Raw genomic sequence first — 41,984 nt, 5'->3', positions numbered from 1 at the left:
TAAGCATTACTCACCCGTCCGCCGCTAGGTCGTATAGCAAGCTATACTTCCCCGCTCGACTTGCATGTGTTAAGCCTGCCGCCAGCGTTCAATCTGAGCCATGATCAAACTCTTCAGTTAAAAATCATTAGTAGCTTATGGCTACAAATCTTGGCTCATCAATTTTCTGACAAATATTTCTCAAATAAACTTCGAGTAATTCTTACCATCAATCAATGAAATATTTTCGATCGATCAATCAGTAAAAATCCACACAAGTTGTTCTTCATAATCTCTTAATGATCTTCTTGCTGATTCGTCATCAGCAAGCTAGGTCGGCTATACTACTCTCTTTCAAGAAGAAGTCAACTGGTTTTGTTAATTATTTTTAAACTTATTCAAGACTTCCAGATTCTACCACTTGGGCTAAATCCTTGTTTCTCAACAAGTTTTAATCAACATCACCGCCGATGGATGTGCATTCTACAGTATTTCCAAACCAACACAACCCCCTTTACTCAATTATTTATAAAAAAACTCCCACTTGTTTATTTATTCAGCAAAATGATGCTTTTTTCTTATTTTTTGAGTGAAAAGGGAACAATTTCTCCAATTTCATTTCGATTTTTTTCTTGCGATTTTTTTTCTTGCCACTTTAATGCACGACAATCCACATATTCACAATAACCACTTTCGCCCTGTTCCTCATAATTATCCAGTTTGAGTTGATATTTAAAGCTACCTACATAACCCGCAGCTAAACCAAATTTAAAATCACCACGACTTTGAGCATAAATATGAATGTTATGTCCATGCTCATCTTGATAATGCCATTCAAACTCTCGCGGCAAATACATTTTTTGCCCATTGGGGGTTTTCACAGCAGGATAAACACGATGAACTTGAAAGCGCACCATCCGATCAAACATAAGGGTTTGTTGTTTTTGCAAATCACGTATGTAGATACGTGACTGCACAATTCGATTAAACGAATCTCGAATTTGTTCTAACAATAACTGACGCTGATCCAGCAGATTAATGACTTGATATGTGAAAAACGCTAAGGGTAAATAACTAAAGTCGATACTGCGCGCGTATTCAAAAGCCCCTAACTGGTCAATGTCATAGCACTGTTCTTTATATTTAACTTCTCCCTGACATCGACACAATACAGACCAATGTTCGGCAAGACCAAAACGCAATTTGGTGAAATGTGAAATCAGCGGCGTTGTTGTAATTTCAATTTCAAAACTCAATTCTGTGTCTTTTCTTTGAATTTGAAATTTTGGGAACGTTCCCATGAGTTGTTCTTTGTTGGCAAATTTAAATGTTTTTTCTTGAAATAAACATTCCGCAGAAATTGAATAACGGTTCAGCTGTCCTGCCATATGTGGACTACTGCTGGCCAATACGGTAGCCGTATCTAAGGGTGTAGTTCTGATTGCACTGTTATTGCGAAACATGGGCGTATTGGGCTGACCAATCATGCTCAAAAAATTTAAATAATGTAATGGTGCTGGAAGATTAGGAATGGTTAAAGCTTGATGAATAATTTTATATTTTTTATTGGGTGGGTGATAAGCAGGAAGTGACCGTGAAGGAGCCTGATTAAGTTGTTTAGACTGATCGAGAAAATCTTGAAACAACCACATATCATACTCCTTCTACATATCATTAACTCATAATGGGCTGTGCTGACGTCGTGCTAAAAACGTAGTAACAAAGCCAGATAATGCATAAATCAAGGAAATGACTAAAATACCGACAGGAATATTGTAAGTCATTGCAGCAAAAATAAAGACTGCGATAGGAAGGACAAAAAAAGGTACTCTCTTACGATCTACCGTTTTAAATGAATAATATTTAATATTCGAAATCATGAGGAGTCCGACAGACACAATCACTGCTGCGCTGATGGCTTGAATACCCCGCTCACGAATATCAAAAATTTCTGGGAAATCGAGTCCGACCCAAACCAATGAAATAATAATAATGGCAGCAAGTGGACTAGCTACACCAATAAAGTAACGCTTATCCACCACACCAATTTGTACATTAAAACGAGCTAGACGGAACGCAGCACAGGCAGTGTAGACAAAACAACACGCCAAACCTATGCGACCGAGCGAATCCAAACTCCAGCTATACATCAAAATAGCGGGTGCAACACCGAACGCCAATAGATCAGATAAAGAATCATACTGTTCACCAAAAGCACTCTGCGCACCAATGGCTCGTGCAACGCGACCGTCCAAGCCATCCAACAACGCTGCCAAGAAAATGGCATAAATCGCTTGCTGGAAGTTGCCATTCATACTGGCAATAATGGAATAAAAGCCTGACAACAACGCTGCCGTTGTAATCAGGTTCGGCCACAAATAAATACCTCGACGTTTTACTTTTTGACCTTCCTGTGTGTGCTCTTCTTCTTCCACCTCGAAAGTAATCCCATCAAAAGTAGGCGTACTGCGGGGTGAAGATTCGCTTTCAGGTTTGTTTATATTTGTCATTCTCTGTCGATCCTAATGTAGCCTTTTCTCTTATAGTCTATCTTTATTCGCCAACTAACCAACGAACAGCAGCATGACCACCATTTTCACTCATACGCAAATGCGGGAATAACCATTGTAGCGCTTCATCTGCATCTTCAGAAAACTTCCAAGGTGGGTTAATCACCAACAGACCACAACCATTTAAGCCCACTGGGGTATCATCTGGCCAAACACATACTTCACAGATCAACTGACGGCGAATACCGGTTTTAATCATTTTCTTTTCAAAACGGTCAATCATGGCGCGGTCTTTGATTGGATACCAAATTGCAAACACACCCGTTGGCCATTTTTTATATGCAGTCGCTATGAGATCAACCAACTGAGGGAAATCTTTACGCTCCACTTCGTAAGGTGGATCAATCATCACCAAACCGCGTTTTTCTTTGGGTGGAATAACGCCAAATAACCCTTCATACGCATCGCGCTCATGTAAGCCCGCGCGTTTGTCACGAACGTTGTAATACAACTGTTGGAATACATCACGCTGCATTTCAAAAATGGTGGCTTTGTCGATTTCGCGCATGCCTTCCAATGCAAACCACGGCGAACCTGGATAAGCACCTTTACCTGAACCTTCACGCATTTTTTCAACAATTTTTAAATACTGCTGAACACCCTCAGGTGCATTACGCTTAATCGAGTCATCAAGTTTTACTAAACGGTGAATACCATTTAAAAACTCACCCGACTTTTGTGCTTCTGAAGTCGATAAATCATATTTACCAGCACCGCCATGCGTATCAATATAACGATACGGTTTATCTTTTTGATTGAGGCGAGTCAAAATCTGAAGCAAAAGGACATGCTTCATGACATCTGCAAAGTTACCTGCATGGAAGTGGTGACGGTAATTCATGTTTCTATCATTCCTAAAATCAATGAGTATTTTAGCATGAAAAATAGTTTCGTTCAGATTGCTTTCATACACTAGAATAACTGTGGCTTTTCTTTGTCTTTTTTAGGTTAATGTAATGGAAGCAGTTCTTCTCCCAAAGTCTTGGAATGTTGATCAAATCCTGGATGATTTAGATCAACATGGTTTTGCCATCATTGATGACGCCTACTCTAATGACTATATACATCAACTCATTGCAGAATGTACTTCGAACTTAAACCGCTTTCGTGAAGCCGCTATTCAAAACGGTGTCCTCAGCAAGATCCGTAGTGATCACATTTTATGGCTCAATCCCGAGCTCGTTATTTCCAATCATCATGTTCAAGCCCTTTATAGTTTGGGTCAGGAACTAAATCGTGCCTTTTATCTTGGTATTCGAGACGTCGAAGCACATTTTGCTTGCTATAACGCTGGCGAGTTTTATGCCCTACACCGTGATAATCCTCAAGGCAAAAATGGCCGCATGATTTCTACGGTTTATTATTTACACGAAGACTGGCAAGACGATTGGGGCGGTGAACTTCATCTGCAAGATAAAAATGACATTTGGCATGTGCTACAACCCAAACCGAATCGTATTGCGCTGTTTCAAAGTGACTTACTGCATGAGGTCTTAGAAGCTAAACATCAGCGTTTATCGATTACTGGATGGTTACGGAGTGACAGTACAATCCTGTGATTCAAGCAAAAAGACTTTAAATTGTAAGAAGTATCCTCATATACTGAACATCAATTGATGAGGATGTAACCGATGCGTGCCAGCAGTCAACAAATTATTCAGCGTATTGGTGAAACAGATCAACTCTACCTACAAGGCAATAGCCCTGAATTAGCCCTTGAGCGCGCTGATTTGCGCTTACAGTTAGTCACACTGAGCCAACTGCGCCAAGAGCAAGTCCACTTTTTACAAGAAGCGGTGGTATTACTTGAGCAAGGCCGAATTGAGTTTGAGGAAATGCCTCTGTCTTTGTACCTCAATTTGTCTTTGCACCTTGCAAAGGCTTATATGCTGTACTTTGAAATCACCAAAGAAGATCGCTTTGCGTTGATTACACAGCAAATTTTAAAACCGCTGACCAGCTATGGTCAGGGCGATATTTACCTGTTTTTGGCCTATGCTTCGGTCAGTCGAAAAGAGTCGGCATTGGCGCGACACTGGCTTGGTAAATATGCGAAAAGCACCGAGTTTGATTTCGTTTTACTGCGTGAACATGCCGCTTTTGTTGACCTTCATCAAGAAGATTGGTTTATCAAGCTGATGCAAAGTAAATTGCACTAAAATCTACAAATAAAAAAACGCCTGAAATCAGGCGTTTTTTTATGGATCAATTCCAGTATTCAAATGGCGGCGACATAAAATTAATTTAGGCAGTTTGAAGTTTATAAGCATCGAGGTGTAGCTGTTGATTGAGCTCATCAACCATAATCGCCCAATCATCATCTTGAACCAAATGACTGATTAATAGCGCACGTTGTGCGGAATTCCAAAACGGTGCGTCGTGTAAAGATTGATGAGCAGGAAGTTGATGCGTACGAATATATAACTCGATGGCAGCCGCACTATTGGCGAGTCCCAGTTGCGAAAATAAAAGCTCTAAGGATGGTTTATGTTGACTGAGCATCTCGGCCTCCTTATCAATACTATTGTCAATTATTATTGAATTAACTTATATGTATTTTCTAAAAAAACCTAGTCATAAAACTAGGTTTGTTGTTTCAATTTGTGATTATAAATGACACGAACCTGAAAGCGTATGTTCTGTATGTAATTGTTCATTTAACAAGTCGACCACCATTGCCCATTCATCATCTTTTTTCCAATTACTGATAATGAAATCATGCTGTGCTTTTGACCAAAAGGGTGCTTTATGCAATGGAACGTCTGAAGTAAGTTGGTGTGTTTCAATAAACTGATCGATTGCTTCCGCACTCGCATCAAGCCCCAATTGTTCAAATAAAAGTTCTAAAGTCGGTTGTTGGTCAAACATCATTGTTCTCCTCAAGCCCTGATCATGCCCTTTTAGAATAAACCTTTGGGCACCTATGCTCAGTTGTATCTACATCACAGCATGTTATTTTTTGTTCAATAAACACCCCATATAAAAAAGCACCCCCAAATGGAGTGCTTTTTCAAAACAGATCTTGAACCGATCGGTTTTTAATTATTTAAGCATGTCAGCAATTGCTGCGCGCTCTTCTTCAAGTTCTTGAAGAGTTTTGTCCATACGCTCACGGCTGAACGCATCGATTTCTAGGCCTTCAACACGTGTGTATTCGCCATTTTCGCAAGTTACAGGAACACCGTACATTACGCCTTCAGGAATACCATAAGAACCGTCAGAAGGAATACCCATCGTTACCCATTCGCCATTTGTGCCAAGAGCCCAATCGCGCATATGGTCGATCGCAGCGTTCGCAGCTGAAGCAGCTGAAGACAAACCACGCGCTTCGATAATCGCAGCACCACGTTTACCAACAGTTGGAAGGAATACATTCGCGTTCCAGTCAGCATCGTTGATTTTATCTTTTAAGCTTTCGCCGTTTACAGTTGCAAAACGGTAGTCAGCATACATCGTTGGAGAGTGGTTACCCCAAACAGTCATGTTTTTGATGTCTGCTACAGCAACACCCGCTTTTTGAGCAATTTGAGTCAACGCACGGTTGTGGTCAAGACGTAACATTGCTGTGAAGTTTTTCGCTGGAAGATCTGGAGCAGATTTCATTGCGATGTAAGCATTTGTATTTGCAGGGTTACCTACAACAAGTACTTTAACGTCACGGCTAGCAACTTCGTTTAGTGCTTGACCTTGACCGATGAAGATTTCACCGTTCACTTTCAATAAGTCAGCACGTTCCATACCAGGACCACGTGGACGTGAACCAACCAATAACGCGTAGTCAGCATCTTTAAATGCAACTTTTGGATCATCAGTACCGATCATGCCAGCCAATAATGGGAAAGCACAGTCGTCTAATTCCATCATTACGCCTTTAAGCGCAGCTTGAGCTTTCTCAAAAGGAACTTCTAACAATTGCAGAATAACTGGTTGGTCTTTACCTAACATTTCGCCACTAGCGATACGGAATAATAGGCTATAACCGATTTGACCAGCAGCGCCAGTAACGGCAACGCGAACAGGTTGCTTCATGTACTTATCTCCATTTGAGGAACGTTATATGATTAAATAGCTGTTCTATCTAATCTTAATAATCATAAACGGCAAAGATTGTACTCCAATACTTTGGCAGATGCATGTAAAAGAGAATGAATTCCAACAAAAGTATGATAGGAAATATAAATTAATTTAAGGAAAGAGATTAGTAAGAACCCTTGATCGCAAAAGAATTTGGGCAGTTTTCTTGTATATTCTCTGCACAACCTTTGTACTGACCATTGGGTTTATAACAGACCTTGACTTCGGTCAAAATATTGGTTTGACGGTGAGTACGGCAGCTAAAACGTAACCCGCTTGCAGGCAGCCCGGGGTTCAAACGCTGAAACTGCCCTCGTAAGGTATTAAGTTGCGCAGTTTTATTTTCAGATGAAGTCAAATCTGCGGGAATTTTTAAACGTTCCGCATAATTAATCACGTTACGAAAATATTGACTGGCACTCATCGGCACACACCCCCCAATCTCTGCCCACAACTGGCGACGCGCATGTTCATCGGGCATGACTCTAGCCACCACTTTGGCCTGAAGTGGTGACAGCACTGCTGAGGAGTTGGTTTGGCACTCTCGTGTCGTAGTTTCAGGATACAAACCTGTGATATTGAGCGAATAGCCTTCCAAACATTTCCTTTTCTTTGAGCCTTGGTTATCGAACAAACACACGGCGGGTGTCATTTGAACTTCCATCACATAACCAAATACGGTCGGTGTTGCATGGGCTGATGTCGCAAAAAATCCCATAGCAATACCGCTGCTGATCAATAGCAGAAGCTTTTGCGTTAAGACTGATTGGGATGACATCAAAACCATAAAATGCCTAGGCCTTTATTATTGACTTCTAAAAGGAATATTTTGCATGCGCTGGGTGATTGACTGTGGGCCCTGTCCAAGCAGAACACCATAATGTGTCGCATTACTCATGACATGCTTGACGTAATCACGAGTTTCAGTCAGAGGAATACTTTCTGTGTATTGGTCCGCCGCAATCGGCTGATTATCAGGCTGCCAACGGCGCGCACGATTTGGCCCTGCGTTATAACCTGCTGTGGCAAGTACAGGACTGTTGCTTAATTGGCTTTGAATCATGGACAAGTAGAATGTGCCATAACGAACATTGGTATTCATATCACTCAGTGCAGCAGGATTATAGGTTTCACCCATTTGTCTAGCGACCAGTTTTGCCGTATCCGGCATGATTTGCATCAAACCACCTGCTCCAACATGTGAGCGAGCATGGGTAACAAATCGGCTTTCTTGGCGCATTAACCCATACGCCCATGCAGGATCTATGCCTGCATTGCGACTATGGCTGACCACATAGCTTTGATGCGGCATGGCATAACGATAACTGTAGTTATGTTGCTTGACGGTTCGATCGGCTGCATAGATCGCGCGGTCATACCATCCCATTTCTGTGGCACGTTTGGCCGCAGCCAAAATTAAGCCATCATCTTGTTTTAAATAAGCTTGTCGAACGGCCCAATTCCATTCACGGTTGACATAATTGTCTGGCGCATTGACGTTGCGCAGTGCAAAAGCGCGGCTAAAGTGAATATCTTGACTCAAACGCTGCGCATCCGCATTGCTCGGTTGGGTATTGGCTGGAATCGTTTGATAACGTTGACCAATACGATCTTTTGCCAATAAGTTATGATAATCGTCACCTACTGACAATTTTTTGAAGATCTCGCGCGCCAGTGCTTTTGACTTTGCATCACCACGTTGTTCTGAAGCACGGGCTAACCAATATTGCCAGCGGTCTTCTTGTTTTTGCGTCACACTCATGCCATCAATGGCACGAATGACACTCTCCCATGCGCCGAAACGAATGGCTTGGCGTGCATAGATTTCAGCTTCTTCTTCACTCAGTGCTAAACCATAGCTCCGATCGAAGGCTTGCAACACTTCCACATTAAAATTGTTTTTCATAACGGTTGTGCCACCGATATACCCCACAGCGCGATACAACGCTTTTTGCACCGACTCAGGTGTTCCTTCTGCAGCACGCTTGACCGACGCCAGTGCAGTATTTAGATCACTGTCGGCTAAACGGCCAATGGCATAAATTAAATACGCTTGATCTGCCGCCGACGCTTTCGGTGCGGACCAGAGATAGTTCAGTGGATCGGCTTGAATGCTATTCAGCTGGGCCAAAGACAGATTCATGCCAATGGTTTGTGCGGTTGCAATCGCTTGACCTGACTGCCCTGCACGTAGCTGCGCCCATAAACGTTGTTGTTTGTCTTGTTCCGTCATCAGTGGACTAGACAACATCATGCGCCCTAGCCCCGTACAAGGCTCAGGTTGTGAATTGGTCGTGAGCCAAACATCTTTATATTCAGCAAAAACCAAAGGGTCGCCAGACTTGGCACGGACTTGTGCTATAGCACAGCTTTCTGCGCGATCTGCATTGGACACATAGGCCAATACTGGCTGCGCAGAAGTAAAGTCAGCCATTTTGACTTTTTCTTCAATGTAATCTGCTGCTAACTTCTCAGCCATAGCAGATTGCGGATAACGCTGTGCAAAATTGACAATATTCGCCGCAGGTTGCAACGCCAAATTACTGTTAAGTACCCAGTATTCAGGATAATAGCCCAGTACATCACCCTGCATACTGCTTTGATATTGTTGTAATAAACCAACATTGCCTGCATTTGCTGCACGCAAAGCATCATTAAATTGTTCATCTGCGGCATGTGTCACTGCCGATAGACCCAAGGCAGCCACACCCAACGCAAACACTTGATAATATTTATTCTGTAATCGTTTTAACATGGGTTTGCCTTCAGTCATCTTTGGATTGCCTAGTCTCGTCTCATCATTTTCATTAGTTTAATAACTCATAACAGACTCTATTGTTCTCTTATGTAACCTTATGATTAGACAATATTAATTTTCCTGCATTTTCGCTTCACAAATCAATCTTTTTAGCTTCAGATTTAAAGCTATAAGTTTATTCAGATTTCCTGCTAAAATATGCGCCTTTCGTAGATTTCACATGGTGTTTGATCACCCTTTTTGTCGCCAGCCAAGCTCTGCTTTCGCCGCCACAGATACCGATCAGACACAAAAACCTAGATTTACCCCCCTTAGGAGCCTACATGACGGTTCAAACCTTCATTCCAAATGGTGCCCAAGCTGCCTCAGAAAACACTGTTACCCAGCCACAGCACACCCCAGCCATCGATGGATCAGTTAAAAAACTGTATATCGAAACGCAAGGGTGTCAGATGAATGAGTATGACAGTCACCGTATGGCAGACTTACTTGGCGACTCGCACGGTTATGTGCTGACCCAAGATCCGAAAGAAGCTGATATTCTACTCATGAATACCTGCTCGATTCGTGAAAAAGCCCAAGAAAAAGTGTTTTCTGAATTGGGTCGCTGGCGCAAGCTGAAAGACAAAAATCCAGACCTGATCATTGGTGTCGGTGGTTGTGTGGCCTCTCAAGAAGGTGACAACATTCAAAAACGTGCCAACTATGTCGACATGATTTTCGGCCCACAGACCTTGCACCGTTTGCCACAAATGCTGGATCAGCACTTTGATCAAATCGAAAAACCCAAGAAAGAAAAAATCAAATTGGTAGATATTTCTTTCCCTGATATTGAAAAATTCGACTTTTTACCTGAACCACGTGTAGAAGGTTACAAGGCTTTTGTTTCAATTATGGAAGGTTGTTCAAAATATTGTTCATTCTGTGTGGTGCCCTACACCCGTGGTGAAGAAGTTTCTCGCCCGCTGGATGATGTTTTAGCAGAAATTGCCACCTTAGCCGAAAAAGGTGTCCGTGAGATTTCTTTGTTGGGTCAAAACGTCAATGGTTACCGCGGTGAAACGTTCGAAGGTAATATCTGTACTTTTGCAGACTTGTTACGTCTAGTTACAGAAATTCCGGGGATTGGGCGTTTACGCTACACCACTTCACATCCGCTTGAATTTAATGATGACTTGATTGAATGTTACCGTGACCTACCGCAAATGGTGTCGCATCTGCATTTGCCTGTACAAAGTGGCTCAAACGATGTATTGCAAGCCATGAAGCGTAACCACACCATTGATGTGTATATCGACAAAATTGCCAAATTACGCAAAGTCCGTCCAGATATGCATTTATCCAGTGACTTCATCATTGGCTTCCCGGGTGAAACCGATGAGCACTTTGAAGAAACCTATCAATTCATCAAAGATATGGACTTCGACCATTCCTACAGTTTTGTCTATTCAAAACGTCCGGGTACACCTGCGTCTGACCTTGAAGACACCACCTCTGAAGAGGTGAAAAAAGAACGCCTCAGTAAAGTTCAAAAATGGATCAAACGCTCGAGTATTGACAAGACCGATGCCATGCTCGGCACGATTCAACGCGTTTTGGTCGAAAAAGTTTCGGACAAAGATCCAAACTTACTGATTGGCACGGCGGATAACACTCGTTATGTGAGTTTTATTGGTGATGCAACATGGGTCGGACGTTTCGCTGAAATCGAAGTGACAGAGATTAAAACTTTGAATTTTGTTTATGGTGAACTCTTGAATCTTGAGCCTGACGTGGCGTAATGTAAGGGAATAGATTCTGACTACTTAAAGGAATTCTCTTGACTGCAGCGATTCGACGTACAGTAACTTTTCCTGGGGTTTCAATAGAACGTTTAAAGAGCATGCTCGGTGCTTATAACGGTCATTTGAAACAAATCGAACAGCGTTTAGATGTCACTATTTCCCATCGAGGTGATGCATTTTATGTCGATGGTGAAATGGATGCAGTTGAGAGAGCCGAAGGTCTGCTCCATCGCCTGCATGAAGAAGCAGAAAATACGTCACAAATCAGTGCCGATACCTTACACCTCATGATTCAAGGCAGTCAGACTGACCGTGAATTGCAAGAAGACCTCGATGGGCAAGAGCACACTGGTTTAGATGAAGTGTGGCTCCAAACCCGTAAAGGTCGTATCAATCCACGCGGTGCCAACCAAAAGCGTTATGTGCAGCGTATTCTACAAAGTGATATTTCTTTTGGTATTGGGCCTGCGGGTACAGGTAAAACCTATCTCGCAGTTGCAGCCGCAGTCGACATGCTAGAACGCAACGAAATTCAACGGATTTTATTGGTTCGTCCTGCTGTTGAAGCGGGTGAAAAACTTGGTTTCCTACCGGGTGATTTGAGCCAGAAAATCGACCCCTATTTACGTCCGCTCTACGATGCCTTGTATGAAATGCTTGGCTTTGAAAAAGTGGCCAAACTGATTGAACGTCAGGTGATTGAAGTCGCACCACTGGCTTATATGCGTGGTCGAACTTTAAACCACTCTTTCGTGATTTTAGACGAAGCACAAAACACAACGCCTGAACAAATGAAAATGTTTCTCACACGTTTAGGCTTTGGTTCGCGTGCGGTGATTACAGGCGATATCACACAGGTTGACTTACCGCGTGGTCAGCAATCCGGTCTGGCGCATGCTTTACGCATCATCGAAAAAATCAAAGAAATTCACATTACCCGCTTCCACTCTCGTGATGTAGTACGTCACCAATTAGTGCAAAAAATTGTTGAAGCTTATGAGGGATGGGATGCAGAACAACATCGCTTAACGGCTGAAGCGCGTGCTGAACGCAAAGCGCGTCAAGAGGCCTTAGTGGCTGAAAATGATGCCGCTGCCGATGCTCAGCATTAAGTTAAAGTCTGCGGGCATTTTAAAATGCCCGCAGATATCATTATTTAAGGATCTATTTTGAAACTGAGTCTTTCTCTACAACAGGACTTTCAAGCACCTGAGTTGGTCTTGAAACGTGGCTATATCAAAAAAGTTGTAGAAACTGTTTTACGTCATATTGGCACACAGAGTAACTGTGAAATTGGTATTGCTTGTGTCGACCATGACGAAAGTCATAAAATGAATTTGGAATATCGCGGCAAAGATAAATCAACCAATGTATTGTCTTTTCCGAGCGACTTACCCGATGAAATGGCGCAAATCCTTGACTCATTTCCCATTGGCGATTTGGTCATTTGCATTCCTGTGGTGCTGCTGGAAGCGAAAGAACAAAACAAAGCGCCACTGACGCATTTCACTCATATGTTGGTACATGGCACTTTGCACCTCATGGGCTATGACCATGAAACGTCAGAAGCAGATGCTGAAGAAATGGAAGGTATCGAAATTGAAATTTTGGCTAAACTCGGTTTTGAAAACCCTTATTTAGAACAATAGCTATTAGATCTGAAACAACTCACCCGATTCATCTCGATGTGTCGGGTTTATTTATGCTAAAAATAATGCAAGATGAAAAAATAAATGAAGAGATTATAAAAATGCATACATCGATTTCAAAACTACTCTGCATTATCGCCCTATCTTGCACCACGCCACTTTATGCCAAGAGCAATGATGAAAATCAAACATCCTGTCAGGAAGTGAAGTTTCAAGACACTGTTCAGGCGTGGGCTGGACATTATTATTTAAACGGCGTTATGGAGGTCGGTTCCGAGCTTTTACTAGAACACAACGGTAAATTTAAATGGTACTTAGCTGTCGGCTCTTTAGATCAATATGCTGAGGGGACATGGTGGAAAAATGGCAACTGCATTGGTTTAAAGGCACTGCCGAAATATAGCAAGTATTTAGAAATTTTTCCTAGCCGCCTAGATGTGGAAGAGTCTCATTTAACTGTGACTTGGATCGGTGGACGTCAAGACGGGGCCTATGTCCGTGCAACCCAATAAACTGAGCGATCCCAAATAGCATAACAACTTAAAACCAATATACGGCCATTTAAGTCTGAAAATGAGAACATGCTTACTCAACTCAAGACAGCATGTGAATAAGCCGAGACTTATCCACATTTTAATAAAAAACGGCTGTTAATAAGCCGTTTTTGTATTTCTGAAGATTTTTAGAATTGATAGCGGAAAGTGAGCGTTGCATTACGTGGTTCGCCGTATACCATACTGTTTACGCCTATACCTTCATAGTACTTTTTATCAAACAGGTTATTGATATTTAATTGTGCTTTAATATTTTGATCAATATCATATGCAACCATCAAGTTAGCTAAAGCATATGCATCTTGCGTAATTTTTTGGCTTCCTTCACCAGTATAGAACGCACTCTTATAGTTTACTCCACCGCCAACACTCCACTTATCTAACGTGTATTTGGTAAATAGATTTGCCGTTGTACGTGATGCAAGCGTTTCAACTTTTTTACCGGCTGCATCCTCTGCACTAAAGTGAGTAATACCAAAACTCAGATTCCAGTTTTTAGTAAGTTCACCATCAAGTTCAAATTCAATACCTTTGCTTTCAACCCCATCAACACTACGATAGGCTTGTTCTTTGGTTGGATCGCCATTTGCATCAGGAATAAAGACATTATCAATTGCTTCCGCAACATTGTCTTGCTGTGTTTTAAACACTGCCAAACTGGCATTCAATTGACCATCTAAAAACTCGCCTTTTAGCCCTGTCTCTAAGCTATTCCCATTACGTGGATCTAGATACTCACCATTTACATTTCTTTTATCTTCTGGTTTGAAGATTTCGGTATAACTCACATACCAAGAATAATCATCTAGGAAGTCAAAAACCAAACCTGCATAAGGCGTAACTTCATTGTTAAATTTACGGTTATTTACACCATCTTCACTTTCATACTTCCAATTTGACACGCGTACCCCTGTAATCAACTTTAAGGGTTCAAGCAAAGTAAACTTACCTGCTAAATATGCCCCGGTTTGTGTCGTTTTATTAGGTACCTGATAAAGATTTGTATTAGAAATATCACCCGCTAATGGCATATTGATATCATCAAAATCAATGGTTGCCCCTGAAAGTGTTGGCGAACCCGAATACCAAGTGTCATTTTTACTTTGGTTATACATAAAACCAGCAACGACTTCTTGCTGTAAACCACCCAACGTAAACGGTGCCGAAATAAAAGTATCAATATTATTTTCTGTGGTTTTGGTGCGATCAGACCATGTCGATAATGAACCAACACCTTGATTTGTCGCCTTATCGACTGTTCCAGTATTAGGAACCGTGCCCCCATTAGCATAGCTTGGTCCAAAATACAAAAGCGCAGTTTCTTGCTTTAGTTCTCGATAAGAATAATTAATATTTAAATTAACATCCTTAAACAACTTTTGTTTCATTGTCGCAAAGGCTGAAATCGTATCAGTGTCCCAATAGGTCCAATCTGAAGAAACAATTTTTGATCGATCAAAATTAGTTCTTGTCCCATCTCTGTAGAAAGCTGGTAAGCCGCCCCATCTCACACCATCACGCTCAAGGTTTTGATAGCTTGCTCCCACAGATACATAAGTGCTATCTGTCAAATCCGCATCAATTACACCATAAAGAACATTATTTTCTTTTTCATATCCATCCATGAATGAATCTTTATTTTCATGTTTCACAACTAACCGACCTCGAACATCGCCATCACGAGTTAAAGGCGCAGAAATATCAGCAGTAGAGCTATAATTGTCCCATGAACCAAAAGATGTACTTAAGCGTCCTGTTAACTCTTTTGAATCGGCATGTTTTCGGATCATATTAATGGCAATTGCTGGGTTTCCTGCCCCTGTCATTAAACCATTGGCACCTTTCACCAATTCAACTCGGTCATACATAGTGAGATCCGGATCACTTGCATCCATACCAACTGTGCTAGGAACGCTATCAAATAAGTAATAGTCCACCTCAAAACCACGAGCAGTAGGGTATTGACGCTCATCCCAACGATTTGCAGCTAAACCTGTGACAGTATTTAGCATATCTTGGAAAGAATTAATATTTGCATCATCTAAATACTCGCGGGTTAAAACTTTAACCGACTGCGGTGTTTCACGAAGCGACAAATTTAATTTGGTCGAAGTACTGGCACTCTTAGCCGTATAACTCTTTGTTCCTTCTGTTACGGCTGGATTCTCTTCCTCAGCCTGAACAGTGATGGTTTCAAGCTGGGTGCTTTCATTGCCTACTGTAGATGCTGCAGATACCAACGTCGGGAGAAATACCGTTGCTGCTGCCATAGCCAACATCAGTGGGCTAACTTTGAAGCGATTTAACGTTGGAGAGTTGTACATAAAACTATGTCCTTATAACAGGGATCGAATATTTAAAGGCATGCACGCTCTCACCCCATCGCTTCGCTATAAAGAAAGATGTCTCAATGCTTAAAAATATTTAACAAAAAATATACCGCAAATGATAATTATTTTTATTATCAATTCAAGTTTTAAGAAGTAAACCTAATTTGTTGTTTTTTATTGTTTAAAATAATTAAAAACCAAAACAAATAAATAACATATTGTTTTTTAAAATTTTTATTAAATTTAAATTAATTATAATAATTTCGTATAAAGAAGTGCACAGTTCAGTGCACTTCAAACTCTGCCTCTGCTGGATCAAAACGCCATGTACGCACAATGCGTAACTCAGAAATATCCTTCATTTTGGCATCAAATCCACCAAATGGTGCAGCCTTGCGCACCGAGGCTTTTGCAGCCTCATCAAGCATCTCATGACCTGAACTATCAATCAGGCGAATAGCTCGGATGCCTCCTGATGCATTTAGAATCACCATTAAACGTACTTCACCCGCCAGCCGCTGCTGTTTAGCTGCTTCTGGATAGTAACGGTTGCCATAAAATTCCACTTTCTGACGGAACTTTTCAAGATAAGCTGCTGAAATATCTTGCTTGGCTTGAATACCATCGACTGTTTTGATTTTTTGCTGACGGCTAAAGTTTTGTTGGCGTTGTAAATATTGCGCTTCAAGGCTGGCCACCATTGCTGCTTTGGCTTGAAACTGACTGTTCATTTCTTCCATGGCTTTTTTGCGCTGGTTATCCTCAGCTTGTTTTTGCCAACTTAAAGTCGTCATTAACAGTTTTTCTTCAAAATTCAGCTCACGTTTTTGTTGGATCTGTTCTAAAGTTTCACGCTGCTGTTCGCCTGTACTTTGCTCAAGCATCGGTGCGGGCATGTCACTCGACATGCGATGTGACTCACGAAAGGTCCCTGAACCTTGTTGATCGGCTTGTGCTAAAAAATCTGCGTTTTCAATTTTTTGATCAGAAGGACGCAAGGTAACGGCAATTTCTTTCACTGCCGCATCATTTTCTTGAGGCATCGCAAATTGCAAAGTCAAAATCACGAGATGCAAAAATACCGCCAGTACGACAGTCGCTGTAAAAATTGGGTCTTTCCACCAATCATGAGCCAAAGGCATTACATTTATTTTTCTAAGCATCACACCAAACCGACAATTTGTCTTGTTCCCCAAAGCGCAGGCGCGCAGTATAAAATAGACACAGTCTTCATTTTATTGCGTAGAATGAGACCTTGTGCCATTTAGATTCACTGTTTCATAAAATCATGAAAATGGTGCAATTAATTTTGCTAAACTGCAAGGTTCATGAGCAGTATTTTTCAAACATTTCGACCAGAGATCTGATCGCTCAAACACGTTGATTCGCTAGGACGCCTCTTATGCAAACGCTTATTTCCAACATTTCAAATCGTTTACGCCAAGTTTATCAAAAGGCGGAAGGATTTATTGAGGATGAGCGCGAGTTTCCAATGTCTCAAGTCTTTTTAAATGCCACTTTTCAACGTTTTGTGACCGACAACGTGAGAATGTTGAAAGACTTGCATGCCGACTTACATGATGATTGGTTACGTTTATACGCCACGCTCGATTATAACGGGCTCAAACTCACGCTTTCGGTAGATTTGAAACTGGCACAAATGGAGTTAAATAAAAAAACGCAGTTGATCGTATTTGAGCAAATCAGTGACACCAGTGTGCTGGATGCTGAATATCCAACTGTATTTCATAAAATGGGTGTGCGCTGTGCCCTATTCTTTTATCAAAAAGTCCTGAACCAAGACCCTTTAGGCATGATTTTAGAAAAACTGAATGTGATTAAAGTCAAAGATGATCTACTGCATTTGGATCTGAATCGCTGGTTAGGAAAAAATCGTTCTATTATCGATACCTTAGGTAAAGTCCATGTCAATCATGCCGTGTTGCGTGAAGCAGAATTGGTGGTGATCGGTAATGTCAACTTAACGGCATTGTTCAATAAGTTTTCGCAAACCTCGATTGATGACTTGATTGAACCTAATCTAGACGAAAGCACGGTCTCGCCAATTCGACAAAAATAATTCGGGATGCTGCGACTAAAATGTGACTTAAGGTGGGTAAAAGAAACATAAAACTACAGTTTGCCCTATGTTTCGAATTTTTTCTTCATAATCAACGTGCATAATATTTCTATGCAAAAAATTTGTGCCTACAACTGAATAGGAAACTTTTTCTTATGGCTAAATCAATGTTGAAAACAGTCGCAATGGCAACAGGTGTCAGCACCTTGCTCTTTGTCGGTTTCTCCAGTCAAACCTTTGCCATGAGTCCATTCCAAGCCAGTTATCAATTTAACTATAATGGCAAAAACATGGGCTCAGCGACACGTACATTATCAAAATCGGGCAACAACTGGAACTATGTCTTTGCAGCCAAAGCTGGTGGTATCGCCTCTGCAACCGAAAGTAGTCGCTTTAGTTTTAATGGTAAGCAAATTCAGTCCAGCAGTTTTAGTCGTAGTAGTAAAATTTTGGTGCATAACAACACCATGAGTATTAACTTCAATCCAGCGGCAAAAATCATCAATACCAAGAAAGACAAAGAAGCGCGTTCTTTCGCGTGGAAAGCCGGCGTACTGGATGAACTGAATGCTGAATTACAGCTTCGGGAAGACATTAAAAATGGCGGTTTAAAATCGACCTATTATTTGGCCGATGCCAAAGAAGTGGAAGCACGTAAATTTGTGAAGCAGGGTTCTGAGTCAGTCAAAACTGATTATGGCACCTTTGACACCATTAAAGTGGTGATGAAACATGACAAACCTGGCCGCGAAACCATTTTTTGGTTAGCACCTAAATTGGACTACCTTCCAGTCAAAGTCAGCCATGTTGATAAGAAAACATCCTATGGATTGCTATTAACGGGTTATAAAGGTGCAAGCAATTAGTCATTTTGACGAATTTTACTTGCATTTTTTCAGGTGCTTCCTAAAATACGCTTTTGCTTGAAAAAGCACCTGCCCCTAGAGGATTCTCCCGTGTACGCACTAGAACAGAAAATCTTAAGCGAAGGTATCGTTCTATCTGATGAAGTTCTGAAAGTTGATGCTTTCTTAAACCACCAAATTGATCCGGTTATGATGCAATTAATCGGTAAAGAATTTGCTGCTCGTTTTAAAGATGCAGGCATCACTAAAATCATCACGATTGAAGCATCAGGTATCGCACCTGCAATCATGGCAGGTTTAGAACTGGGCGTGCCCGTTATTTTCGCGCGTAAATACCAATCTTTAACCTTAAAAGATGACCTTTACCGCTCAAAAGTCTTTTCGTTTACCAAACAAACCGAAAGCACGATTGCAATTTCAAATAAGCACATCAGCTCAGCAGACAAAGCCCTCGTGATTGATGACTTCTTGGCCAATGGTCAAGCGGCATTGGGTCTGATTGACTTAATTCACCAAGCGAAAGCAGAAGTTGTAGGTGTCGGTATTGTGATTGAAAAATCATTCCAACCTGGTCGTGACATTTTGCTTGAAAAAGGCTACCGCGTTGAATCTTTGGCACGCGTAAAGTCATTGGCAAATGGCACTGTTGAATTTGTTCGTGACTAATCACGGCGTTTAACTTCAAAAAAGAGCACTTCAGGTGCTCTTTTTTTTGTCACTCAGATGACCCGCGGGTCATCCACATGTAAATGCCACATTTGCGCTGTAGGTTATTTTTAATTTAAAGTAAAAATATATCGTTTTTTTTCAATTTAATTACACATTAAAGTTGGAGAAATGCGATTTATATAGCATGATCAAATCTAAAAGGTAATGTCCACTTTCTAAGAGCAAAACAAACAAAGACTAAATTGGATACTATTTTATAGAGATACCGAATTGAATGATAAACAAGAAACAATTAACTGAACGATCATTTACCCCAAGCCAACTATCTGGCTTTGATGGCGCGCACTCCATTCAACTCCCCGTAGACTTCATTCACGACTTGAGTAAAGCAGACTCCTTGCAAGCTGTTTTAGATACCATTGCTTACTGGATTTCTCACGTGTTTGATGCGGATCGGGCTAGTATTACCCTGCAAGATACTGAAGAATATCTCAAGCTGTATTCGATCTCAGGCTATCATGCGATTCCGATGGATTTTAAAATTCCGATTGGGCAGACTTTTGTCGGACGAGTCTTTGCCCACTCTCAACTGATCATTTGCGATGACCTTGCTCAGTCGGATGAGCTGGATTGTAAAATGCTTTCCGAGCATGGCATGGGCACCTGTATGGATGCGCCCATGATTCACAATGGCGTGTGTATTGGCACCTTAAATGTGGCAGATCAACGTAAACATCACTACACCCTACAACAAGCGATTCTTTTACAGAGCCTCGCCACATGGTTAGCTTTAAACATTAAACTGCATTTACAAGTGCAAGAAATGGCGGTCTTAGCGTCTACAGATGAACTCACAGGAACCTTTAACCGTCGAGTATTTGTGCAAGAAAGTAATCAAACCATGCAGCACTTCAGCCATACTCGCGTGCCCTTTACGATAGGCATCTTAGATATTGACCATTTTAAACAGCTGAATGACTGTTATGGGCATACAGCAGGTGACCATGTGCTGAAAAAGATGGCCAAACAAATCCGTAGCATACTGCGTGACGAGGACTTTTTAGCTCGTATTGGTGGTGAGGAATTTGCGATTATTTTACCCGCCTGCTTGGGTGATGAAGCGATGCGGGTCTTTAAACGCATCTGTTCAACGATTGAAGCGATGGAAGTCCACTATGAACAAGAAGTGCTGTGTTTCACGGTCAGTATAGGGGTTGCTGAAGTCGGTAAACATGATGCAGATGCAGAGGATGTCTTTAAACGCGCAGATAAAGCCTTGTACTGTGCCAAGCAAGCAGGAAGAAACCGAATTCACTTTGCCAACTAAACCATATTTAAAAACACAGCATAAACTACTCAACAAAATTACACGTTTAATAAATATTATTTGCTGCAAGTTCCACTAAGATCTACTCTAGATTTAGTTGTTTAGATCTTTCAAATTCAAGCGCAAAACACGGTTGTTCTGCGCAACGTGTCATCCACACCGTAAAACGGCTACTAGCTTCAATCACTAGTAACCCGAATAGGCCAATAGACTATGGAAAATACAATTCTCTGCCCAAAATGTGGCTCTAGTGAGGTTGAAAAACGCAATCACGAGCAACAACTGACTAAAATTGGGGGCGTATTGCTCAGTTCGGCAGGTGCAACCGCTGGTACCGTCGGTGGTGCAGCATCTGGGGCCTCTATTGGCGCTGCCATCGGCGCAGCGGCTGGACCTCTTGGGGTAATTATGGGTGGTACCATTGGCACTTTTGTCGGCGCAGTCAGTATTGGTGTAACAGGCGGGTTTTTAGGACATCGTTTTGGTAAAAAAGCAGGTGTAATTGTCGATAAAAATGTATTTCTTGACTATAAATGTCTCAAATGCGGTACAAAATTCAAAGAGCAGCATCTGACGCCAGCTCCATAAGAAAAAGCCCATACTTGATGGGCTTTTTTTATGTCTCAATGCCTAGGCCTGTAATTTCTTCACAACTTCCCCAAGACGCTTACCTTGAGCTTCGCACAGCACTTTTTCATCTTGACTTAAGCTCTGATCATGTCGAGGCCCGCTGACATGGCTCGCACCATAGGGTGTTCCACCTGTCTTCGTATTTGACAATGCCGGAATGGCATTATTCAACCCTAAAATCATCATGCCATGATGAAACAATGGTGGCAGCATGGTCAACAATGTGCTTTCTTGGCCACCATGCATCGAACCTGACGAAGTAAACACACAAGCTGGCTTGCCATGCAAAGCTCCATTGAGCCAAAGACTGGTGGTTTGGTCGAGGAAATATTTCATTTCAGAGGCCATGTTACCAAAGCGAGTTGGTGAGCCTAGTGCCAAACCTGCACAGTTCTCCAAATCCGCTAAACTACAATAAATATCGCCTTCTGCAGGAATACTCGGCTCTGCTTCCTTCACCACAGCCGCAATATTTGGCACCGTTCGAATTTTAACTGCAACACCACTGGCTTCAATTCCATTTGCAATCAGATGCGCCATTTCACGGGTACTGCCGTATTTGCTGTAATATAAAACTAAAACATAGGTTTGCATGAATAGAGTTCGGTGACAGAAAAAATAAAACTATACGGTATTTTTCCTATTTTTTGGTTAAGCTTAGGGTGAAAAATGTAGAAAAGATGAAGAAAACAAAAGAGATACTTTGCCTATGTTAGAACAGTACTTAAGAAAACTTCCTTTCTATGAGAAAACTTGGTTTCAGTTCGTTTTATTTGTACTGCGCCGCTTTGAGGCCGATCGATGTCGTGAACAAGCGGGTTCACTAACCTATACCACCCTGTTTGCCGTCGTTCCGATGCTGACCGTTTTTTTGGTGATCATTTCCTCAATCAAAGCGCTTGAACCTGCACGGCAGCAATTACAACAACTGATCTATAGTAATTTTTTACCGAAAACCACGATTGCTTTTGATAAGGCCTTAAATGCGTTTACCGATAAATCCAGTAATTTAACCATTATCGGGATCTTATTTTTATTCGTCACTACCGTCATGATGCTGACCAGCATTGAAAAAGTGTTTAACCGTATTTGGCGAGTCCGCGAAACACGTGGCGGCATTATTGGCTTTATGCGCTATTGGACCATTATTTCTTTAGGCCCTATTCTACTTGGTAGTGCCTTTGTTATTTCATCGACGATGGCTTCCCTCAATGTTTTGAGCAATAATTTTGCAGGCTATGAGCTCAATGGCGCATTTGTCCTGTGGCTGATTTCATTCTGCTTAACCGTCGTCGGCTTTTTTATTCTGAATTGGACCATTCCAAACCGAAGTGTCCCGATTAAATCGGCTTTGATTGCAGGCTTATTTAGTGCTGTCGTGTTTGAACTCCTGAAAAATTTGTTCGGCTTTATCATGTCAAACTTCACCAGTTATGAAGTAATTTATGGTGCCTTTGCTGCGATTCCTATTTTCTTATTATGGATTTTTTTGTCGTGGAATATTGTCCTGATTGGTGTTGAAATCAGCTACGCGCTCACCGCATTTACTGCCCACAAAGAACAAAAGCGCCATCCTGTGATTATGTTGCTCGACCTGATGGAACTGTTTTATAAAAAGCAACAACACGGACTCAGTGTTTCCGATGATGAAGCTTTAGATGTTTTAGGAAGAGATGAAATTGGACGTTGGCCGAGTTATGTATTAATGCTTGAACAGCAGAACTTAGTTAAACGTACCGATGACAACCAATACGTGCTGGTGCGGAATTTATCCCAAGTCGATTTTTGGAGTTTCTATAGTCAGCTTCCCTATCCATTACCGAAGCGTCGCGACTTAAGCAAGGTGCATCATGACGATCTTTGGATCAAGAAAATTGGGCCAGCCTTAGTAGAATCAGATGATTACTTGGCTGCCAAACTTGCCATTCCGCTGTCTACAATTTTTGATGATAAATCTTAAAACTTCATATAAAAAAGCGTGTCCAAGACACGTTTTTTTATATGCTGAATCAAAGCAGTCTGAGCTCAAGCTTACTCTGTATTTACTGCAAAGCCACTTTAAATGCCTGTGCATACTGCTTAATTTTATGATGCAAACTCACCGCTACCACCCCCATCAGCACAAAGCATGTTCCCACCAAAAAGTTGAGTTCTAGCTGTTCATTGAGTAACACCACACCAAAACACATACCAAAGATTGGGGTCAAAAAAGAAAAGACGCCCAACTGTGAGGCCAAATATTTTTTCAACAGCCAAAACCAAATCAGATAACTGGCAAATGACACGACAACGGTATGGAAAAGCAAACTTGTAAGAGATAATACAGACCAGTGAATCGTCGCTTGCCCCATGAAAAAAGCCACAGGCAATAACACCAAGAAAGCGATAAAGAGCTGATAAAATAAAGTTTGGGTCGCAGGTGCCTCTGCTAGTTTAGTCAGCCGAACAGCAATAGTCGTGGCTGCCCACAACACCCCTGCTAAGAGTGCTAAAACATCACCCCAAAGTGCAGAACTTGCAGCTGCTTGTGAAACTGCAGGACGAAATAAAAATGCTATCACGATCCCAAAAAATGCACATGCAATGCCCAACCACTGGATAAGTGATAAACGTTCTGAAGGCAGCTTCCAGTGCAAACCCAATGCTACAAAAATAGGCGCGGTATAAAGCAAAACCACGGTATGCGCCGCTGAGGTAAAACGTAAAGCTTGCGCGACCAGAAAAAATTCAGCTGCAAATAAAAGCCCAACTAAAATTCCTGCGGGTAAGTAGTCTCGCCCCCATAAAGATGTGCCCTTTGCCAGCTTGATCATGGGGTAAACCATCAACGCAGAGAGACCTGAGCGAAGTGCAATTTGCATCACTGCAGAAATATCGGGGGCAGCAAGCTTTAACACCACTTGTTGCAATCCCCACAAAATACACAGCCCAAACATAATCCCTGAAGCTTTACTGTCCAGCGCTTGACGACTACTCACGACCTGCTCCACTGAAAAAGATCAAAGCTCACTATAGATTTGTCTGAAATAAAACATATAATTTAAAACAGACAAGAGATCTTCTTATTCAGGCAATTTCAGCCATGCCCCAACGACAACAAAAAAAGAGCGCGCCACTCAAACAATTACCGACCAATGATGATATTGATAAATTATTGTGGATCAGCTTTCGCGAAGACCCCGCGCAGTCGGTTTATCCCGTGCATGGACATGCATGGGGCGAATTTGTATATGCCTTTAATGGCGTGATGGAGGTGAATATCAACCAGATTGACTACCTTACCCCGCCACCTTATGGCATTTGGCTTCCACCCAATGTAGCCCATAGCAGCTTAAATCGTACCGATGTTTCACATGGCACCTTGTATATCCATGAAAGCTTATGCACTCATCTGCCTCAACAAGCCGGTATTATGCTCAGCTCACCTTTGGTCTCGGCACTATTTAAGCATTTGAGACAACATAGCCTGCCAGATGATGCACCTGAACATATACGCTTACTCTATGTCTTGCTTGACCAATTACACCATGCAGAATTGGTCAGTAGCTATTTACCGCACTCTGAACACCCGACCCTGAAAAGTATTTTAGATTTTTTACATCTACATCCTGCGGACAACAGTTCTTTGCAACAACTGGCAGTACAGCACAATATGACTGAACGCACACTCGCACGTTATAGTCAAAAAGAACTTGGCATGTCCTTGAATGAATGGCGACAGCGCTTAAAAGTCATGAAAGCCATGAGCATGCTGACAGAGGGGAAAAAGGTCGAAAGTATCGCACTAGATTTGGGCTATGCCAATGCATCGGCCTTTATTAATATGTTTAAACGCTGGATGGTATATACCCCCGATCAGTTCCGTAAACTGTACCATAGCCACCAACAGCGCTAAAAAAAGATCACCGAAGTGATCTTTTTGAATGATGGGGTTTGAAAGCCTGTAAATTAAGCTTTAACAAAGGTATTCCAAGAATAATCTTGGTTTTTCCCTTTTAGAGTCATTTTCAACTGCTCGCCCGCCTGTAATGCAGCGACCCCAGCAGGTGTCCCTGTCATGACCACATCGCCTGCTTCCAAAGTGAAGACTTGGCTAATGTCGGCCAGCAAGGTGCCAATATCAAAAATTAAGTGTGCAGTGTTGCCCGCTTGGCGCAGCTCATCATTGACATGAAAACTGTAATGCACATCATCCCAGTCCTGTACCACATCAGAAATAGCAACCCAGTCTGCCAGTACACACGAACCATCAAAGGCTTTGGCACGTTCCCAAGGCTGGCCTTTGGTTTTCAAGTCATCTTGTAAGTCACGTAAGGTTAAGTCCAAACCTAAAGTTACAGCCCCTACCGCTTGCAGGGCTTGAGCTGGATCGGCTGCTTTGCTTAGGCGATGGTCAATGCGTAAAACCAGTTCACACTCATAGTGGCAGCTGCCCCATGCAGGATTCCAAGAGATGCCCGCATCTAAACTGAGCAAACTGCTCGGTGGTTTGATAAATAAAACGGGACGATCAGGAATCGCATTGCCTAATTCTTTGGCATGGTCTGCATAACTACGACCGACACAGACAATTTTAGATGGACGTGTACTCATGATCTTCCTCTGATTTTTTGATGGTGTTATGGAACAAAATGCTTATTTTTTGAAAGTATTTTCAAATTTTGCTTGATCCGCGCTATCGGCCAACGCACGCTTAGGCACAATCACCACAGTACGGTTTTTCAGCTCAAGCATATAGGTCAACTTGCCACTGGCAAACTTTTGCACTTCATTATAATGGACCACTTGCTTGCGACCATTGGCATAAATTTCCGCATAATCTTGGTATAAATCGATGCCTTGCTCACTTTTACCAAACTGATATTTCACAAATTGGCGCTTAAACATCATCGGCAGAAACCAATAGCGCATGAGAATTTGTAAAACCAAGAAAAATATACCCAACACCACATAGTAGCGACCGACGCCTGAGAAGCCGAGCATAAAACCCCACACAATAATCCCGACACTAATCAACGGCGTGATAAAACGCGTCATTTGCTTTTTACCAAAGGTCGCTAAGGCAAAACCATCTTGGGATTCTTCTAAAGTAAGGAAATAACGTGTCGATAATGCAGGCTTGTTCTCTGACATAGGGTCATATCAAATAGCTAAAAATATTGTGCTCAATACTACAACACTATTTGGCATTTTTTTAGGACTTTAGCAGATCGATGTTGATTAGCTGGCTATCCACTTAAGCCGAGGCCATACCGATATCAGAGCTACATTATAAAACTGAGATGCAAGAAACAACTGAATAACTACGGCAAAAAATCCATCCCTGCTATGGATTTCTACTGAACAGAAAGTGCAGGCACAAAAAAACCGCAACATGTGCGGTTTTTTCAATATTGATCAAGTTGGTGCGCTCAGAGAGATTCGAACTCCCGACCCCTTAGTTCGTAGCCAAGTGCTCTATCCAGCTGAGCTATGAGCGCGACGTCTTGATGGGGTGAATTATACGTGAATCTTATTTTTTGTTAAGTCTTATTTTCATAAAAGCCGATCAACTGCCCAGTTATTAAGCATAGTGGGTATAAAACGCTGAATAAACCAACAGATTGATCATTCCATACGAACATAGCTAGGGAATCACGCAAGAATAGCGCTTTATTTATATCAAATTTTTCTTGAAGAACCACTTTCTCAGGCCAAGCACTTCATTTTTAACAGGCACAAAAAAACCGCAACATGTGCGGTTAATTGTTCAAGTTGGTGCGCTCAGAGAGATTCGAACTCCCGACCCCTTAGTTCGTAGCCAAGTGCTCTATCCAGCTGAGCTATGAGCGCATTACTTGTGTGCCAATTCAGGCGATACGTTACATACAGTTTACTTATTGGTGCGCTCAGAGAGATTCGAACTCCCGACCCCTTAGTTCGTAGCCAAGTGCTCTATCCAGCTGAGCTATGAGCGCGACATAAGTAAAGTTGGCGGTGAGAGAGGGATTCGAACCCTCGGTACAGTTACCCGTACGCATCCTTAGCAGGGATGTGGTTTCAGCCACTCACCCATCTCACCGTAACGTGCGGCCATAATACAAACTTCATGCTAGCACTGCAAGCACAGACTCTCAATTTTTTGCATATTTCTGTTCAATTAAATACTTTTTAAACAATTTAGGGCGGATTCATCCGAATTTCTTCTTTTCTCTACATCTGCATGTTGAATAAAACAGCAGATATTCTAAATTGCCGACATAAAACACAATATTGCAATCATTTGCGTGCAGTCTGTCTTCGCATGACTTATGCTAATCCTATCTACTGACATACAGCCAAAGACATTATGAAAAATTGGGTCGATCCTGAAGCAAAAGCTGAAGCTGAACGTTATGACAACCCTATTCCGAGCCGCACGCTCATTTTAGAAACCATCGAAGAAAAAAAGACGGCTTTATCGCATGCGGACTTGGTCGAAATTTTTGAAATTGCAGATCAAAAAAGCATTGAAGCGCTCAGCCATCGCTTAATTGCGATGGTTCGTGATGGTCAACTGATGAAAGATGGCTTTAAGTTTCAAATTGCCGAAGAGCAACCTGAACATGAAGCAACGGTTTACATCAACAGTAAAGGCTTTGGCACGGCGAATATTGCAGGGCATGAAGACTTACTTCTACCTGAACGCGAACTGCGCCAAGTGTTTAATGGTGACCGTGTTAAAGTGCGTCAAACCTCAGTAGACCGCAAAGGTAAAGCTTGGGGCTTTATTACCGAGGTGGTGCAACACCGTGTGAAGCAAATCATTGGTAAAGTATCAATACATGATGGTGAATACTTTATTCAGCCAGCAAATCCGAATGCGCACCAACCGATTACTTTAGAAAAAGAGTTAATCGAACACGCACAAGTCAAAGTGGGCGATTCGGTTCGTGTCGCAATTGATGACTACCCAACCAAAGATGAGTTGGCGACAGGTCATATTGTGCAATCGATGGCAGACAAGGCCGACACTGAAATTATTATTCCGCAAACCATTTTAGAGTTTGGTTTGCCTTATGAGTTCCCAGAAGAAGTCATTAAAGAAGCAGAAAGCTTTAAAGAGCCTTCAGCGCAAGACCGTGAAGGTCGTATTGACCTACGTGATTTAGCCTTAGTCACTATTGATGGTGAAGATGCACGCGACTTCGATGACGCGGTCTATGCAGAAAAACGTCCAGGCGGCGGTTACCGTGTGGTTGTGGCTATTGCAGATGTCAGTCACTATGTCCGTTCTGGCAAACCACTGGATGATGAAGCCCAAGAACGGGGTACATCGGTGTATTTCCCACATTTTGTTTTACCGATGTTGCCTGAAGCTCTTTCGAATGGCTTATGCTCACTCAATCCACATGTAGACCGTCTATGTATGGTCTGTGATTTAAACCTGTCACGTGCCGGTCGCGTCACCAAGTTTGAGTTCTACCCGTCTGTAATGCACTCAAAGGCGCGCTTAACTTATACCAATGTTGCCCAGTACTTTGACGGCGACAGCAGTGCCATTCCTGAAGACCGTGATGTTCGCAAATCCTTGAACACCCTGTTCCAACTCTATCAAGTCCTCAAAGGTTTACGTGCTGAACGTCATGCCATGGAATTTGAAACCGTTGAAACGTACATGACATTTGATGAGCTGGGCGGCATTAAGGAAATTTTACCGCGTACGCGTAATGATGCGCACAAACTGATTGAAGAATGTATGTTGTTGGCAAACGTGGCAGCGGCTGAATATGCGCTACAACATGATGTGCCAATGTTATACCGTATTCATGAACCACCTGAGTTTTCACGTATTCAAAAAGTACGCGACTTTGTCAAACTGCTCGGTCTACCGTTCCCAGAGCAGCCGACTCAGAAAGACTACCAAGCCGTGATTGATGCAACCAAAGACCGTATTGATGCCCCAAGTATCCATGCCGTGCTGTTACGTTCAATGATGCAAGCCTACTATGGTGCGAATAACGCAGGTCACTTTGGTTTGGCATATGAAGCCTATACGCACTTCACCTCTCCAATTCGTCGCTACCCAGACTTATTGTTACACCGTGCGATTAAAGCCAAGTTAAAACATAAACCTGCACCTCTTTCAGGGGCTGCGCTAGATGATGCTGGTCAACATTTCTCGGCGACTGAACGTCGTGCAGATGAAGCGTCTCGCTCTGTCACCACATGGTTGAAATGCCATTATATGCAGCAGCATTTGGGTGAAGAGTTTGTCGGCACCATTTCTGCAGTGGCAGAATTTGGTCTGTTTGTGACACTCAAAGACTTATATGTTGATGGCATGATCCATGTCAGCCAACTGGGCGATGACTACTTTGTCTATGACCAACCAAGTCAGAGCTTGATTGGGCAGGCACGCGGTCAAAGCTTTAGCTTGGGCGATGAAGTCAAAATCAAAGTTGCAGCAGTGAATTTAGAAGACCGCAAAATTGATTTTGAATTATTGCAGCAACTCTCACATGGTGGTCGGCCCATACGTAGTCGAGCGCCCCGTGTTGGCAAAGCCAAAACAGCACGAAGCGAAAGTAAAGAAGAAGTCTTTAGCGAGTCGACAAACGCCTCTCCCAGTAACAGCGGAGACCAGCCCATACGACGCAAAAAAGATAAATCCCAACCTAGCTCCTACAGCAAAAAGTCTGGTAAAAAATCTTCATCAAAGTCTGAAACAAAGGTTAAAGATAAAGTGAAGAAAAAGTCGAAACCTAAAAAGAAAAAATCAAATGCAAAAGCGAAAACTGAGTAAATGATGTAAAAGGTGCTAGGGCTTAATGTTCTAGCACCTTTTTTCATAGGGCCAACATGAACTTTTTGCGTTTATTTTTAAGCAAACCTATCAGCCAATACCATCCCCTGCTTTATTTCATGGCCACGCGTAGCCGACGTATGATGCGCTATTGGCAATGGAAAACAGATGGGAAAGACTACGCACATTCATTTTCTGATGTCCCTTTGGCATTTCGCGTCAAAAAGCATCAGTCCGTTCTGATTCGTAAATTAGGCGACAGCAATCAGCACTGGCAACACAATAAAGTCATCAATCTCAAAATTGCCACTCCGTGTATTTCCGGGATTTTAATCCACCCAAAACAGACTTTTTCTTTTTGTCAGTTAGTGGGACAACCAACAACTCAAAAAGGCTATGTTGAGGGAATGGAACTCAGCTTTGGTCAAGCACGCGGTGGTATCGGTGGCGGTATTTGCCAAATTGCCAATCTCATTCACTGGCTTGTCTTGCATAGCCCATTACAAGTGGTACAACGTTCACAGCACTCCTTTGACCCTTTTCCAGATCATGGTCGTGTACTTCCATTTGGTAGTGGCGCTGCAATTTTTTATAACTATATCGATTATCAATTTTACAACCCCACCCCACATAGCTTTCAAATTCGGCTGTGGTTTAGTGAGAAATGTTTAGAAGGTGAACTGCGTTGCTCTGCCGATTTAGGCTATGTCTACCATGTGTTTGAACAACAGCATGCCTTCCTAAAAATCGGGACGGATTACTATCGTCAAAACGAAATTTGGCGACACCGTAAAGAAAAATATAAAAGCGGTGAAATCTTAGCAACTGAATGTATGACCCGTAACTTTGCCAAAGTGCTTTATCAGCCCTCACGCATTGATCAGCACTACCCTTCATGGGCTGAATTTCAAGCGGCGCAAAACATCAAAACCAATTAAAACTTGATTTCCCACGGCATCACCCTTACATCTAGTGATAACTGAACATTTAATTTGGCTTAAACGCATGACATTAGAAAAAGCAACCTTGCCTGTTCCACAGTTTGATCAAATCACCTTAGTACAACTCCAACAGCAGATCGAACAAGCCATTCAACAGGGTCAAAGTTTTTTAAAAGACCTGAGCGAAGTCCCTAAATCGATTCAGGCACAGCTTGCGGTCTTAGAACAAGTTGATCATTTAGAAAATAATATGAGTGAAGCATGGGGCGTGCTGTCCCACCTCAATGCCGTGATGAACAATGCTGAAACTCGTGAGGTGTACCAGTCACTATTACCAAGCTTAAGTGAATACTATACCGAGTTAGGTCAACACACAGCGCTGTATCAAACCTATCAACACATTCATGATGCTGCGCAATTTGATCACCTCCCTGAAGCCCAACAAAGTGCGATTAAACTTGCACTGCGCGACTTCAAACTATCGGGTGTGGCTTTAGAAGGTGAAGCCAAAAAACGTTATGCAGAAATCTCCGCACGCTTATCACAACTATCGTCTGACTTTTCCAACCATGTTCTGGATGCAACCCAAGCCTATTTCAAACCTTTAGCGGAACACGAACTGGCAGGCTTACCCGAAAGCAGTGTTGAGCTGTTAAAACAATATGGTCAGCAGCGCGAACTGGATCAACCCGTTGCCACTTTAGACTTTCCATCGTACTTGGCGATTATGACCTACGCGGAAAACCGTCCTTTACGCGAAGAACTGTATCGTGCCTATACCACACGTGCATCAGATCAGTCTGAACACGCTGAATTTGATAACACCGCGGCGATGGAAGAAATCTTAAGCCTGCGTCAGGAAATGGCTGCACTGTTAGGTTTCAACAACTATGCCGAGCTTTCATTGGCCAGCAAAATGGCGCCAAATGTAGCAACGGTGGATCAATTCTTACGTGATTTAGCTGAACATTCACGTGCCCCTGCGCTCAAAGAAGTGGCGGAGCTAAAAGCCATTGCCGCTGAAGATGGCATTGAGGATTTAAAACCGTGGGACAGCACGTATTATTCGGAAAAACTGAAAGTCCAACAGTTCAATTTATCTCAAGAAGCACTCAAGCCCTACTTCCCTGCACCCAAGATTTTGCAGGGCTTATTTAGCATTGTGAATCGCCTTTATGGGATTCAAATTGTGGAGCGTGAAGCCCCCGTTTGGCACTCAGATGCACGCTATTTTGAACTCGAAGATCAAGGCGCAGTGGTCGGTGGATTCTACTTTGACCTCTATGCGCGTCAGGGCAAACGTGGCGGCGCATGGATGAGTGGTTTCCGCTCTCGCACCCAAACAACGCACGGCCTACAAAAACCGATTTGCTATATGGTGTGTAACTTTACGCCACCTGTGGGGGATCAAGCAGCGCTGCTGACCCATGATGAAGTGATTACCTTGTTCCATGAATTTGGACATGGTTTACATCATATGTTGACAGAAGTTGATAATATTGCGGTTGCGGGGACACACGGTGTGGCATGGGATGCGGTGGAGTTGCCAAGCCAATTCATGGAGTTTTGGGCATGGGATACCGAAAGCTTAGACCTGCTCAGTGCACATATTGAGACCCAAGAAACCTTACCAGAAAGTCTACTGAAAGCCTTGCTGGATGCGCGTTTCTTCCAATCCGGCATGCAAAGTCTACGTCAAATCGAGTTTGCCCTGTTCGACCTCAGCATTCATAAAGCAGCTCCTGCTTTGAAAGCGGATCAAATCCAAGCCACCTTAAACCAGATCCGTGCACAATATGCTGTTTTAGAGACCACGCCTTATAACCGCTTCCAGCATAGCTTCAGCCATATTTTCGCAGGCGGCTATGCAGCAGGTTATTATTCTTATAAATGGGCGGAAGTTTTGGCCAGTGATGCCTTCGATCGTTTCGAAAATGAAGGGATTTTTAATACTGCCACTGGAAAAGAATTTCGTCAGTTTATTCTAGCAGTTGGCGGAAAAGATACAGCGCTTGATGCATTTATCAATTTCCGTGGACGCGAGCCAAAAATAGATGCTTTACTTCGTCATCAAGGTTGGACGAACCGCTAAAAAAGTGAGTAAACTAGGCGCCTAAATTGTTCAGAAGGTAAGTCTAATGACTATTAAACGTCGTTTCATTGCAGGTGCAAAATGTCCTAAATGTCAGGCGATGGATCGAGTTGTTATGCTTACCTCGAATGACGATGAATGGATTGAATGTATCGACTGTGGTTATTCTGAGAATCGTCCAACTCATGTAGACGAGCCTCAGATCCCTGCTATCCCTGACGAGGTTGGGGTCATTCAATTTAAACCACGTCAATCCAAAGAATAAAGGTTGAATCGAATGTCGTCCGTACAACACAACAACCCTAAATTACTCTGGGGTATTACAGCAGGTTTGGTCGCAATCATTGCGATTTTCGCACTTTATCAGTGGTTGTTTGCTGCACAAGAGTCTGCAAAACCAGTGCATCAAGCGGAGTTGATTCAGCCGACCGTGAAGGCCCTTCCAGAAGCTGAAAAAGCAGCTTCGACCGCCATGGCTGACAACACCATTAAATTGGTCGAAGAAGATATTTTAAAAGCACCTGTCCCTGAAAATGCCTCACTTGCTAAAGAAGAAGTGGCGAAACTGGACGATATTCAAAGCCAGTTGAAGGAACAGGAAAAGAGCTTGCAAGCACAGCACAAAGATGCCGATGAACTGGTAAAGCTCAAAGAAGAACAAATTAAACTATTAGAAGCCCAATTGGCTGCTCAGTAAAATACGGTTGTTATTTTTTAAAGACGTTAGCTTATCGACTGATACGCTAACGTCTTTTTTTGCCCTGCTGCTTCACCCACCTTTTCAATCAGCGCCAAGCTATTAGACCACTCATTATTCTTACCTACCTCGCTCCATGAATGACATTGCATTTGTTATAGACCTACTCCTAGCTATGCCAAGAGTTTCTTTTAGAGGGACTTTATGGGTCGATTAATTCTTTTCATTGAGCTTAAGTGCGGGCTGATTTTTTAAGATGGGACGCTTAACAATACCCTTGTACTTTGTTTTGATTTGAGTGGGTAGTCGCTGCAAAGAAACCATTTTCCTTAAAATCATCATGAATAAAATCCCAAGCATAAAAAAGCATCCGAAGATGCTTTTTTATGGTCTAACTCAAGTTCACAACTTAGTGATACCAGCCAAATAACTTAAAGAAGTATGGAACATAAGCAATGATCAGCATCGCTGGGAACAACACGATCAAAGGTAAAATCCAACGTTCATAACGATAATAGAAAGACAAATGACGCACTTCCTCATCGGCCTCATTTACCTCGGCATCACCAATGGATTGTCTTGCTAAAAGATGATTAAGAGCCACAGGTGGTGTCACATAGCCCAACTCAAAGCCAATCAAGGTGATCATCCAAAAATGGACAGGATGAATACCATATTGATAGGCCACAGGTGCAACCGTCGCAGAAATCAAGATCACAGCGCCAAACGGATCCATAATCATCCCAACAAAGACCATCAACCCCAAAATCAGAGTAATGACCAAGAACGTACTGCTAATATCAGTCGGGAAGAAACTCATTACCTCCGTACGTTCAAGCAATCCCCCCACGCTGACTGACAGTGCCATTAAAATGACCAAAGCACCAATGTGTCCAACGGTTTCACTGGTCGAGATATGCATCGACTTCCAAAAACCGACTTGGCGTAACACGTCCATGGAACTAGATTGAACCACCCCATGATTTACCACTTGTCCATCATCTGCGGCATTACCATGTAGCCCTTCACGGTATTCTGCATGGGCAACTTGAGCCCCAGCCAATGCAGGTTCACCGCCCGAGTTATAATTTGCGCTGAGTGTCTCATCCCAATGCCCCACAGCAGGCAAAGGCGCAGGCTGATGACGTAATTTATCAAACAACACGATCATCAATAAAATCACAGGCATCATCACGGGTGCAGTAAATTCATTTAGGTCAGTGTCTAATAAGAATTTATAGAACATCCACGTGAGGACAAAAATCACGATATAAGGCACAACTGCTAAGAAAGCACGCCCTGATTTCGGTGCGGCCAAACTCGGTGCCGCGATGCGGAATTTACTCTCTGCAAAGAAGAGTGAAACCACTAAAAACAGTGTTGAGGTCAGTAAGAACGTGTAAACACCATATTGATAAAGTAAGTCCGTCGTGACTTCTTTGTTTAAGGATGCCACCACCACAATCAATAAGCATGGACGCAAAACTACACCCAGCGAACCCGACATTGCCGTTGCAGCCAAAGCAAACTGACGACGTCCACCTGCATTCCAGACTTCTTTATAAATAATCGCCCCTGCTGCAATCACAAAGATCCCCGATGCACCCGTATATGCGGTCGGTAAAGCCGCAGCGATTAAAATCAACCAGGTGAGCGTTTCAGGCGCCAAATTCCATGGACGCAAAATATTTAAGAACAGATCCACGACACGGGTTTGTTTCAACAACATACCCGCCCAAATAAATAGGGCTAAATTCAGGAAAATACTTGAGAACTCAACCAGCTGTCCCAAGTAAATCCCTTGCCCCATGGGGTAGTCCATGAAGAAGATAAACGCCACACCCGTAATCACCGCCATGTAGGCATACAGAGGCACACTCAGGAAAGCAAAGCCTAGACGCCCGCCAACTTTGGCCTCTTTCGGTGGGCTAAACAGCTGCCACACACTTATCAAGGTAAGTACCGAAAACAGAATCATCCACAGCCAATAAATCAGTTGGGTTTCGCCATTCATCGGCACACCCGAGTCTTTCACTGAGTTAAATTGGCTAATGCTCGAGTAAGTTAATAAACCATTACCCAGCGTCATCAGGAGACTATAAACACGATAATCCAGCTTGGTTGCAGGGCCACGCAAACCAATATGATGGATTTTTAAGGTCGCGCTAATCGCAGCTAAAACCACCATAAAAATTAATAGAATGGCGCGATTTTCTGTTCCGAATTTAAAAATACCAAAAAAAGTGGTTTCAAAATTACGATAGGCACGAATACTTGGGTGTGCCTCCATATGTTGCATGGCTTTATCATAAAACTGATACTTTTCTTCACACTGCTGCACACCTGCCAAAATGGACGCACGCACATCCGCTTCCGAAGCCGTACCAAAGAAGTCGGCGAACTCATCTGCAGCGTTGGCTTGCATTTGGGTTTTGACCAAAGCATCCACATTCGGCTGACGATTACACTCTGGCTTGGCTGGCTCTGCCCTTAAAAAAGAATACTGCATACCTGTGGCTGGATCGCCATATAAGCGCTCGCCCATACGTAGCAATTGTCCATGGATCATTTCACCTGTACCAATTAATAGCGTAAGTAACAGTAAAATCAGAATGACAAAAGTAGAAATCCACTCGGTCCATATATACTTCAGCAGATCGAGTCCTGATCTGCGCTGTCCATGATTCTGCATGTTGTTTCCTATTTTTATTACCGTTCTGTCCAGCGCAATACGCCGTAGAACCAGTCGTTTTAGTCGGCTCGAGCTTGTCCTTTCTCTCTGCCTTTAGATTTTTGTTTTGTTTATCTTTGCATCAAATTTATATTTTTGAATATGACAATCTGTATTTTCTTTTTAGAATTTAGGTCAATCCTCTATTCATCAAATAGATTCACCCCGATTAAATACGAAGCTGCAATCACAATCCCCCAGATCACGCCCAACAAATGCGCTTCGACCAAAACAGGACTCCCGATCAGTTCAGCCGTAGTACTCCCACCAAAGGTGTTTTCCCAAATCAGTTTGCCTAAAATGAGAAACAGCACCAAACTCGCAAACATCCGTTCTTTACGGTACAGCAAATGGACAATTGCTATGGCAGTAAACATCCCATGCAACACACCTGACAGCCCAGCATAGGCTTCAATATCCGCCAAGAAATAATAAAAACTCAGACTGATCAACGGCGGTAAAATCAGCAATAACGCCACAAAATGCCAAACGCGGGCGCGTGGAAAAATAAAAGGCAAACACATAAAAGCTAGCATGTTGAGTGCAAAATGGATCCAACCCACATGCACCCAGTGCGCGGTCCACAAGCGCCAAACTTCAGGAAAAATATCCACTCGCCAATAAATAAATTGATCTTTAAAAATCTGTAGGCATGCCGAGATCGACACGACAAACGCAATCAAAATGATTTTTCGATTCAGAAATTGATCATGCATCACATGTCCTTATCGTGTTGCTCATTTATTTATTGTTATTTTTTCTGCCCTTCGGCTCAGTTTAAAATTGGTTAACTTTCACTAAACAACTCATCTAGCTCAGAATGGTCTTCTTTTTCATCCCAGAAGTGCGCCATACCACCATCCCCAGTTCGTGTCCCCGTGTGTTCAGTCCAATAACGATCCGAAATCCCCTGAACCATACTCGAGGCCATACTATCAATCAGTTTAAATTGTGGATTGCTCTGTTTTTCATCGCTATAAGACGCTGCATAACTTTTCAATGCATCACGAATCTTGGCATCGTCACCACTGGCTTGAGCCGCTATAGCATACATTGCATGAGATAAACGAACCCCTTTTTGCTCCCCAATTTGCATCGATTGTTTCAAGGTCTGATACGGATCAGGTTTACCTTCACCCGCACCAGGCAATAAAGTCCAAATCACCGCACGTGTTGCATTCGGCGCCCCCCAAAATTTTTCATTGTCTAGACACACCATCCCACGTTCAACAATAGCCGCAATGTCTTTAGGCACATTGACTGCACCACCTGAGTTAATATCATTGGTCATGGCTTGTAGCCCACTCAACATTCCCAGCAGATACACAGTTTGATCCAAATCGCTGTTCATTTTTGGACAGCCTTCACCCAATGGTTTCTTATATTTCTTTTCCCAGCGGTTTTGAAAAAGTTGATAACCAGTATATTGGCGTTGTGCTGCAGTCGCCGCCCAACGCTTTTGTTCAATTCGAGCATCCTGTGCTTCAGAGACATTGCCTGCTTTCGAGGCACGCAAATAACGCAACTCAGCCTCAAGTGCCTGATTTTCCGCACAAATACCCGATGCTGAATAAAGTAGAACCGCCACACGGGTTGGATCTGCCCCCATGTCTTTGGTCGACATAATCGCTGGAGTCAAAGCATTGCCTGAGTTACACACCATCTCAGCGTCTTCCATGGCTAAAATAGGTGGTACTATATGTTTTTCACTAAACCCAAGCGCAACATTGGCACCTGTTTTAACCACTTGTGAACAACCCGAAAATAATAAACTCGTAAGCGCTACAACAGCCACACCCTGGCCTATTTTTTGGACTTGCGACATTTTCCTGTCCTCTATTTGTATAATTGTATGTGTCCATGCTGACAAACATAGCAGAAGCATTTTCCGAAGAAAAGAGTATTTACTCTAAATCAGACCACTACTCTGCCATGAAATAAAAAGCGGAAAATTGACTAAAATGACGCCTCAACTTTTTTTTAGGCAAAAAAAAGTAGCATAGCGACGGTTCGGCACATGCTACTTATCAACTGGGAAGCCTAGCTAGGCTTTGTTTGGTGCAAATCGTTCCTTCAGCACAGTTCCTAATCGTCCTATAACAATCGCTAACACAATTGCTACCACTAGAAACATCCAAGTTGGGATCATCATACGATTTTCCTTGTTTGCTGTTGGTGATTTGAATGTACATTTTAAGATCAAAAAACTGTAGGAAAGTTGTCTGACAATCCAAAAAAGCACATCAGTTTCTTCAGATATGTCAGACAACAGAAAATGAGATATGGTTATATTTATTATTTTTCAATAACTTAGATGGATATTACGAATTAAAATTGTCCAACAATTATTGCATTTTAGTGAGTATTTTCAGGGCTTTCCATTGCGTGATGGGTAACTGATCACACCAAACCAACATCGGTTTTGCTCTAAAGTGTTGAAAATAAATCACAATATAAGCACGATGATCAACAATATGGCTGATCTGTACCCGTTGCACATTGGTTTGTTTCTGATGTGACAAAGACCAATCACGGCCATCTAAATGCTGAAGCTGAAAATGTTGCGGCCCACGTAGAAAAAACAAATACAGCACAAAGCCAGCAACCAAAGCGATCAGCCACAGTCCTAAAGGAAGTAGCTGATACAGAACCAACATCAGAACGGCATAAATCGACAACTGAAACACATAAGCCAGACGACTGGGTTTAAGTTGAAAATGACGATGTTCCATTGCACTTATCCGTGTACATAATGCTTTAATTTTTGAATCAAGGTTTTCATTTCAGGGCGTGGTGGTTCAGAAACTTCCATGAACCAGTCCAATAAATCAGGGTCTTCTTGTTCAACCAAAGCCGCAAACATGGCCTTTTCCGCAGGATCTGCCTGAAGATAATAATTTTTCACATAAGGGTCAAAGTACACATCAATTTCTTTTAAACCACGACGTGCACGATAAATTACTTTACGCTCTTCCAAGCTCATTTCTTCAGTCATTACATTCCCCAAATTAATTGAAACGGCTTAGTTTAACCGATCACACCGCCCTCGCCACTAGTTAAATATCGCAATTTTAACAACTGGCAAAACTCATCAAAAAATCAAATAGATTTGAGCATTCAGTCCATTGTCGCATGTCCTACTTTTCACTAATCTCTTAGCAAAATAACAACATCAGGATGAGCTTCCATGCAATCAGGCGCAATTCGCCCGTTAAACAATATGCTGCCACGTAACTTATTTAATACTGAACATGAGGCATTTCGTGAAACTGTGCGAAAGTTTTATGCCAAAGAAGTTGTTCCAAATATTGAAAAATATGAACAACAGCAGTATGTCGATCGTGAGCTATGGAATAAAGCAGGTGCCATGGGGCTACTGTGTGCCACCATGCCTGAAGCTTATGGTGGCTCAGGTGTAGACCGTTTGTACAGTATGATTTTGATTGAGGAGCAAGCCTATGCCATGGATTCCTCAACTGGATTTTCACTACACTCGGACATTGTCGCAAACTATATCAATAACTTTGGCAGTGAAGCACAAAAACACCATTGGTTAACGCGGATGGCTTCGGGTGAAACCGTCACAGCCATTGCGATGACTGAACCCGGCACAGGCTCAGACTTGCAAGCGGTACGAACAACGGCTGTTTTAGACGGTGATGACTACATTATCAATGGCTCTAAAATCTTCATTACCAATGGCTATCTCTGCGATATGGTGATTGTGGTCTGTAAGACGGGCGACAGCGAAAAAGGTTCAGCCAACCTCTCATTAATCATCGTTGAAGCTGATCGTATGGGGTTCAGTAAAGGTAAACCCCTCAATAAAATTGGAATGAAAGGACAAGACACCTGCGAATTATTTTTTGATCATGTACGCGTGCCCAAAGAAAATCTGCTGGGTATGGAAGGCATGGGCTTTATGATGCTGATGAAAGAACTGGCTTGGGAGCGCATGTTGGTGGCCATTATCTGCCAAGCGGGTGCAGAAGCAGCACTGGCACATACCGTTCAGTACACCAAAGAACGTAAAGCTTTTGGAAAAACGATTTCTAGCTTTCAAAATACCCGCTTTAAACTGGCGGAGTTACGTACAGAAATCGATTTTTGCCGCGCTTATCTTGACCGCTGTATGCAATTGCAACTGGAAGAGAGTCTCGGTATTGATGCCGCTGCAGCCGCCAAATATAAAATTTCTGAGATGTTTTCTAAAGTTGTCGATGAATGTCTACAACTGCATGGCGGCTATGGTTATATGCTGGAATATCCGATTGCACGAGCTTATCTAGATAATCGTGCCAATCGCATTTATGCAGGAACCAATGAAATTATGAAAGAGCTCATTTCACGTTCTCTTTAACTCAAATAGCCCATCTTTGGATGGGCTTTTACTTTTAACAATGTGCTTGATGAAACTCCGCAATCAAAGCAACCACCAACTCTGGTTGCTCTTTATGTGGCATATGATGTAAACCTTCTAAAATGTGCAGATCAGCATGCCCTGACACCCCTTCAAAAATCTGCTGTGGTTGTGCTGTAGTTGCATATTCATCAAACTCACCATGAATAACCAACGTCGGACAACGGACATCACCTATTATCTCAGCCAGACTCCAATCCTGAAAAGCAGGGGCCAACCATGTTTCAGTCCATGCATCAAGTACCCACTGTGCCTTTTCAGGGTGATATTTCTCTAAACGTTCCATTTGTCCCGCTTGTTGAAAGCCAACTTTTGCTTCACTTATCCCCTTCAGTGTCAGCGCTTCAACCGCATACTGTGCAGAGATTGAAATTAATCCTTGGCAATGCTCTGGATAAGCCGCAGCAATCGCAACAGACATCCCCCCACCCACGCTATGCCCTAGAATGACAAAGTTCTGGATCGAAAAATAATCCAATACAGCTTTAAAGGTCTGTTCTGCTTCAGTGATGACAAAACTATGTGCCAAGGGCTGTGTACTCGCATCAGATAAACCAAAACCTAAGCGATCATAGGCATAGACCACGCGCGCGGTGGCTTGTGCCAGTTGAGCAGGAAAATCCCGCCACAAAGCCACACAACCTAATGAATCGTGCATTAAAATAATCGGGGCTAAAGTATGATCTGCTGCATCAGTGTGCCATTTTTTAGCATGAATCATGTTTGACGCAGATGGGACTTGGTAACTTTGTTCTAAGATATTCAAAATATTCCCTATTATTTATCTTTTAAGTTTTTAAAATCATCCAACAGTCCAACAGTTTAAGAAATTAAAAACAGAACACCCTAAAGTCATTTCCTTAAAAAAAGGAGCGTTACGCTCCTTTTAAATCAACTACTCAGCCTAAGACACCAATTTAGGTTTCTGGTTCAATGCTGCATCACGTTTAGCAAATTTCAGTACTCCATCCTCAAAAGAAGCACTTTTCAATGTCTTACGATCCGCAAGATAATTATTGCTGACTTTCCATGGTGCATGTTTACCCTGTTTTGGCATCACATTAGCAGC

General features: G+C 42.5%; 40 protein-coding genes, 4 tRNA genes and 1 rRNA gene (1 of these 45 cut by a window edge). 19 read left to right on the top strand and 26 right to left on the bottom strand.

Annotation, left to right across the window (positions count from 1 at the left end; genetic code table 11):
• The 4 genes from JZ787_RS07915 to rlmJ form a co-directional block, all read right to left on the bottom strand.
• Positions 1-120 (bottom strand): 16S ribosomal RNA (locus JZ787_RS07915); the annotation flags it as partial.
• A 437-nt stretch (positions 121-557) separates the two neighbouring features.
• Positions 558-1,631 (bottom strand): DUF6670 family protein, encoded by a 1,074-nt coding sequence (locus JZ787_RS07910; RefSeq protein WP_346312064.1) that lies wholly within the window; start codon positions 1,629-1,631, stop codon positions 558-560.
• 27 nt (positions 1,632-1,658) lie between these two features.
• On the bottom strand, positions 1,659-2,489 hold the full coding sequence (gene pssA / locus JZ787_RS07905) for a CDP-diacylglycerol--serine O-phosphatidyltransferase (RefSeq protein WP_234964866.1): 831 nt from the start codon (positions 2,487-2,489) through the stop codon (positions 1,659-1,661).
• Between the two features lie 43 nt (positions 2,490-2,532).
• Positions 2,533-3,390: a 23S rRNA (adenine(2030)-N(6))-methyltransferase RlmJ gene (rlmJ, locus tag JZ787_RS07900; RefSeq protein ID WP_004691214.1), complete on the bottom strand. Its 858-nt coding sequence runs from the start codon at positions 3,388-3,390 to the stop codon at positions 2,533-2,535.
• 115 nt (positions 3,391-3,505) lie between these two features.
• Here rlmJ and JZ787_RS07895 point away from each other — a divergent pair, with 115 nt between their 5' ends.
• Both JZ787_RS07895 and JZ787_RS07890 read left to right on the top strand, forming a co-directional pair.
• A complete protein-coding gene (locus JZ787_RS07895) occupies positions 3,506-4,108 on the top strand; it encodes a 2OG-Fe(II) oxygenase (protein ID WP_346312063.1) in 603 nt (200 codons plus the stop codon).
• Positions 4,109-4,180: 72 nt separating this feature from the next.
• Positions 4,181-4,708, top strand: a complete 528-nt coding sequence (locus tag JZ787_RS07890; RefSeq protein WP_004691217.1) for a hypothetical protein — start codon at positions 4,181-4,183, stop codon at positions 4,706-4,708.
• 85 nt (positions 4,709-4,793) lie between these two features.
• Here the strand turns inward: JZ787_RS07890 and JZ787_RS07885 are convergent, their stop codons facing one another.
• From JZ787_RS07885 to JZ787_RS07865, 5 genes are all read right to left on the bottom strand, one after another.
• On the bottom strand, positions 4,794-5,051 hold the full coding sequence (locus JZ787_RS07885) for a DUF2789 family protein (RefSeq protein WP_004691219.1): 258 nt from the start codon (positions 5,049-5,051) through the stop codon (positions 4,794-4,796).
• A gap of 105 nt (positions 5,052-5,156) precedes the next feature.
• Positions 5,157-5,417: a DUF2789 family protein gene (locus JZ787_RS07880; protein ID WP_004691222.1), complete on the bottom strand. Its 261-nt coding sequence runs from the start codon at positions 5,415-5,417 to the stop codon at positions 5,157-5,159.
• Positions 5,418-5,591: 174 nt separating this feature from the next.
• On the bottom strand, positions 5,592-6,578 hold the full coding sequence (locus JZ787_RS07875) for a malate dehydrogenase (protein ID WP_004691225.1): 987 nt from the start codon (positions 6,576-6,578) through the stop codon (positions 5,592-5,594).
• 169 nt (positions 6,579-6,747) lie between these two features.
• Positions 6,748-7,401 carry a ribonuclease I gene (locus JZ787_RS07870; protein ID WP_228290428.1) on the bottom strand — a complete coding sequence of 218 codons (654 nt, stop codon included), beginning with the start codon at positions 7,399-7,401 and terminating at the stop codon, positions 6,748-6,750.
• Between the two features lie 27 nt (positions 7,402-7,428).
• Complete coding sequence (locus JZ787_RS07865; protein ID WP_346312062.1) at positions 7,429-9,396, bottom strand: transglycosylase SLT domain-containing protein; 1,968 nt, start codon at positions 9,394-9,396, stop codon at positions 7,429-7,431.
• A gap of 308 nt (positions 9,397-9,704) precedes the next feature.
• Between JZ787_RS07865 and miaB the strand changes: the two genes are divergently transcribed.
• The 4 genes from miaB (at position 9,705) to JZ787_RS07845 (ending at position 13,326) form a co-directional block, all read left to right on the top strand.
• Complete coding sequence (miaB, locus tag JZ787_RS07860; RefSeq protein WP_346312061.1) at positions 9,705-11,162, top strand: tRNA (N6-isopentenyl adenosine(37)-C2)-methylthiotransferase MiaB; 1,458 nt, start codon at positions 9,705-9,707, stop codon at positions 11,160-11,162.
• 38 nt (positions 11,163-11,200) lie between these two features.
• On the top strand, positions 11,201-12,277 hold the full coding sequence (locus JZ787_RS07855) for a PhoH family protein (RefSeq protein WP_346312060.1): 1,077 nt from the start codon (positions 11,201-11,203) through the stop codon (positions 12,275-12,277).
• 57 nt (positions 12,278-12,334) lie between these two features.
• Complete coding sequence (gene ybeY, locus JZ787_RS07850) at positions 12,335-12,814, top strand: rRNA maturation RNase YbeY (protein WP_279735206.1); 480 nt, start codon at positions 12,335-12,337, stop codon at positions 12,812-12,814.
• A 101-nt stretch (positions 12,815-12,915) separates the two neighbouring features.
• On the top strand, positions 12,916-13,326 hold the full coding sequence (locus tag JZ787_RS07845) for a hypothetical protein (RefSeq protein ID WP_346312059.1): 411 nt from the start codon (positions 12,916-12,918) through the stop codon (positions 13,324-13,326).
• A gap of 170 nt (positions 13,327-13,496) precedes the next feature.
• Here the strand turns inward: JZ787_RS07845 and JZ787_RS07840 are convergent, their stop codons facing one another.
• Entirely contained in the window at positions 13,497-15,692 is a 2,196-nt protein-coding gene (locus JZ787_RS07840; protein WP_346312058.1) for a TonB-dependent siderophore receptor, read from the bottom strand.
• Between the two features lie 290 nt (positions 15,693-15,982).
• Positions 15,983-16,840 carry a TonB family protein gene (locus tag JZ787_RS07835; RefSeq protein ID WP_062032467.1) on the bottom strand — a complete coding sequence of 286 codons (858 nt, stop codon included), beginning with the start codon at positions 16,838-16,840 and terminating at the stop codon, positions 15,983-15,985.
• A gap of 260 nt (positions 16,841-17,100) precedes the next feature.
• Here JZ787_RS07835 and JZ787_RS07830 point away from each other — a divergent pair, with 260 nt between their 5' ends.
• The 5 genes from JZ787_RS07830 to JZ787_RS07810 all read left to right on the top strand — a co-directional run bounded on the left by JZ787_RS07830 (position 17,101) and on the right by JZ787_RS07810 (position 21,228).
• Positions 17,101-17,778, top strand: a complete 678-nt coding sequence (locus JZ787_RS07830) for a hypothetical protein (RefSeq protein ID WP_004977854.1) — start codon at positions 17,101-17,103, stop codon at positions 17,776-17,778.
• A gap of 155 nt (positions 17,779-17,933) precedes the next feature.
• Positions 17,934-18,644, top strand: coding sequence for a DUF3108 domain-containing protein (locus JZ787_RS07825; protein WP_346312057.1), 711 nt, complete (start codon positions 17,934-17,936; stop codon positions 18,642-18,644).
• Positions 18,645-18,734: 90 nt separating this feature from the next.
• On the top strand, positions 18,735-19,310 hold the full coding sequence (locus JZ787_RS07820) for a xanthine phosphoribosyltransferase (protein ID WP_004691243.1): 576 nt from the start codon (positions 18,735-18,737) through the stop codon (positions 19,308-19,310).
• Between the two features lie 277 nt (positions 19,311-19,587).
• Positions 19,588-20,640, top strand: a complete 1,053-nt coding sequence (locus JZ787_RS07815; RefSeq protein WP_346312056.1) for a sensor domain-containing diguanylate cyclase — start codon at positions 19,588-19,590, stop codon at positions 20,638-20,640.
• A gap of 213 nt (positions 20,641-20,853) precedes the next feature.
• A complete protein-coding gene (locus tag JZ787_RS07810; protein WP_087527405.1) occupies positions 20,854-21,228 on the top strand; it encodes a hypothetical protein in 375 nt (124 codons plus the stop codon).
• 42 nt (positions 21,229-21,270) lie between these two features.
• Here the strand turns inward: JZ787_RS07810 and wrbA are convergent, their stop codons facing one another.
• Complete coding sequence (wrbA, locus tag JZ787_RS07805) at positions 21,271-21,864, bottom strand: NAD(P)H:quinone oxidoreductase (protein WP_346312055.1); 594 nt, start codon at positions 21,862-21,864, stop codon at positions 21,271-21,273.
• Between the two features lie 115 nt (positions 21,865-21,979).
• Here wrbA and JZ787_RS07800 point away from each other — a divergent pair, with 115 nt between their 5' ends.
• A complete protein-coding gene (locus tag JZ787_RS07800) occupies positions 21,980-23,230 on the top strand; it encodes a YihY family inner membrane protein (RefSeq protein ID WP_346312072.1) in 1,251 nt (416 codons plus the stop codon).
• Positions 23,231-23,312: 82 nt separating this feature from the next.
• Here JZ787_RS07800 and JZ787_RS07795 read toward each other — a convergent pair whose 3' ends face one another.
• The gene (locus tag JZ787_RS07795; protein ID WP_346312054.1) at positions 23,313-24,248 is read right to left on the bottom strand and encodes a DMT family transporter; all 936 of its coding nucleotides are present in this window, start codon (positions 24,246-24,248) and stop codon (positions 23,313-23,315) included.
• 104 nt (positions 24,249-24,352) lie between these two features.
• Between JZ787_RS07795 and JZ787_RS07790 the strand changes: the two genes are divergently transcribed.
• Positions 24,353-25,165, top strand: coding sequence for a helix-turn-helix transcriptional regulator (locus JZ787_RS07790; protein WP_218288524.1), 813 nt, complete (start codon positions 24,353-24,355; stop codon positions 25,163-25,165).
• Between the two features lie 53 nt (positions 25,166-25,218).
• Here JZ787_RS07790 and JZ787_RS07785 read toward each other — a convergent pair whose 3' ends face one another.
• The 6 genes from JZ787_RS07785 to JZ787_RS07760 all read right to left on the bottom strand — a co-directional run bounded on the left by JZ787_RS07785 (position 25,219) and on the right by JZ787_RS07760 (position 27,331).
• Positions 25,219-25,863: a fumarylacetoacetate hydrolase family protein gene (locus tag JZ787_RS07785; protein WP_346312053.1), complete on the bottom strand. Its 645-nt coding sequence runs from the start codon at positions 25,861-25,863 to the stop codon at positions 25,219-25,221.
• 42 nt (positions 25,864-25,905) lie between these two features.
• Positions 25,906-26,403, bottom strand: a complete 498-nt coding sequence (locus JZ787_RS07780) for a YcxB family protein (RefSeq protein ID WP_346312052.1) — start codon at positions 26,401-26,403, stop codon at positions 25,906-25,908.
• A 270-nt stretch (positions 26,404-26,673) separates the two neighbouring features.
• A tRNA-Arg gene (locus tag JZ787_RS07775) sits at positions 26,674-26,750 on the bottom strand.
• 275 nt (positions 26,751-27,025) lie between these two features.
• Positions 27,026-27,102, bottom strand: a tRNA-Arg gene (locus JZ787_RS07770).
• A 48-nt stretch (positions 27,103-27,150) separates the two neighbouring features.
• A tRNA-Arg gene (locus tag JZ787_RS07765) sits at positions 27,151-27,227 on the bottom strand.
• Positions 27,228-27,241: 14 nt separating this feature from the next.
• A tRNA-Ser gene (locus tag JZ787_RS07760) sits at positions 27,242-27,331 on the bottom strand.
• 264 nt (positions 27,332-27,595) lie between these two features.
• On the opposite strand from JZ787_RS07760, the gene rnr reads away from it, so the two are divergent.
• From rnr to JZ787_RS07735, 5 genes are read left to right on the top strand one after another with little or no spacing between them, the layout of a single operon-like run.
• Positions 27,596-30,034 (top strand): ribonuclease R, encoded by a 2,439-nt coding sequence (gene rnr / locus JZ787_RS07755; protein WP_346312071.1) that lies wholly within the window; start codon positions 27,596-27,598, stop codon positions 30,032-30,034.
• Positions 30,035-30,090: 56 nt separating this feature from the next.
• Positions 30,091-30,972 carry a VanW family protein gene (locus JZ787_RS07750; protein ID WP_234951100.1) on the top strand — a complete coding sequence of 294 codons (882 nt, stop codon included), beginning with the start codon at positions 30,091-30,093 and terminating at the stop codon, positions 30,970-30,972.
• 52 nt (positions 30,973-31,024) lie between these two features.
• Positions 31,025-33,067, top strand: a complete 2,043-nt coding sequence (locus JZ787_RS07745) for a M3 family metallopeptidase (protein ID WP_234966543.1) — start codon at positions 31,025-31,027, stop codon at positions 33,065-33,067.
• 52 nt (positions 33,068-33,119) lie between these two features.
• Positions 33,120-33,332 carry a YheV family putative zinc ribbon protein gene (locus tag JZ787_RS07740; RefSeq protein ID WP_171054267.1) on the top strand — a complete coding sequence of 71 codons (213 nt, stop codon included), beginning with the start codon at positions 33,120-33,122 and terminating at the stop codon, positions 33,330-33,332.
• A gap of 12 nt (positions 33,333-33,344) precedes the next feature.
• On the top strand, positions 33,345-33,764 hold the full coding sequence (locus JZ787_RS07735; protein WP_168158606.1) for a hypothetical protein: 420 nt from the start codon (positions 33,345-33,347) through the stop codon (positions 33,762-33,764).
• 409 nt (positions 33,765-34,173) lie between these two features.
• Here JZ787_RS07735 and JZ787_RS07730 read toward each other — a convergent pair whose 3' ends face one another.
• From JZ787_RS07730 to JZ787_RS07710, 5 genes are all read right to left on the bottom strand, one after another.
• Entirely contained in the window at positions 34,174-36,456 is a 2,283-nt protein-coding gene (locus JZ787_RS07730; RefSeq protein WP_346312051.1) for a TRAP transporter large permease subunit, read from the bottom strand.
• Between the two features lie 182 nt (positions 36,457-36,638).
• Positions 36,639-37,211 carry a rhombosortase gene (gene rrtA, locus JZ787_RS07725; RefSeq protein WP_346312050.1) on the bottom strand — a complete coding sequence of 191 codons (573 nt, stop codon included), beginning with the start codon at positions 37,209-37,211 and terminating at the stop codon, positions 36,639-36,641.
• 71 nt (positions 37,212-37,282) lie between these two features.
• Positions 37,283-38,320, bottom strand: coding sequence for a hypothetical protein (locus JZ787_RS07720; protein WP_346312049.1), 1,038 nt, complete (start codon positions 38,318-38,320; stop codon positions 37,283-37,285).
• 520 nt (positions 38,321-38,840) lie between these two features.
• The gene (locus JZ787_RS07715) at positions 38,841-39,227 is read right to left on the bottom strand and encodes a protein YgfX (RefSeq protein WP_325087117.1); all 387 of its coding nucleotides are present in this window, start codon (positions 39,225-39,227) and stop codon (positions 38,841-38,843) included.
• 5 nt (positions 39,228-39,232) lie between these two features.
• Positions 39,233-39,490, bottom strand: a complete 258-nt coding sequence (locus JZ787_RS07710) for a succinate dehydrogenase assembly factor 2 (protein ID WP_004977895.1) — start codon at positions 39,488-39,490, stop codon at positions 39,233-39,235.
• A 192-nt stretch (positions 39,491-39,682) separates the two neighbouring features.
• Here JZ787_RS07710 and JZ787_RS07705 point away from each other — a divergent pair, with 192 nt between their 5' ends.
• Positions 39,683-40,855, top strand: coding sequence for an acyl-CoA dehydrogenase family protein (locus JZ787_RS07705; protein WP_346312048.1), 1,173 nt, complete (start codon positions 39,683-39,685; stop codon positions 40,853-40,855).
• A 34-nt stretch (positions 40,856-40,889) separates the two neighbouring features.
• On the opposite strand, the gene JZ787_RS07700 is transcribed toward JZ787_RS07705, so the two are convergent.
• Together JZ787_RS07700 and JZ787_RS07695 are read right to left on the bottom strand one after the other, a co-directional pair.
• Positions 40,890-41,681 (bottom strand): alpha/beta hydrolase, encoded by a 792-nt coding sequence (locus JZ787_RS07700; protein WP_346312047.1) that lies wholly within the window; start codon positions 41,679-41,681, stop codon positions 40,890-40,892.
• 138 nt (positions 41,682-41,819) lie between these two features.
• Positions 41,820-41,984: the 3' portion of an NAD(P)/FAD-dependent oxidoreductase gene (locus tag JZ787_RS07695; RefSeq protein ID WP_346312046.1), read on the bottom strand. Its footprint extends 1,326 nt past the window's final position; only the last 165 of its 1,491 coding nucleotides appear in the window; its start codon lies beyond the right edge, outside the window — the gene reads right to left on this strand; its stop codon occupies positions 41,820-41,822.

The sequence above is a fragment of the Acinetobacter sp. BWR-L5 genome (assembly GCF_039655985.1).
Lineage (GTDB): Bacteria > Pseudomonadota > Gammaproteobacteria > Pseudomonadales > Moraxellaceae > Acinetobacter > Acinetobacter johnsonii.
This window is presented reverse-complemented; position numbering and strand designations above follow the sequence as displayed.

Excerpts from the sequence above, each read along its gene's own strand:
- JZ787_RS07910 (WP_346312064.1), bottom strand. The coding sequence starts at position 1,631 with ATGTGGTTGTTTCAAGATTTTCTCGATCAGTCTAAACAACTTAATCAG.
- pssA (WP_234964866.1), bottom strand. The coding sequence starts at position 2,489 with ATGACAAATATAAACAAACCTGAAAGCGAATCTTCACCCCGCAGTACG.
- rlmJ (WP_004691214.1), bottom strand. The coding sequence starts at position 3,390 with ATGAATTACCGTCACCACTTCCATGCAGGTAACTTTGCAGATGTCATG.
- JZ787_RS07895 (WP_346312063.1), top strand. The coding sequence starts at position 3,506 with ATGGAAGCAGTTCTTCTCCCAAAGTCTTGGAATGTTGATCAAATCCTG.
- JZ787_RS07890 (WP_004691217.1), top strand. The coding sequence starts at position 4,181 with ATGCGTGCCAGCAGTCAACAAATTATTCAGCGTATTGGTGAAACAGAT.
- JZ787_RS07885 (WP_004691219.1), bottom strand. The coding sequence starts at position 5,051 with ATGCTCAGTCAACATAAACCATCCTTAGAGCTTTTATTTTCGCAACTG.
- JZ787_RS07880 (WP_004691222.1), bottom strand. The coding sequence starts at position 5,417 with ATGTTTGACCAACAACCGACTTTAGAACTTTTATTTGAACAATTGGGG.
- JZ787_RS07875 (WP_004691225.1), bottom strand. The coding sequence starts at position 6,578 with ATGAAGCAACCTGTTCGCGTTGCCGTTACTGGCGCTGCTGGTCAAATC.
- JZ787_RS07870 (WP_228290428.1), bottom strand. The coding sequence starts at position 7,401 with ATGTCATCCCAATCAGTCTTAACGCAAAAGCTTCTGCTATTGATCAGC.
- JZ787_RS07865 (WP_346312062.1), bottom strand. The coding sequence starts at position 9,396 with ATGACTGAAGGCAAACCCATGTTAAAACGATTACAGAATAAATATTAT.
- miaB (WP_346312061.1), top strand. The coding sequence starts at position 9,705 with ATGACGGTTCAAACCTTCATTCCAAATGGTGCCCAAGCTGCCTCAGAA.
- JZ787_RS07845 (WP_346312059.1), top strand. The coding sequence starts at position 12,916 with ATGCATACATCGATTTCAAAACTACTCTGCATTATCGCCCTATCTTGC.
- JZ787_RS07840 (WP_346312058.1), bottom strand. The coding sequence starts at position 15,692 with ATGTACAACTCTCCAACGTTAAATCGCTTCAAAGTTAGCCCACTGATG.
- JZ787_RS07835 (WP_062032467.1), bottom strand. The coding sequence starts at position 16,840 with ATGCCTTTGGCTCATGATTGGTGGAAAGACCCAATTTTTACAGCGACT.
- JZ787_RS07830 (WP_004977854.1), top strand. The coding sequence starts at position 17,101 with ATGCAAACGCTTATTTCCAACATTTCAAATCGTTTACGCCAAGTTTAT.
- JZ787_RS07825 (WP_346312057.1), top strand. The coding sequence starts at position 17,934 with ATGGCTAAATCAATGTTGAAAACAGTCGCAATGGCAACAGGTGTCAGC.
- JZ787_RS07815 (WP_346312056.1), top strand. The coding sequence starts at position 19,588 with ATGATAAACAAGAAACAATTAACTGAACGATCATTTACCCCAAGCCAA.
- JZ787_RS07810 (WP_087527405.1), top strand. The coding sequence starts at position 20,854 with ATGGAAAATACAATTCTCTGCCCAAAATGTGGCTCTAGTGAGGTTGAA.
- wrbA (WP_346312055.1), bottom strand. The coding sequence starts at position 21,864 with ATGCAAACCTATGTTTTAGTTTTATATTACAGCAAATACGGCAGTACC.
- JZ787_RS07800 (WP_346312072.1), top strand. The coding sequence starts at position 21,980 with ATGTTAGAACAGTACTTAAGAAAACTTCCTTTCTATGAGAAAACTTGG.
- JZ787_RS07790 (WP_218288524.1), top strand. The coding sequence starts at position 24,353 with ATGCCCCAACGACAACAAAAAAAGAGCGCGCCACTCAAACAATTACCG.
- JZ787_RS07785 (WP_346312053.1), bottom strand. The coding sequence starts at position 25,863 with ATGAGTACACGTCCATCTAAAATTGTCTGTGTCGGTCGTAGTTATGCA.
- JZ787_RS07780 (WP_346312052.1), bottom strand. The coding sequence starts at position 26,403 with ATGTCAGAGAACAAGCCTGCATTATCGACACGTTATTTCCTTACTTTA.
- JZ787_RS07750 (WP_234951100.1), top strand. The coding sequence starts at position 30,091 with ATGAACTTTTTGCGTTTATTTTTAAGCAAACCTATCAGCCAATACCAT.
- JZ787_RS07735 (WP_168158606.1), top strand. The coding sequence starts at position 33,345 with ATGTCGTCCGTACAACACAACAACCCTAAATTACTCTGGGGTATTACA.
- JZ787_RS07730 (WP_346312051.1), bottom strand. The coding sequence starts at position 36,456 with ATGCAGAATCATGGACAGCGCAGATCAGGACTCGATCTGCTGAAGTAT.
- rrtA (WP_346312050.1), bottom strand. The coding sequence starts at position 37,211 with ATGCATGATCAATTTCTGAATCGAAAAATCATTTTGATTGCGTTTGTC.
- JZ787_RS07720 (WP_346312049.1), bottom strand. The coding sequence starts at position 38,320 with ATGTCGCAAGTCCAAAAAATAGGCCAGGGTGTGGCTGTTGTAGCGCTT.
- JZ787_RS07715 (WP_325087117.1), bottom strand. The coding sequence starts at position 39,227 with ATGGAACATCGTCATTTTCAACTTAAACCCAGTCGTCTGGCTTATGTG.
- JZ787_RS07710 (WP_004977895.1), bottom strand. The coding sequence starts at position 39,490 with ATGACTGAAGAAATGAGCTTGGAAGAGCGTAAAGTAATTTATCGTGCA.
- JZ787_RS07705 (WP_346312048.1), top strand. The coding sequence starts at position 39,683 with ATGCAATCAGGCGCAATTCGCCCGTTAAACAATATGCTGCCACGTAAC.